This is a genomic window from Lysinibacillus sp. FSL K6-0075 (assembly GCF_038592945.1).
GTDB classification, from domain to species: domain Bacteria; phylum Bacillota; class Bacilli; order Bacillales_A; family Planococcaceae; genus Lysinibacillus; species Lysinibacillus fusiformis_F.
This window is the reverse complement of sequence record NZ_CP151947.1, coordinates 980,416-1,038,086: the sequence shown is the minus strand read 5'-3', so window position 1 is coordinate 1,038,086 and position 57,671 is coordinate 980,416. Positions and strand designations below refer to the sequence as shown.

Annotated in this window: 61 protein-coding genes and 1 other annotated feature (2 of these 62 only partly in view); of the genes, 9 read left to right on the top strand and 52 right to left on the bottom strand. The window is 37.6% G+C overall.

Annotated elements, in window-relative coordinates; genetic code table 11:
- The 3 genes from lspA to MHB65_RS04825 form a co-directional block, all read right to left on the bottom strand.
- Positions 1 to 247, bottom strand: the 5' portion of a protein-coding gene (gene lspA, locus MHB65_RS04835; protein ID WP_004227346.1) for a signal peptidase II. 233 nt of this gene lie to the left of the window's left edge; the window shows 247 of its 480 coding nt (coding positions 1–247); the start codon lies at positions 245 to 247; the stop codon falls past the left edge of the window.
- Positions 248 to 413: 166 nt separating this feature from the next.
- A complete protein-coding gene (locus MHB65_RS04830) occupies positions 414 to 1,982 on the bottom strand; it encodes a cation acetate symporter (protein WP_205441865.1) in 1,569 nt (522 codons plus the stop codon).
- A gap of 24 nt (positions 1,983 to 2,006) precedes the next feature.
- Entirely contained in the window at positions 2,007 to 2,342 is a 336-nt protein-coding gene (locus MHB65_RS04825) for a hypothetical protein (protein ID WP_205441863.1), read from the bottom strand.
- 202 nt (positions 2,343 to 2,544) lie between these two features.
- On the opposite strand from MHB65_RS04825, the gene MHB65_RS04820 reads away from it, so the two are divergent.
- Positions 2,545 to 3,750, top strand: a complete 1,206-nt coding sequence (locus MHB65_RS04820; RefSeq protein ID WP_342442657.1) for an AraC family transcriptional regulator — start codon at positions 2,545 to 2,547, stop codon at positions 3,748 to 3,750.
- 102 nt (positions 3,751 to 3,852) lie between these two features.
- On the opposite strand, the gene ileS is transcribed toward MHB65_RS04820, so the two are convergent.
- The 32 genes from ileS to MHB65_RS04660 all read right to left on the bottom strand — a co-directional run bounded on the left by ileS (position 3,853) and on the right by MHB65_RS04660 (position 34,378).
- Positions 3,853 to 6,621, bottom strand: coding sequence for an isoleucine--tRNA ligase (ileS, locus tag MHB65_RS04815; RefSeq protein ID WP_342442656.1), 2,769 nt, complete (start codon positions 6,619 to 6,621; stop codon positions 3,853 to 3,855).
- Positions 6,622 to 6,733: 112 nt separating this feature from the next.
- Positions 6,734 to 6,958: a binding site (T-box leader), on the bottom strand.
- 96 nt (positions 6,959 to 7,054) lie between these two features.
- Positions 7,055 to 7,579, bottom strand: a complete 525-nt coding sequence (locus tag MHB65_RS04810) for a DivIVA domain-containing protein (RefSeq protein WP_131521621.1) — start codon at positions 7,577 to 7,579, stop codon at positions 7,055 to 7,057.
- A gap of 95 nt (positions 7,580 to 7,674) precedes the next feature.
- Positions 7,675 to 8,463 (bottom strand): RNA-binding protein, encoded by a 789-nt coding sequence (locus MHB65_RS04805; RefSeq protein ID WP_342442655.1) that lies wholly within the window; start codon positions 8,461 to 8,463, stop codon positions 7,675 to 7,677.
- 199 nt (positions 8,464 to 8,662) lie between these two features.
- On the bottom strand, positions 8,663 to 8,944 hold the full coding sequence (locus MHB65_RS04800) for a YggT family protein (protein ID WP_205441848.1): 282 nt from the start codon (positions 8,942 to 8,944) through the stop codon (positions 8,663 to 8,665).
- Between the two features lie 20 nt (positions 8,945 to 8,964).
- On the bottom strand, positions 8,965 to 9,462 hold the full coding sequence (locus tag MHB65_RS04795; RefSeq protein ID WP_205441846.1) for a cell division protein SepF: 498 nt from the start codon (positions 9,460 to 9,462) through the stop codon (positions 8,965 to 8,967).
- Positions 9,446 to 10,150: a YggS family pyridoxal phosphate-dependent enzyme gene (locus MHB65_RS04790; RefSeq protein ID WP_342442654.1), complete on the bottom strand. Its 705-nt coding sequence runs from the start codon at positions 10,148 to 10,150 to the stop codon at positions 9,446 to 9,448. The genes MHB65_RS04795 and MHB65_RS04790 overlap by 17 nt, the downstream gene beginning before the upstream one ends.
- 119 nt (positions 10,151 to 10,269) lie before the next feature.
- On the bottom strand, positions 10,270 to 10,512 hold the full coding sequence (locus tag MHB65_RS04785) for a YlmC/YmxH family sporulation protein (RefSeq protein ID WP_225340754.1): 243 nt from the start codon (positions 10,510 to 10,512) through the stop codon (positions 10,270 to 10,272).
- A gap of 128 nt (positions 10,513 to 10,640) precedes the next feature.
- The gene (gene sigG, locus MHB65_RS04780; RefSeq protein ID WP_004227313.1) at positions 10,641 to 11,414 is read right to left on the bottom strand and encodes an RNA polymerase sporulation sigma factor SigG; all 774 of its coding nucleotides are present in this window, start codon (positions 11,412 to 11,414) and stop codon (positions 10,641 to 10,643) included.
- A gap of 114 nt (positions 11,415 to 11,528) precedes the next feature.
- Entirely contained in the window at positions 11,529 to 12,236 is a 708-nt protein-coding gene (sigE, locus tag MHB65_RS04775; protein WP_009373518.1) for an RNA polymerase sporulation sigma factor SigE, read from the bottom strand.
- Positions 12,237 to 12,249: 13 nt separating this feature from the next.
- Positions 12,250 to 13,083, bottom strand: a complete 834-nt coding sequence (locus MHB65_RS04770; RefSeq protein WP_342442653.1) for a sigma-E processing peptidase SpoIIGA — start codon at positions 13,081 to 13,083, stop codon at positions 12,250 to 12,252.
- A gap of 182 nt (positions 13,084 to 13,265) precedes the next feature.
- Positions 13,266 to 14,423, bottom strand: coding sequence for a cell division protein FtsZ (gene ftsZ / locus MHB65_RS04765; protein WP_205441840.1), 1,158 nt, complete (start codon positions 14,421 to 14,423; stop codon positions 13,266 to 13,268).
- A 53-nt stretch (positions 14,424 to 14,476) separates the two neighbouring features.
- Positions 14,477 to 15,760 carry a cell division protein FtsA gene (ftsA, locus tag MHB65_RS04760; RefSeq protein ID WP_342442652.1) on the bottom strand — a complete coding sequence of 428 codons (1,284 nt, stop codon included), beginning with the start codon at positions 15,758 to 15,760 and terminating at the stop codon, positions 14,477 to 14,479.
- A 95-nt stretch (positions 15,761 to 15,855) separates the two neighbouring features.
- Complete coding sequence (locus tag MHB65_RS04755) at positions 15,856 to 16,227, bottom strand: small basic family protein (RefSeq protein WP_004224852.1); 372 nt, start codon at positions 16,225 to 16,227, stop codon at positions 15,856 to 15,858.
- Between the two features lie 3 nt (positions 16,228 to 16,230).
- Positions 16,231 to 16,950: a DUF881 domain-containing protein gene (locus MHB65_RS04750; protein WP_243456034.1), complete on the bottom strand. Its 720-nt coding sequence runs from the start codon at positions 16,948 to 16,950 to the stop codon at positions 16,231 to 16,233.
- 125 nt (positions 16,951 to 17,075) lie between these two features.
- A complete protein-coding gene (locus tag MHB65_RS04745) occupies positions 17,076 to 17,804 on the bottom strand; it encodes a DUF881 domain-containing protein (protein WP_342442651.1) in 729 nt (242 codons plus the stop codon).
- The gene (locus tag MHB65_RS04740) at positions 17,782 to 18,615 is read right to left on the bottom strand and encodes a cell division protein FtsQ/DivIB (protein ID WP_342442650.1); all 834 of its coding nucleotides are present in this window, start codon (positions 18,613 to 18,615) and stop codon (positions 17,782 to 17,784) included. Before MHB65_RS04740 ends, MHB65_RS04745 begins: the two co-directional genes overlap by 23 nt.
- Before the next feature lie 21 nt (positions 18,616 to 18,636).
- Positions 18,637 to 19,716, bottom strand: a complete 1,080-nt coding sequence (ftsW, locus tag MHB65_RS04735) for a putative lipid II flippase FtsW (protein WP_205441832.1) — start codon at positions 19,714 to 19,716, stop codon at positions 18,637 to 18,639.
- A 40-nt stretch (positions 19,717 to 19,756) separates the two neighbouring features.
- Complete coding sequence (gene murD / locus MHB65_RS04730) at positions 19,757 to 21,106, bottom strand: UDP-N-acetylmuramoyl-L-alanine--D-glutamate ligase (RefSeq protein WP_342442649.1); 1,350 nt, start codon at positions 21,104 to 21,106, stop codon at positions 19,757 to 19,759.
- Positions 21,106 to 22,077 (bottom strand): phospho-N-acetylmuramoyl-pentapeptide-transferase, encoded by a 972-nt coding sequence (gene mraY / locus MHB65_RS04725; protein WP_342442648.1) that lies wholly within the window; start codon positions 22,075 to 22,077, stop codon positions 21,106 to 21,108. The genes murD and mraY overlap by 1 nt, the downstream gene beginning before the upstream one ends.
- Positions 22,078 to 22,202: 125 nt before the next feature.
- Entirely contained in the window at positions 22,203 to 24,119 is a 1,917-nt protein-coding gene (locus tag MHB65_RS04720) for a stage V sporulation protein D (RefSeq protein ID WP_342442647.1), read from the bottom strand.
- 57 nt (positions 24,120 to 24,176) lie between these two features.
- Positions 24,177 to 26,405 (bottom strand): penicillin-binding protein, encoded by a 2,229-nt coding sequence (locus MHB65_RS04715; protein WP_342442646.1) that lies wholly within the window; start codon positions 26,403 to 26,405, stop codon positions 24,177 to 24,179.
- Positions 26,402 to 26,773, bottom strand: coding sequence for a cell division protein FtsL (ftsL, locus tag MHB65_RS04710; RefSeq protein ID WP_205441822.1), 372 nt, complete (start codon positions 26,771 to 26,773; stop codon positions 26,402 to 26,404). Before ftsL ends, MHB65_RS04715 begins: the two co-directional genes overlap by 4 nt.
- Entirely contained in the window at positions 26,774 to 27,724 is a 951-nt protein-coding gene (gene rsmH, locus MHB65_RS04705) for a 16S rRNA (cytosine(1402)-N(4))-methyltransferase RsmH (RefSeq protein WP_342442645.1), read from the bottom strand.
- Positions 27,725 to 27,785: 61 nt separating this feature from the next.
- Complete coding sequence (mraZ, locus tag MHB65_RS04700) at positions 27,786 to 28,217, bottom strand: division/cell wall cluster transcriptional repressor MraZ (protein WP_004224832.1); 432 nt, start codon at positions 28,215 to 28,217, stop codon at positions 27,786 to 27,788.
- A gap of 254 nt (positions 28,218 to 28,471) precedes the next feature.
- Complete coding sequence (gene bshC / locus MHB65_RS04695; protein WP_342442644.1) at positions 28,472 to 30,088, bottom strand: bacillithiol biosynthesis cysteine-adding enzyme BshC; 1,617 nt, start codon at positions 30,086 to 30,088, stop codon at positions 28,472 to 28,474.
- A gap of 68 nt (positions 30,089 to 30,156) precedes the next feature.
- Complete coding sequence (locus MHB65_RS04690; protein ID WP_342442643.1) at positions 30,157 to 30,402, bottom strand: hypothetical protein; 246 nt, start codon at positions 30,400 to 30,402, stop codon at positions 30,157 to 30,159.
- A gap of 131 nt (positions 30,403 to 30,533) precedes the next feature.
- Complete coding sequence (locus tag MHB65_RS04685; protein WP_205441803.1) at positions 30,534 to 30,929, bottom strand: DUF3397 domain-containing protein; 396 nt, start codon at positions 30,927 to 30,929, stop codon at positions 30,534 to 30,536.
- Positions 30,930 to 30,931: 2 nt separating this feature from the next.
- On the bottom strand, positions 30,932 to 31,828 hold the full coding sequence (locus MHB65_RS04680; protein ID WP_205441800.1) for a 2-dehydropantoate 2-reductase: 897 nt from the start codon (positions 31,826 to 31,828) through the stop codon (positions 30,932 to 30,934).
- A gap of 399 nt (positions 31,829 to 32,227) precedes the next feature.
- A complete protein-coding gene (locus MHB65_RS04675; RefSeq protein WP_016992546.1) occupies positions 32,228 to 32,605 on the bottom strand; it encodes a transcriptional regulator in 378 nt (125 codons plus the stop codon).
- Between the two features lie 110 nt (positions 32,606 to 32,715).
- Positions 32,716 to 33,483, bottom strand: a complete 768-nt coding sequence (locus tag MHB65_RS04670) for an enoyl-CoA hydratase/isomerase family protein (RefSeq protein WP_342442642.1) — start codon at positions 33,481 to 33,483, stop codon at positions 32,716 to 32,718.
- Between the two features lie 163 nt (positions 33,484 to 33,646).
- A complete protein-coding gene (rpmF, locus tag MHB65_RS04665) occupies positions 33,647 to 33,820 on the bottom strand; it encodes a 50S ribosomal protein L32 (RefSeq protein WP_004224819.1) in 174 nt (57 codons plus the stop codon).
- Positions 33,821 to 33,844: 24 nt separating this feature from the next.
- Positions 33,845 to 34,378: a YceD family protein gene (locus tag MHB65_RS04660; protein WP_342442641.1), complete on the bottom strand. Its 534-nt coding sequence runs from the start codon at positions 34,376 to 34,378 to the stop codon at positions 33,845 to 33,847.
- A gap of 166 nt (positions 34,379 to 34,544) precedes the next feature.
- On the opposite strand from MHB65_RS04660, the gene MHB65_RS04655 reads away from it, so the two are divergent.
- The gene (locus MHB65_RS04655; protein WP_342442640.1) at positions 34,545 to 35,756 is read left to right on the top strand and encodes a nucleotidyltransferase; all 1,212 of its coding nucleotides are present in this window, start codon (positions 34,545 to 34,547) and stop codon (positions 35,754 to 35,756) included.
- Positions 35,757 to 35,800: 44 nt separating this feature from the next.
- Here the strand turns inward: MHB65_RS04655 and MHB65_RS04650 are convergent, their stop codons facing one another.
- Positions 35,801 to 36,847 (bottom strand): SepM family pheromone-processing serine protease, encoded by a 1,047-nt coding sequence (locus tag MHB65_RS04650; protein ID WP_342442639.1) that lies wholly within the window; start codon positions 36,845 to 36,847, stop codon positions 35,801 to 35,803.
- Between the two features lie 118 nt (positions 36,848 to 36,965).
- Here MHB65_RS04650 and MHB65_RS04645 point away from each other — a divergent pair, with 118 nt between their 5' ends.
- On the top strand, positions 36,966 to 37,865 hold the full coding sequence (locus MHB65_RS04645) for a hypothetical protein (protein ID WP_243456032.1): 900 nt from the start codon (positions 36,966 to 36,968) through the stop codon (positions 37,863 to 37,865).
- A 58-nt stretch (positions 37,866 to 37,923) separates the two neighbouring features.
- On the opposite strand, the gene coaD is transcribed toward MHB65_RS04645, so the two are convergent.
- From coaD to MHB65_RS04630, 3 genes are all read right to left on the bottom strand, one after another.
- Positions 37,924 to 38,415, bottom strand: a complete 492-nt coding sequence (coaD, locus tag MHB65_RS04640) for a pantetheine-phosphate adenylyltransferase (protein WP_004224812.1) — start codon at positions 38,413 to 38,415, stop codon at positions 37,924 to 37,926.
- Position 38,416: 1 nt separating this feature from the next.
- Positions 38,417 to 38,983 (bottom strand): 16S rRNA (guanine(966)-N(2))-methyltransferase RsmD, encoded by a 567-nt coding sequence (rsmD, locus tag MHB65_RS04635; RefSeq protein ID WP_342442638.1) that lies wholly within the window; start codon positions 38,981 to 38,983, stop codon positions 38,417 to 38,419.
- A gap of 71 nt (positions 38,984 to 39,054) precedes the next feature.
- Positions 39,055 to 40,476, bottom strand: coding sequence for an RNA polymerase II (locus MHB65_RS04630; RefSeq protein WP_342442637.1), 1,422 nt, complete (start codon positions 40,474 to 40,476; stop codon positions 39,055 to 39,057).
- Between the two features lie 56 nt (positions 40,477 to 40,532).
- Here MHB65_RS04630 and MHB65_RS04625 point away from each other — a divergent pair, with 56 nt between their 5' ends.
- The gene (locus tag MHB65_RS04625; protein ID WP_036077099.1) at positions 40,533 to 40,922 is read left to right on the top strand and encodes a hypothetical protein; all 390 of its coding nucleotides are present in this window, start codon (positions 40,533 to 40,535) and stop codon (positions 40,920 to 40,922) included.
- A 2-nt stretch (positions 40,923 to 40,924) separates the two neighbouring features.
- Here MHB65_RS04625 and MHB65_RS04620 read toward each other — a convergent pair whose 3' ends face one another.
- The gene (locus MHB65_RS04620) at positions 40,925 to 41,197 is read right to left on the bottom strand and encodes a YlbG family protein (RefSeq protein WP_004224806.1); all 273 of its coding nucleotides are present in this window, start codon (positions 41,195 to 41,197) and stop codon (positions 40,925 to 40,927) included.
- Between the two features lie 404 nt (positions 41,198 to 41,601).
- On the opposite strand from MHB65_RS04620, the gene MHB65_RS04615 reads away from it, so the two are divergent.
- The gene (locus MHB65_RS04615; RefSeq protein WP_342442636.1) at positions 41,602 to 42,513 is read left to right on the top strand and encodes a glycerophosphodiester phosphodiesterase; all 912 of its coding nucleotides are present in this window, start codon (positions 41,602 to 41,604) and stop codon (positions 42,511 to 42,513) included.
- A gap of 395 nt (positions 42,514 to 42,908) precedes the next feature.
- Here the strand turns inward: MHB65_RS04615 and MHB65_RS04610 are convergent, their stop codons facing one another.
- The gene (locus tag MHB65_RS04610) at positions 42,909 to 43,961 is read right to left on the bottom strand and encodes a tartrate dehydrogenase (RefSeq protein ID WP_342442635.1); all 1,053 of its coding nucleotides are present in this window, start codon (positions 43,959 to 43,961) and stop codon (positions 42,909 to 42,911) included.
- A gap of 107 nt (positions 43,962 to 44,068) precedes the next feature.
- A complete protein-coding gene (locus tag MHB65_RS04605) occupies positions 44,069 to 44,515 on the bottom strand; it encodes a YlbF family regulator (protein ID WP_342442634.1) in 447 nt (148 codons plus the stop codon).
- Positions 44,516 to 44,602: 87 nt separating this feature from the next.
- Here MHB65_RS04605 and MHB65_RS04600 point away from each other — a divergent pair, with 87 nt between their 5' ends.
- The gene (locus MHB65_RS04600; RefSeq protein WP_342442633.1) at positions 44,603 to 45,103 is read left to right on the top strand and encodes a PaaI family thioesterase; all 501 of its coding nucleotides are present in this window, start codon (positions 44,603 to 44,605) and stop codon (positions 45,101 to 45,103) included.
- On the opposite strand, the gene MHB65_RS04595 is transcribed toward MHB65_RS04600, so the two are convergent.
- Complete coding sequence (locus MHB65_RS04595) at positions 45,084 to 46,556, bottom strand: UDP-N-acetylmuramoyl-L-alanyl-D-glutamate--2,6-diaminopimelate ligase (RefSeq protein WP_342442632.1); 1,473 nt, start codon at positions 46,554 to 46,556, stop codon at positions 45,084 to 45,086. The two genes, MHB65_RS04600 and MHB65_RS04595, sit on opposite strands and share 20 nt — an antisense overlap.
- Before the next feature lie 151 nt (positions 46,557 to 46,707).
- A complete protein-coding gene (locus tag MHB65_RS04590; RefSeq protein WP_342442631.1) occupies positions 46,708 to 47,862 on the bottom strand; it encodes a CAP domain-containing protein in 1,155 nt (384 codons plus the stop codon).
- Positions 47,863 to 48,009: 147 nt separating this feature from the next.
- Between MHB65_RS04590 and MHB65_RS04585 the strand changes: the two genes are divergently transcribed.
- On the top strand, positions 48,010 to 48,411 hold the full coding sequence (locus tag MHB65_RS04585; RefSeq protein WP_205441762.1) for a YugN family protein: 402 nt from the start codon (positions 48,010 to 48,012) through the stop codon (positions 48,409 to 48,411).
- A gap of 146 nt (positions 48,412 to 48,557) precedes the next feature.
- Complete coding sequence (ytvI, locus tag MHB65_RS04580; protein ID WP_205441760.1) at positions 48,558 to 49,619, top strand: sporulation integral membrane protein YtvI; 1,062 nt, start codon at positions 48,558 to 48,560, stop codon at positions 49,617 to 49,619.
- 14 nt (positions 49,620 to 49,633) lie between these two features.
- On the opposite strand, the gene MHB65_RS04575 is transcribed toward ytvI, so the two are convergent.
- The 7 genes from MHB65_RS04575 to cyoE form a co-directional block, all read right to left on the bottom strand.
- Positions 49,634 to 50,095, bottom strand: coding sequence for a DUF420 domain-containing protein (locus MHB65_RS04575; RefSeq protein ID WP_205441758.1), 462 nt, complete (start codon positions 50,093 to 50,095; stop codon positions 49,634 to 49,636).
- 40 nt (positions 50,096 to 50,135) lie between these two features.
- Positions 50,136 to 51,059 (bottom strand): cytochrome c oxidase assembly factor CtaG, encoded by a 924-nt coding sequence (ctaG, locus tag MHB65_RS04570; protein ID WP_205441756.1) that lies wholly within the window; start codon positions 51,057 to 51,059, stop codon positions 50,136 to 50,138.
- A 180-nt stretch (positions 51,060 to 51,239) separates the two neighbouring features.
- Positions 51,240 to 51,584, bottom strand: coding sequence for a cytochrome C oxidase subunit IV family protein (locus MHB65_RS04565; RefSeq protein WP_205441754.1), 345 nt, complete (start codon positions 51,582 to 51,584; stop codon positions 51,240 to 51,242).
- Complete coding sequence (locus tag MHB65_RS04560; protein ID WP_004224788.1) at positions 51,584 to 52,210, bottom strand: cytochrome c oxidase subunit 3; 627 nt, start codon at positions 52,208 to 52,210, stop codon at positions 51,584 to 51,586. Before MHB65_RS04560 ends, MHB65_RS04565 begins: the two co-directional genes overlap by 1 nt.
- Positions 52,210 to 54,093, bottom strand: coding sequence for a cytochrome c oxidase subunit I (gene ctaD / locus MHB65_RS04555; RefSeq protein ID WP_205441752.1), 1,884 nt, complete (start codon positions 54,091 to 54,093; stop codon positions 52,210 to 52,212). The genes MHB65_RS04560 and ctaD overlap by 1 nt, the downstream gene beginning before the upstream one ends.
- Before the next feature lie 40 nt (positions 54,094 to 54,133).
- Entirely contained in the window at positions 54,134 to 55,222 is a 1,089-nt protein-coding gene (coxB, locus tag MHB65_RS04550; protein ID WP_131521646.1) for a cytochrome c oxidase subunit II, read from the bottom strand.
- Positions 55,223 to 55,321: 99 nt separating this feature from the next.
- Entirely contained in the window at positions 55,322 to 56,239 is a 918-nt protein-coding gene (cyoE, locus tag MHB65_RS04545; RefSeq protein ID WP_205441750.1) for a heme o synthase, read from the bottom strand.
- 336 nt (positions 56,240 to 56,575) lie between these two features.
- Here cyoE and MHB65_RS04540 point away from each other — a divergent pair, with 336 nt between their 5' ends.
- Positions 56,576 to 57,499: a heme A synthase gene (locus MHB65_RS04540; protein WP_205441748.1), complete on the top strand. Its 924-nt coding sequence runs from the start codon at positions 56,576 to 56,578 to the stop codon at positions 57,497 to 57,499.
- Between the two features lie 51 nt (positions 57,500 to 57,550).
- Here the strand turns inward: MHB65_RS04540 and MHB65_RS04535 are convergent, their stop codons facing one another.
- Positions 57,551 to 57,671, bottom strand: the 3' portion of a protein-coding gene (locus tag MHB65_RS04535; RefSeq protein ID WP_342442630.1) for a hypothetical protein. 68 nt of this gene lie beyond the right edge of the window; 121 of the gene's 189 nt are visible here — the last part of the coding sequence; the start codon falls outside the window, past its right edge — the gene reads right to left on this strand; it ends in the stop codon at positions 57,551 to 57,553.

Genomic DNA, 57,671 nt, shown 5'->3' with positions numbered 1-57,671 from the left:
TTCCTTTTGCTTCTTTATGATAGAAATAGACAATCGCACAGATAACAGCAACTGTCACAATACTAAACAACCACATTTGCCCCTCTAGCATTCCCCATGCTGCCCCTCTATTTCGATGAGACAAGATACCAAACCATGGGTCCCATACAGCAATGCGTTCAGCATATTCCATATTTTTCACAATTAGCCATTTTGTCCATTGATCCAATAAAACGACAAAAGCAGCTAATCCATAATATTTATACACAGACATTCCTCCGTTCACTCAACATCTTACCTATTCTACCATAACAGCACCATTCACAATAACTAATATCATATCAAAATATGGCGGATACCCAATCTCTTTGCGGGAATATAAAAAAGCTATTCCTATTACGTTTAAGCAATAGAAATAGCTATAAGTTATTGGGTTATACGGTTTCAGATTCCTTTGAATGCACTCGCTTCATGAAGTCATTGACATCAGCAGGAACTTTACGATCTAGTAATGACACGATAATAACAGATAAGAAGCCAACAGGCACCGTCACAATACCTGGAATTTTAAACTGTAAGAAGCTTGGTAACGTTCCTGGTAAAAAGATCATCCACATAGATACGCCAAGTCCAATTAGTAATCCTGCAATAGCCCCCTTTTCTGTCATGCCTCTCCACCAAATACCTAATATAAATATTGGTGTGAATGTACTTGCTGCCACAGTAAAGGCGAGCGCCACTAAATGACCAATGGATGCATCCTTTACAAGTAATCCCAATGCTCCATATAAAATACCTAATAATACAATGGCCACTTTCCCTGCAATAACACGTTGTTTTTGTGTAATATCCTTTTTCATGATGTTGGCATATAAATCATGAGCTAGTGCGCCTGAGCTTGTAATAAACAGTCCTGAAAGATTGGAGAAAATAGCTGCAAATGCTCCTGCTATGACTAATCCAAGTAGCCATTTGCCACCTAGTGCAAGGGCTGTAGTAGGAATCACCATATTATTTCCACCTAGCACTAAATCGCGCATAACTTCCTCACTAGCTGTTCCAGAAATGAAAATAGATCGACCTACAACACCTAAATAAACAGCTAATAGGAAGAACGCACTTGCAATCCCAATGGCCATGAGTGCAGATTTACGGGCTGCTTTAGCACTCGGATTTGTATAAAATCGTAATAAGATATGAGGAAGTCCAATTGTTCCTAGCGCTAACCCAATTGTCATACTAATTGTTTGCCAGAATGTTGGGAAATAGAAGCCCGTGCCTGTCCAAGCAGCACCATCAAAGTTTATATCATTGCCATCTAAGGCATACGGTGAAGTGCCTGTGATTGGACCACTAAATGAATGGATGGCTGCTAAAATTTTATCGTAATGTAAACCACCATAAACCGCTGCAATTAACATCACGATAAACGCACCAAGACGAATCCATAACTCTAATGCTTGGTTGATGGTTGTCCCTTTCATACCACCAATTCCTACATAAAAAATCATAACAACACAAGTAAAAATAATGCCAAATTCATAAGAAGTACCAAAAAACATACTTAAAATTTGTGCAGCACCTAATAATTGGGGAGCTGCATAAAAGCCGGAAATAGCTAAAACCACCGCCACCGCTACAAGCCGTGCTCGTTTACTGTGAAAACGATAGCCTAAAAAATCTGCAACGGTAAATGCACCAAAACGTCTTAAAGGACCCGCCACAAAAATCGCTAATAATGTTAACCCAATGGAGAAGCAAAAAGCATAATAAGCACCATCATATCCAAGTTGAAATGTTAAACCTGCGATGCCCAGGAATGTTGCTGCACTTAAGTAATCCCCACCAATGGCAGAACCATTTGTAAACCATCCGAAGCTTCGGCCACCTACAAAGAAATCCGATGCGGTTGCATTTCTTTTTGTTAAATACGTAATGTATACAATCGTTCCCATCAAAGCAATGGTCATTAACATCTTTGGTTCTAATAGAGCTTCCATCATTCAACATTTCCCCCTTTATTCCAACTACTTATTTGCTATATCGTATTTTTTTAGTCGTTTCTCGTACATAGCAGTGTGAACATATGCAATAATAAATGCCATAGCCATCATCACAATTGTTGTCACAAACCATGTGACTGTCATACCACCCCAGATCCTCTTGAATGCAAATGCTGGCGCAAACCAATTCATAATAGGGATACTAAAAATCACAATAAAGTAAAATATCGATAAACCTAAACCTGTTTTAAATTCATCTTTCATAATTTTGTTTGTTGTTGCATCTAAAGGTGGTAGATCTTTCACATCAACTGTTCCTGCTTCTACATAGTCATAATCATGACTGCCTACTTCCGCCATAAGCCAACTCCCCCTTTTCGTATCAGTAAATAATTATCTGAAATTTCAAATTATTATTCACTACAATTATTCTATTCTATTTCAACTTCAATATAGATATAAAATTTTGCTGTATTAGTACAAATAATTGCTATTTTAAGTTAAAATATTTTTATCTTTTTATTCGTAGGAGGCTGGTAGCATTTTAAAGGTGGTATGGTATATGGAAAGCTCATTTGACAAGCAGCAAATGAGTGAATGGTTAAAAGAGGTTTTACCAAACGCTTTAGAGGAATGTAAAATGCCTAAGCCAGAAGATGAGGTCATTATTGTCTATGAAGTAAACCGGTTATTTGATTGGGTAAAAATTAATCGCTTAAAAAGAAACTATCCTAATAGTATAATTGTCCCGTTTGTTACAGAACACCTCACCTACTCGACTGGTATAGCAATTGAATTAGTTTTACCTGCACTTCTCATAAAACCATTACAAAAATCAAAATTTTTACGAATCGTAAAAAAACTGTACACATCCTATCAGGAAAAAAAAGCAAGTACACTCACAATGCTTGAGCTATCACAACAAGTATCCCAACAACATACCTCTCCGTTCAGAGAAGCATTTTTAAAACGTCTGATCCGTGGAGAAATTGACGATGAACAAGAAATTATACAATCCGCATCATTTTTATCGACAAGCTGTATTCCTAATATTGTATTTTTAATTCAGGGCTATATTGATGGAGACGATAAGAGAGCTATCCCACATGATGCGAGTAGTAGTATTACAACCGTTTTTCGCCAATACTTTGCTGACAAGGCCCCATTATCCTTTTTACATTTTGAACGCTATTTACTACTTCTTATGCGAATTCCGTCTAAGTACAACTCTTTTAAACATTGGGCAGAGGGTGAAGCCTGTCTATTAGAGGTGATCGAGACACTAAAAAAGGACCACTCTATTCATCTATTTATGGGGATTGGTGGTGTATTTCAGGATGCTATGCATGTGAAGGAATCCTATAGTCAGGCTAGAAAAGCACGTAGAAAACCACCTATCCATAACATTCACATCAGGTATTACGAAGATTTAACAAAGCATGAGCAGCTTCAAAAAGCTATTCAGTATATTGAAGAACATTATGACGAACAGCTGACCATACGTGATGTTGCAAAATATATTAGCTTTAGCCCAACTCATTTTAGTAGACTATTTAAAAAAGAAACGGGTCGCAATTTCGTTGACTATGTTGCTTATACGCGCATTATCAAAACCTTACCTTTTTTACGCAAGTACGACTACACCGTAGAAAAAATCTCCTCCACCTGTGGCTTTAATACACCAAATTACTATAGTTTAACCTTTAAAAAATATGTAGGAATCTCTCCAACAGACTACCGCAATACGACAGAAATTTTATTTAAATAATCTAGAAAGAATCTGCAAAAACCTCATGAAAAAAAGCAAGCCCCCATCAAGGAGACTTGCTTATCATCTACATGAGAATGCAGATTCTTATTTTTCATAGCATTACACGTAATATTTTTCTACAACTTCTGCACAGCGAGCGCATACTGTAGGTTGTGCCTCATTTGCACCAACTGTTTCAGAAATTGACCAGCAACGCTCACATTTCTCACCTGTCGCCTTCTCAACAACAATGGAAACATGCTCAAGTGCTAAAGCTTCAGCAGGCGCTTCTTCTATGGCAGCTACCTCGAAAGCTGAAACGATGGAAAGTTGTGCAAAGTCAATGTTGGCATCGTTCAATAATGCGACAATGTCCTCTTTTGCATAGACAGTCACTTTTGCTTCAAGTGATTTACCAATTGTTTTCGCATTACGTGCTTCCTCTAATGCTTTTAAAATATCATCGCGTACATCAATAATTTTTTCCCATTTTGTGCGTAGGCTGTCAAAATTCGCTTGAACATCTACCTCTGGGAAGTCCGTTAATTGAACAGAAGCCTCTTCTACAATACCTTGAGCATTTAGGTAAGACCACATTTCATCTGTTGTATGTGGGATAACTGGTGTCATGATTTTAACCAATGTCATTAATGTATCATAAATAACTGTTTGCATCGCACGACGATCTTTATTGTCATGACCCTCAATATAGACAACGTCTTTTGCAATATCCAGATAGAATGAAGATAACTCTACAGCAACAAAATTATTGACTACATGATAGACAGCAGCAAAATCATAGCGATCATATGCAGCACGTACAGTTTTTAAGACATCTTGTAAGCGCATATACACATATTGATCCATTTCACGAAGCTCTGCATAAGCTACACGATCTTTCTTAGGATCGAAATCAGCAATATTACCATGTAAGAAACGGAATGTATTACGAATTTTACGATACACTTCAGATACTTGCTTTAACATATCCATAGAAATGCGCACATCTGCTGTATAGTCAACAGAAGCAACCCATAAACGAAGAATGTCTGCGCCATACTGATCCATTACTTTTTGTGGGATAATTACATTCCCTAAAGATTTACTCATTTTACGTCCTTCACCATCAAGAACGAAACCATGTGTTAAAAGTCCTTTATATGGTGCATAGCCGTTAATCGCTACAGATGTAATAAGAGATGAATTAAACCAACCACGGTGTTGGTCAGAGCCTTCTAAATAGAGATCAGCTGGATATTTCATGCCACGTTCTACCAGTACACCTTGGTGTGATGAACCTGAATCGAACCATACGTCCATAATATCATTTTCTTTTGTGAATTCACCGTTCGGGCTTCCTGGATGTGTAAAGCCTTCTGGCAATAATTCTTTTGCTGTTTTTTGGAACCAAATATTTGATCCATGCTCACGGAATAATGCTGAGACATGACTAATTGTTTCAGGTGTAATAATTGGTTCACCATTTTCAGCATAGAAAATCGGAATCGGCACACCCCAAGCACGTTGACGTGAAATTACCCAGTCTCCACGATCACGAATCATATTATAAAGACGCGTTTCTCCCCAAGCTGGTGTAAATGCTGTTGCTTTTACAGCCTCTAATAACTCTCCACGGAATGCTTCAACGGATGCAAACCATTGAGGTGTCGCACGATAAATAACAGGCTTTTTCGTACGCCAGTCATGTGGGTATGAGTGCGTAAAGAAATCAAGCTTTTCTAACGCTTCTACTTCTTTTAGTTTTTCTGTTACTAGTTTATTCGCATCATTATAAAACACGCCTTCAAAGCCTGGTGCCTCATCTGTATAACATCCACTATTATCAAGAGGGCTAAGAATACCTAAACCATACTGTTTACCAATATGATAATCGTCTTCCCCGTGTCCTGGTGCTGTATGAACACAACCAGTACCCGCTTCAGCTGTTACGTGTTCGCCTACCATAATAAGAGATTCACGATCATAGAATGGATGCTGTGCTACAATACGATCTAGTGCCTCACCTTTTACTTCCTGTACAACCTCATAGTCTTCCCATCCAAGCGTATTTGCCACTGACTCTAATAATTCTTTGGCGATGATGAATTTTTTATTAGCCACCGCTACTACGACATAGACAAATTCAGGATTCAAAGAAATCCCTAAGTTTGCTGGTAATGTCCAAGGTGTTGTTGTCCAAATAATAAATTTTGCGTCTGCTGGTACAACACCTTTTGCATCCTTAATAGCAAAGCTTACATAAATGGACGGTGATTTGATATCCTTATATTCAATTTCAGCTTCCGCTAGAGCAGATTCAGAAGATGGTGACCAATAAACTGGTTTTAATCCTTTATAGATATAACCTTTTTCGGCCATTTTACCAAATACTTCAATTTGACGTGCTTCAAACTCAGGCTTCAACGTAATATAAGGATTTTCCCAATCCCCACGAATGCCTAATCGACGGAATTGTGTACGTTGATTGTCAATTTGCTCATACGCATACTCTTCACAAAGTTGGCGGAATGCTGCTACTGACATTTCTTTACGCTTTACACCTTTGTTCGTCAATGCTTGCTCAATTGGTAAACCATGTGTATCCCAACCTGGAATATAATTTACATGGTAGCCAGTCATAGAACGATGACGTGTAATCATATCCTTCAATACTTTATTTAAAGCATGGCCGATGTGGATATCACCATTGGCATATGGAGGGCCATCATGTAGAACAAATTCTGGGCGATCTTCCGTACGCTCCATTTGTAATTTGTTAATATCCATAGCATTCCATTTTTCTTGCATTTTTGGCTCATTTGCCGGTAAGTTTCCACGCATTGGGAAATCTGTTTTTGGCATTAATAAAGTATCTTTGTATTCAACCATTAAAATTCCTCCTTTATTTTACATAAACAGGTAGACATTCTTCTCATACGACAGTTATTGGCAAACTTATCTAAAACGATTCGGGAACAAACAAAAAAAGCCCTCAATCCCACTAAGGGACGAGAAGCTTCTACTCGCGGTACCACCCTACTTGTAGCACAAAAAAATTGCACTACCTCTTAAAAGCACATTTAACGTCGTGCATCACGAAATAACCTACTTTTTTCAGTTATTTAGCTCAGAAGTGATGTTCAATGCTAGTTGTATGTTTGGGCTCTCACTGTCCCCAAATCGCTTAACAACGCCTAACAAATACTGTCTTCGTCTCTGCTTTTATGCATATCTGTTCAAAATAATTACTATTACAAAGTATATGAAATTCAAACAATCGCGTCAAGTTTCATTTGTCAATTGCAACAATTAAAAAGAAAAGTTAAATATCTTCAGAATCCTGTGCTTCCTCAACAGATGCTTGAATTTCTGTTAAATCAATATCATATTGCAGCAAATGATCCCAGTCATCTGCATTAAGTAAATCAAGCTGTGCTTCTACAAGCATCTTGAAACGATTACGGAATACCTTAGATTGCTTTTTAAGCTCATCAATTTCAATCGTCACCTTACGAGCCTTCGTCAAAGCTTCATTGACAATTCGATCAGCATTTTTTTCAGCTTCTTTTACAATGAGCTTCGCCTCTTTTTGAGAGTTTCTTCGCACTTCATCAGCCGCTTCTTGTGCAACGACAATAGACTTCTGCAAAGTTTCTTCTAAGGAGTTAAAATGTCTCGCTTGTTCTAAGGCCATCTCTAATTGTTTATCAACTTCTTTTTTTTCACGAAGCAGAATTTCATAGTCTTTAATAATCTGATCTAAAAATTCATTTACTTCATCTTCAGCATAGCCTCTGAAGGCTTTTGTAAACTCCTTATTATGTATATCAATAGGTGATAATGGCATACAATCCTTCTCTCCTTTACATGTACATTCGTAATTCCTATTATACAATTGTTCCGACAACTTAGCAGTAAAAATTAATGAAATTTACTTCACTTTCAGCTTTTTTGGGCCAATCGACCGACTTGTAGACGGATTTTATCTTTTTTTGTTCGGCCTTCAGTCATAATAATTTTCACACGACCACTTCCTCGTATCGATAAAATATCTCCCTCTTGTAATTCAAAAGCAACTGTGTCTCGTTCTGTCCAATTAACACGTACTTTTTTCCCAGTAATGAAAGCTTGAGCTTTTTGGCGTGATACATTTAAGACAGTCGCAATAATTACATCTAAACGCATCGAAGATACCGTATGAGATTCCTCCAACCATTCTTCCTCATTTACAATAAGGGAATCCGCTTCTTTTAAAGACTCAATATGCACCTTTACTTTACCAATACCCGTTAAATGTAAACGAACATATTCTGCTACCTCCTGAGCTACAATGAATTGCACCTGGTAATCATTAACTCGAATATCACCAAATTTACCACGGTTTAAACCTAATGATAGCAATGCACCTAAAACATCAGGATGTCGTAATTGAACAAATTTCACAGGATATTGAATCGTAAATGCCACCAACTGAAAGTCTTCTTCTGTCGCTTCATAGTAAGTAGGAAAAATGAGCATACGCTGCCTTTCTGCTCCATCAAATAAACCTGTGCATGCCGTTTTCAGCGTATCATCCTGCCCGATAATAGAGGTCACAATAAAACGTTGTCTTGGATCAAGAAAATCTGTCAGCTTAGGCGCATAACGATCTTCCACCTCACGTTGCCAACTTATTACCTGTTCAATAAAGGGTTGTTCTTCTTTTCGAAAATGCTGGATTAAGTGTTCCATCTTGTTGTCTCCTCTTTCACTAGTTCCGTTTTGCTTTGTTAGTTGGAAACTTAGTATTCCCAATTAATGACGTTTGGACATCATTGTTTTAAAAATTTTTTATTAGTCGCTTTAGTAGCGGAGTAATTCTTTTTTACTTGATACTTCGTGTTGCATCAAAATAAATAAAAAATCCCCACTAAAACGTGAGGATTTACTTCTAAGCGAACATAAAATATATTTTCTGAATGACTATATAAAGCCCTCTTTCTATAAAATTCAGCATAAAGATGGCCACAATTGGAGAAATATCAATCATACCAAGCGGCGGAATAAACTTCCTAAAAATCCCTAAATATGGCTCACATACTTTTTCAAGCATTCGACCAATGGCTGAATTTTGAGCGGCAGGCACCCAAGACATTAAGATATATGCAATTAGCATAAATGAATAAATCTTAAATGCTAATGATACATAACTAAGTATTAAAAGAAAAGTCATATAAACTACAATCCTCGCTATTAATTATCGTCTAAAATAAAGTTTGTAATTTCACCAGTCACTTCTACATTATCTGGCGTACACAGGAAAATATCCTTACCGATACGTTGAATATCACCAGCAAGAGCATAGACTGTGCCACTTAAAAAATCAATAATGCGTTTACCTTGTTCTCGTTCAATACGTTGTAAATTAACGATTGTTGCACGCTTATTTTTTAAATGCTCTGCGATATCCTGTGCTTCTGCATAAACTCTGGGTTCTATTAAAACAACTTTTGCTCCCTTAGAACTCATAGCTGCCTGCAAACTGACAATGTTATTAGGAGTTGCTGAACTTTGTGGCACAATTTCATGAATAGGTGCTTTACGTTCTTTCATCATTTTTTTAGGCTTTACTGAATGAATCGGTTGCTGTTGTTGTATGGGTTGTTGTTGCTGAATAGGAGCTTGCGTGATTTCTTCTTCTAATTCTTCTTCAAGGTAAAAGAAGTTTTTAATCTTATTTTTCATGCTCATCCTGTTCCCCTCTTTCATTTCCAACAAGAGCCGTTCCGACTCGAACAAAAGTAGCCCCTTCCTCTACCGCAATTTCAAAGTCATTAGACATGCCCATTGATAACTCGGTACAAGGTGCGTGTGCGAATCCTTGCTCGGCTATTTGCTGTTGACATTGTTTTAATTGCTTGAAAACAGAGCGAATGATTGCTTCGTTTTCGGTGTTTGGTGCCATTGTCATTAAACCTACAACTTGAATCTTTGTAAAACCTTTTAAGGCTTCTACAAAAGGCAAAACTTCTTCGATAGTTAAACCATGTTTTGAATCTTCGCCAGAAACATTTACTTGTACAAAACATTTAACAGGTTGATCTGCTCTTTTTTCAATTTCTTCTGCCAAACTCAAACGATCTAAGGAGTGTAAATAATCAATGCTGTTAATCACTTGTTTTACTTTACGTGTTTGAAGCGACCCAATATAATGCCAGTGTACATCAGCATGAATCTCAGTAATTTTACGATGTAAACCTTCTGGTCTATTTTCACCTAAATGAGTGAGTCCTGCTTCAATTGCTTCTTGCGTTCTTTCAACAGAAACTTCCTTCGTCACCGCAATTATTTGGACTTTATCGCCCTCACGATTCCCTTTTTTTTCTGCTGCTGTTATTAAATCATTTAGTTTGTTTAAATTTGTTAAGATTTTTGTCACTGTTTTTCCCAACTTTACAACAATAGTTTCTTTTATTGTAACAAGCAATGCTTGATTTATCAATGAATAGCCTGACCTATGTCAGCTTACAATCCTCACAATTTTATTGACCATATGTTTTAGGAAAGTGCTTTGACTAAAATGACATCCTTGCCAACGACAAGCACATCCTTCATATAGACTTTTCTCACAGACTCTTCGCCTTTAAAAAAACCAAGATATTTGCGAGGCTCTGCAATTAAAAATGCTGTCACATAGCCCGTTTCTTTTGATACTTCGGCATCTATCACAAAGCCTATAAATCGTCCATTTCCTGCTTCAATGACTTCTTTTTGTTGTAACATCGAAAAACGCAATGACATACCTCCTCTATTGTTTACTTTCGTACATTCATTTCTACCATCAAACTTTGCTGTTACTATATATTTATGTATCACTTGTTGATTGAATGAAGATAAAATGCGCACCGAATAATACGATGCGCATTTTTTTATTTGTAATCTTTTTGCATTGTTTCAATTGCATTTTTTTCAAGACGTGAAATTTGTGCTTGAGAAATCCCAAGTTCTTTGGCAATTTCAGTTTGGGTCTCTCCATAATAAAATCGTTTGGCAACGATCATTTGCTGACGTTCATCTAGCTTTTGCAAGCTTTCCTTTACCGACACATAGGCAACCCATTGATCCTCAGATACATCATCATCTCGTAATTGGTCCATCATATAAACAGCATCTCCGCCATCTGAATAAATGGGCTCTTGTAATGAAACTGGATCTTGAATGGCATCTAAAGCAAATAAAACATCTTCCTTTTTCATGTCAATCATCTCAGCAATTTCTTCAATCGTTGGTTCACGCAAATTATCGGTTATCCATTGCTCTTTTGCCTGCATTGCCTTATAAGCTATATCTCTTAGAGAGCGAGATACACGCAATGCATGATGATCACGCAGATGGCGACGAATTTCACCAATAATCATTGGTACAGCATATGTCGAAAATCGTACATTATGCTTTAAATCAAAATGATCAATGGCTTTCATGAGGCCAATACAGCCCACTTGAAATAAATCATCTGCCTGTTCACCTCTATAGGCAAATCTCCCGACAATACTAAGCACTAACCTTAAATTGCACATGACAAGCTCTTCTCTAATCTCAGTTTCTCCAGCTTGTAACCGGATGAAGAGTTCCTTCATTTCCTCGTGCTTTAGAATTGGCAAAGTCGATGTATCTAAGCCGCAAAGATCTACTTTTGTTCGCATATTCGATTCCTCCGGATGTTATTCTCTGACTAAACCGTGACATCAGTTTGTCCGAGAGAAACAAGAATATGCAAAAAAGCTGCGACCAATTTTAGGTAGGTTAAATTTCCCTTTCTACGAAATTGGCTGATTTAAATTTTCACGTAAATCTTGAATAATTTTCTTTTCTAAACGGGAAATATATGATTGCGATATGCCTAAATGATCTGCCACTTCTTTTTGTGTCATTTCAACTTTTCCATTGAGACCAAAGCGACATTCCATAATATATCGTTCACGCGCACCTAGTAAATTAATAGCATGAAACATGTGCTGACGTTCAATTTTCTTCTCCACATTGTCTAGAATAATATGCTCTTCTGTTCCTAAAATATCTGACAGTAATAATTCATTTCCATCCGCATCAGAGTTTAGTGGCTCATCTAAGGAAACTTCACCCTTCATACGACTTGTTTTTCGTAAATGCATTAAAATTTCATTTTCAATGCAGCGTGATGCGTATGTTGCTAGCTTAATATTTTTATCCGTATTGAACGTCTCAATCGCCTTTATTAAGCCAATGGAGCCAATGCTAATTAAATCTTCAATTGGCGTTCCCGTATTATCAAAACGTCTAGCAATATAAACAACAAGACGTAAATTACGTTCAATTAGTGTGTCTCTAGCTCGTAAATCACCGTTCATAAAGGATGCAATGACTGTAACTTCTTCTTCTCGACTTAATGGCACTGGCAATGAATCATTTCCCCCTATATAGTACGTTTCACGACTCCGAAACTTACTCCATAATTTTTTCAAGCTAGCAAGTAGCCTAAGAAGCAATAGTTCTCCCCCTCTATGAGTTATTTGAAAGCGCTGAAAAATGTAAAATTGCTGCTGTGCTATGTGGAAAATTTTTAGCTTTTTTGGTTAAAACGATATATTCATTCATTTTCACTTGCGATGGCTCCCCCTTTATATGCCACTCATCAAAGCGAAAACCAAGGACAACGGTTTGCTGTTGTACGGTATTGACATGAATAAATCGTATATAACGCTGATAATCTTCTGAAAACATAGATACATTGTACGGATCTGTTTCTTGCCATTCCATTAATGATTCCCGGAACGCTGAAGGTAAATGTGGCCTCAAAGCAGTATAGGAAACGAAATGAACCGGTTTTCCTGATAATGGCTCAATGGCTTGATTTCCTGTGTCTACAAAGGCCGAAAGTGGTATCTTTGCCCCAAAGATTGTTAAAGTTGTATCAAATACAAATTGACCACTTAAGCGTTCTAACTTTACAAAACCCCATTGCTTATAAAATGCAACAAGATTTAAAACGGCAAGCAAAAAGCAAATCATAATGAAATGGGTGGCAGAAAGATTTTTTAAAAAAGGTTGTAGAGCTGTTAACAATCCGCCAATAACGATCGTTGCTGTTAATACAATCGGTCCTTGCTTCTGAAAGCTTCGAATCTTGAAGTGAAACGCTATACCAATTAACAATATAAAACTAAGAATTGTCGTCCACAGCATTTGACCGCCAATGACAGCTACAAAACTACTACAAATAGAACTCATTAATAATCTTGAATTTTTTACAAGGACTCCTGTTACTCTTGCCGTAAACGTGAGTATCGCTAGATTAAAAAGCGTATTAATGAGCACCAGCCATTCTCCATACATAACAGCCGCCTCCTACTTACAAAGTTAGCACGTTACTCCCACAAATATTGTCAAACAATCGCATCATTTCCTAAAAATGTTTTGACAAAAAACATGGTTTCCTTACACATTTGAACATCATGACAGCCAATATAAAAAGCTCGTATTTTACATATGTAAAATACGAGCTTTTTAGAAGTTAGTTAACCACGATTTTTGCGGTTACGTAAAAATGCAGGAACCTCAAGCATGTCATCCTGTGCATAATTTTGCTGATTTTGACGTGGCTGCTCATGTTGAACATGCATTTCTTGTCGTTGTTCACGAATTGGTGCTTGTTGCTGTGGAGCAGATTGTCTGTTCATGTTAAGTGTCGGTTTTGCTGTAGGGCGTTGTTGCTGTAAAGCTTCCTCTGTGAAGCCTGTCGCAATGACCGTAACAATGATTTCATCTTTAAGATTTTCATTAATGACAGAACCGAAAATCATATTTACCTCTTCATCTGACGCTGAAGCTACGATATCTGCCGCTTCTTGTACTTCAAATAAGCTAAGATTTGAACCACCTGTGATGTTCATAAGAACACCTTTAGCGCCATCAATGGATGATTCAAGCAATGGACTTGAGATAGCTTTCTTCGCCGCTTCAGAAGCTCGGTTTTCGCCTGTTGCGATACCAATTCCCATTAAGGCTGAACCTTTGTTAGACATAATCGTTTTCACGTCTGCAAAGTCTAAGTTAATAAGACCAGGTGTAGCAATTAAATCTGAAATACCTTGTACACCTTGACGTAAAACATTATCGGCTTCTCTAAAGGCTTCTAACATTGGCGTTGATTTATCAACTATTTGTAATAGCTTGTCGTTTGGTATCACAATCAGTGTGTCCACAGATTCTTTCATACCGCCAATTCCACCGATTGCTTGTGTTTGACGCTTACGACCTTCAAAAGTGAATGGACGTGTTACAACACCTACTGTAAGAGCTCCCAATTCACGTGCAATTTGTGCAATCACTGGTGCTGCACCAGTACCCGTTCCACCGCCCATACCAGCAGTCACGAATACCATATCTGCACCTCGTAAAACCTCTTCTAGCTGTTCTCTGCTCTCTTCTGCAGCTTTTTTTCCTACTTCAGGATTTGCACCTGCACCTAATCCACGCGTTAATTTAGCCCCAATTTGTAGCCTCACTTCCGCTTTGGATAAATTTAATGCCTGTGCATCCGTGTTAACCGCGATAAAGTCAACACCTTGTACACCATGTTCTATCATTCGATTGACAGCGTTGTTACCGCCGCCACCAACACCTATGACCTTTATTACTGCAAGTTCATCAACACTTGTATCAAATTCTAACATATCTTTTTCCTCCCACGGTAACTCGACTCTGTATCATTCATTACGCATTCTAGTTAATCAAAAAACTTATCAAATAATTTTTTTGCTCTCCCAATTACGCTTTCTTTTGGTTCTGAAGGTGCAGAATACTCTTGCTTTTTGCTTATAGCTGATTGAGCCCCTACAACTGCATATTCAACAGGCTGCGTATTCGTACTTTTACCGTAAAAATCATCTTCTAAATAGGCGTAACGAATAAGTCCAACTGCCGTCGCAAATGAAGGCTCTCTAACACCGATATAATCGGGTGTATAGATTCTAACACGCGTTTGTAGAATTTGACGTGCTAATTGGGCAATCCCCTCAAGCTTTGCAACACCACCAGTTAAAACAACTCCACCTGGTAAATCTCTAACACCTAAACGTGCTAATTCATCAATAACTAACTCTAGTAATTCTTCTAATCTAGCACCGATAATCTCCGATATATAGCGTTGGCTGTACTGATCAGTAGAATCTGTACCTACGACAGGCACTTCAAAGAGCTCGTCATCAGAAGCGTCATCATAGAAGGCATGTCCAAACTGGTGTTTAATTTGTTCTGCTTGTTCTGTTGGTGTTTTTAAAACGATTGAAATATCTTTCGTTATATGATCACCACCAACTGGTATGACACCCGTATGCGTTAATAATCCCTCTTCAAATACTGTGATTGTTGTAGATCCGCCACCTAAGTCAATAAAGGCAGTTCCTTGGTTTTTTTCATCTTCTGTTAATGCAAAGTAGCCTGATGCTAATGGTTGCAAATATATTTCTCGTATACTTAAACCCGCTCGCTCGACACAGCGAAGAACATTGTGTAAAAGCGTTTTGGATGTTGTTATCATTGTTGCATCCATTTCTAGACGGATGCCAATCATACCACGAGGATCTTTTATTTCATCAAGGTTGTCTACAATAAACTGTCTTGGAATGATGTTAACTAATTCACGTTCAGGAGGTATTGACATGACTTGTGCAGATTCTACCACTCTGTCTAAATCATCATCTGTAATTTCTCTATTTTCACTATTTACAGCGACAACACCTTTAACTAGCTGTAACATCGTCTGGTTAGCTGGAACGCCTAAAACGACTTCATGGATTTGATAACCTGTCATACGTTCAGCCTGTTCTATTGCTTTTCGAATAGATTGTACTGTTGCATCAATATCAACAATTGCACCTTTTCGAACTCCATTCGACTTTACATTTCCGACGCCAATTACATGTAATTGCCCGTCACTCATTTCACCTATTAATACCTTGACAGAGGAGGACCCAATATCAAGGGAAATGTATAAATCTTGATGATTCAATTCGCTGCACCTCCTTGAAAAATGCTCTTGTTTTCATTCTATTGTAAATTTGGCATAATGTCTAAGCAAATCGAGTATTTTGGTCAATTTTTCTCTCATTCTATGGAAGTTTTTTTTCGCTTGTGACGTTTCTCATCTAACCGAGTTAGTAATATCCGCCTAATTATTGCTATATTTTGGAATAAACGTACTCCAAAAGCGAAAATGGCTGCTAAATACAAATCTATCCCCAAATTCACTCCTATAAAAGCTAATCCTGCTGCTAGAACTATATTAAAAAAGAATCCTGATACAAAAACTTTATCATCGTAAACTTGCTGTAATTGAGCACGAATACCTCCAAATAATGTATCTAAAGCTGCTAAAACAGCTATTGACAGATAATTTTCATACATAGAGGGGATTTGTATATTTGTTAACAAGCCAAGGGCAAGTCCAAATATCAAACCTAAAAATGGTAGCCACATATATTAATCTCCTTTTTTTACCTCTGCTAAATAATCATTTGTCAACGGCTGATCAAATGCTGGAATTAGTAACTGTTCATTTGGTTCTTCAATTACTAAATTAAAATTGTCTAAATAAAATGAGTCTATAAATGTTGAGGCCTGCAATGAATTATACATTTTTTGTGCTGCTTTATAATTGCTTGTCCCAACAAATAGCTCAAAAGAAGGTGAAGACAGTGGTATACTGTTTACTGTTGTCTTACCATTTATATCCCGTATGGCAGTCGTTTGTACTACACGATTACCATCGATTGCGACACTAGTAGCATCGTTCTTAAAAAGGGTATTTAATAATTGAGTTAACAAATCGGGTGAAATTTCTTTAATTTCATAGCCCATTTCAATCAATTCAGGTGCAGGTTCAACACGAAGTACGACACCTGGTCCAATAACTTCTGTTAATCCTGCTTGCAACTTTAAACGATTTAATGTTTCATTTAAGGCTGCTTGCTGATTTACTTTTTCAGATTGCTCATAGCGATCCACTACTTCATGAAGTGAGCGAATTTCTGCCAGTAATGCGGAATGTCTTTGCTTTTCTTGTGCTAATTCCTCTCTTATTGCCCAAATATCTCGTGTATCTCGCTCAGCTGGTTTTTGTATGGTATTGTATTGTACCGCTATCATCAAACCGATAATAAATAGCACGATCGTTATTCGGGTGTACATATTTCTTTTCAAAATAGCCCCTCCTAGACGTATCGTATGCCCCTCAGAATACGATTTTAAATTGTAATCTATATCTACAATCGACTATGTAACTGGAGGCTAAATTAGACTTTAAACTTGAATTATAGAGCTTGTCCTTAACTTTCTACTTTTACCTTTGGCATTGAAAGCTTTTGATTTTCTTCTAATGACACCACAATATTGTCATTTAATAACTGATCCACTACACCTCCGTTTAAATTTAAAGAAGCCATTAATGTTTCTGAATCACCAACTGCTTCTATCACAAACGGAGCTGGATGTTGTGTGCCATCAATGGTTATCACAGGTCCATTACAGCGGATATAAGAACTAGCCATCACACGTTGTCCATTTATGGCGATAGCTTGTGCACCTGAAATTTTCAGTTCATTTAACAATTTAAAAACATGACTTTCATGGACAATATAGTCATTTGGATTCAAGGATTTCGGATCATAGTCCCCATCCTGGAGGGTGATGCGTATCCCTTTCCCCTCACTCTTTAGTTCACCAAGCAATAGCCGTAAATCTTCTGCTTGCTCAACAAGCTGCTTATAGTCTTTCTCGTTTGAAGCAAAGGATTTTTCATACTTTCGAATCTGTTCTTGTAAATTATTTAGTTCTTCAGTGAGCTCTTTATTGCGCTCTTGTTGTGTGATTAGCTCTTCACGATAAGAATCTTCTTGCTCAAAAAGCTCAGAATCAATAGTACCTGCTTCTCGATTATCTTTCGCCTGGTTGTATGAATAGCCGATGATAAATCCTGTTGTTACACAAACAATTAGTAATTCAAATTGTTTTCTAGTAAAAAAACTCCCTTTGCTATTCTTCTTCTTGTTGTTCATCGTCCGTCACTTCCTGGTTAACCAATTCCCCATCTGCATTCGCTTCCATGTCAATACTCATCTTGTTGTATTCCTCGTTAAAAGGACGATAGTATGAACCGACCTCTAAATCAATCACACCTTTTTCCAAGTTGGCAATTTGAGCGACAATAGAGGGGTAGTAATTTAACTTTTGCGCTAGTGTCTGAATAACAGCACGAACTTCATAGCCATCATTCATATAAAGCTTGACTGCATTGGGATTCGCCTCATTACTATTCGTGTTAACCTGGGAAATTAAAGCTAATACTTCTGGCTTTAGTTGTGCTAGCTGTTCAACAAGCTTATTAATGGTCTTTTCACCAGTTATCCCGATAAAAACAGGTGCATCAATGGGCGTATCATTCCCTGTTTGTTCAAAGCGCTTGCCGTTTTCTAGCAAAGGATAATAAGTGCCGTCCCCAGCTAAGTACGCAACTTTTTTCCATTCTTTAACATCAATCGTTACGCCTTGTAACCAGTTACGTTTAACATGTGCTTCTTTAACCCATTTATCCTTTAATAAAATCTGCTCAATATCTTCCACTTTGAAACTCCACATTGATTTACCTGGTGCAAGAGTACTTGCCTCCACATAATACTGGTCATTCGCTAGCTTTGCGCCATTGACTGTGATCTTATTGATGTTACTGTATGGAGATTGAAAATAAAGGAGTACTGCTAACACAATAAAGAAAAGTAATATTAGCACTATAAATTTCCGGTTTGTACGCTTTTTTCGTCGCTTTTTTAGCGTAGGTATACGATCTTCTATATCAATTACTTTCTCCAAAAAAGTACTCCTCCTTTATATTTATTTCGCTAATTGATAAATAATACCTATTATTAACCACATTGTTACTAAAGATGTTCCACCGTAGCTAATAAATGGTAATGTGACACCCGTTACTGGCACTAAACCTATTACTACAGCTATATTTAGAAAAGCTTGCACCATGAGCATTGTGACAAGCCCGATAATCGCATAATAGGACGTTCGGTTTTTAGCCTGTACAGCAAATCTATAGCCTGCATAGATCGTTAGTACAAAAAGCGCTAAAATAAAGAGGCCACCAATCAATCCGACTTCTTCTAAAATAATGGCGTAAATAAAATCATTTTGAGGCTCTGGTAAATACAAAAACTTTTGTCGGCTTTGTCCAAAGCCATGTCCAAAAATCCCTGCTGGACCGATTGCCATTAAAGATTGCACCGCTTGGAACCCACTAACCAAGGGATCAGCCCATGGATCAAGAAATGCTTCTATACGCTTTAGACGATATGGTGCTGTCGCAATGAGACCTACCAACCCAGCAACCCCTGCTAGCATAATCATGGCGTATAGTTTTAGAGGATAACCAGCGACAAAAAATAATAAAAACACAGATACAACAAGAATAAATACTGAGCCAAAATCCGGCTGCAACATGATGAGAACTACAGGTAATAACAGGATGAACCCATGTCGCCAGTTAACAACTGGCTTGCCTGTTTTATGTTGTGCTAATATGTGGCTCAAGTACACAATGACGGTAATTTTCGTTAGTTCTGCTGGCTGAATTGTTAATGGACCTACACCAATCCAGCTTTGGGAACCATTTCGCACGAGTCCTATACCAGGAATCAGTACAAGAACGAGTAAAATTAACGAAAATATATAGGCCATTTTCCAAAAGGACTGCTCTCTCAAAATATTTAATCGAATCGTGATTAAAAATACGACAATGGCTACAACAAAGTATATGCTTTGCTTCATATAAAACGGCATTTTTCCACTATAATGAACGGCACTCCAATAGGTACCTGCAGAATAGACGAAAATAATGCCGATTATTGATAGCATCAAAGTTGTGACGAGCAATAAGTAGCTTTCTTTACCTCTCAGTAATGCCATCCTTCCAAGTCAAGTATATTCTAAAATAGTTACAGGCTCATTACAGCTTCATTACAGCATCAATAAAAACATCTCCACGTATTTCAAAGCTGTCATATTGGTCCCAGCTTGCGCATGCTGGAGATAGTAAAATAACATCTCCTTCTGCAGACATCGGTGCTGCATAGTGAACAGCGTCTTCTACATTTTGTGCAATGACAGTTTGTTGGACACCACACGATTTTGCAAATTCGACAAAGCGTAAGCCAGTTTCTCCAAATGCAACAACACCCTTTACATGATTCATACAAGGGCGAAGTTCTTCAAAAGAATGTCCACGATCTAAGCCACCTGCGAGTAAAATGACAGGTGCTTGGAAAGCATCTAAAGCACTCTTTGTTGCTAAACAATTGGTTGCCTTGGAGTCATTGTAAATCTTTCGACCATCCCACTCACGTACAAATTGTGTACGGTGTCTCACTCCACCAAATGTCGCTAAAACCTCTTCCATCTTCTCTTTGTCACAGCCAAATAAAATACAAGCTGCTACGGCTGCTAAGATGTTTTCTAAATTATGCTTACCAGGTAGGGCAATGTTGGCACGATCCATATATGGTTCGCCTTGCCAATAAATTGTTGTATCATCTGCACTAATGCCGTTTGTAGTACATCCCTTAGAACTGAATGGAATTTTTTGTGCATTAGATTGTGCTGCGTATCCAACCACTATCGGTTGGTCAGCATTATAAATAAAATAGTCACTGTCATCTTGATTTCGAGTAACACCAAACTTCGCTTCAGCATAATTATTAAATGTTCCGTGATAGTCTAGATGTGCATCATAAAGGTTTGTCAAAATAGCAATTTTAGGCTTAAACGTTTTGATCCCCATCAATTGGAATGAAGACAATTCTGTTACAATGATGTCATCTTTATTAGCTTCTTTTGCGACACCACAAGCTACTGTCCCTATATTTCCAGCAATTAATGAATTTTTACTGCCGTTATTTAACATGTCGAATATTAAAGTTGTCGTCGTTGTTTTACCATTCGAACCTGTTATACCAATAAATGGTGCATCGCTAATTAAATAAGCTAGCTCAATCTCTGTCCAGACTGGAATCTCTCGACTAAGAGCATCTGCCACAATTCGATTGCTATAAGGTATTCCTGGATTTTTAACCACTAATTCAAAGCCTTCATCAAGTAAATCTTCAGGATGGCGACCACAAATTACTGTAATCCCCTTCTGTAATAATCCTTGTGCATCAGGACTTTCATCAAATGGTTTCGAATCATTAACTGTTACAAATGCGCCAAGCTCGTGTAAAATTTCAGCAGCGGCCACACCACTTTTGGCTAGACCTAACACAAGCACTTTTTTATGTTGTAAATCTGTATAGTTTTTCATTAGAACGCCTCCGATAAGACTGCAATTAATGCTACTGCTAAGGCAGTTGACCAGAAGACAAGCACTACTTTCCACTCTGACCAACCTGATAATTCAAAATGATGATGAATAGGGCTCATTTTAAAAATACGCTTTTTTCGAAGCTTAAAGCTACCTACCTGCAAAATAACGGAAAGTGTTTCGATGACAAACACTAAGCCGACTAGTAAAAGCAAGAACTCTTCTTTTACTAAGACAGATACCATAGCTAATGCTCCACCTAATGCTAATGACCCCGTATCCCCCATGAATACCTTTGCAGGATTGGCATTAAATAATAAAAAGCCTAATAAAGCACCTGTTACAGCAAACGAAAATAGTGCAATATCTGCCTGACTTTGGAATAGCGCAATAACACCAAATGCTGCAAAGGCAATGGAAGCAGTACCCGCCACTAGCCCGTCTAGTCCATCCGTCAAATTTACTGCATTGGAGAAGCCTACTAACCAGAAAATTAAAAAGGCTATATAGAATACGCCAAGATCAATTGTCCACTCCGTAAATGGAATGGCTAGTGTTTTATCAAATGACCCTACTTCTAGAAGGAAATACGCAAGAATTGCAATAACAATTTGACCAATCAATTTTTGAAGAGAGGTTAAACCTAAATTTCTTTTAAAGACAACCTTTAAACCATCATCCAATAAACCTATTAAGCCGAATCCTGCTAATACTAATAAAAGTACTACGGTCTGTGTCGTTAATAAATCTAAAAAGCTACCTACACCAACAGTTGTTAGGAGGATGGATATTAAGAAAATAATGCCTCCCATTGTTGGTGTACCAGCTTTTTTCATATGTGATTTTGGTCCCTCTTCTCGAATACTTTGCCCAAATTTTAGACGACGAAGAAGTGGAATACTAATTGGTGCCAGGATAACTGTTACTATAAAAGCAAGAGCTAAGATGGTAAGTGTTGTTGCGAGTTTCATTGAAAAATCTCCTTTAAATCTTGTTTCACTTTCTTCTTTAAGAAAAAAGCATTAACTTTCATTTATTTATTACTACCCTTCATAATAATAGTGGTTCTTTCCCATTTTTTAAAGGTAAAGTTATTTTAGTTCTCCAAATATAAATGAATGGTACCATCTTGTTTGATAACACTATCCACTTCAGGTAACTGATTACCAATTTTAGTCCCTTCTCCATGCCACTCAATGCGGAATGGGTAAAATTGCTTGGCAATATCATCCTTCGTTTGACCAATAAAATTCGGTACCTTCACAGTAATTGGGTCACCATAACGATAATCCTTTTCAAGTTGTTCCTTCGATTTTTCAATACCTACAAAAGGTGCAACATCTTCAATAATTTGCCCCACTATAGGCGCTGCTACAACGCCACCAAACTGTGTTGTCTTTTTCGGATTGTCAACAGCTACATAGACGACAATTTGTGGATTGTCTGCTGGTGCAAACCCTATAAAAGATACGATGTATTCTCCACTTTTATAACGGCTATTTTCAACTTTCTGCGCTGTTCCAGTCTTACCACCAATTCGCAGTCCATCGCGAAAGGCTTGTCGCCCTGAACCATTCGCCACTACCGATTCTAAAGCACCGCGAACCTTAGCAGAGGTCTCCTCACGAATCACCTGATTTTTCACCACTGGTTCCGTTTCTTGTATGACTTCTCCTGTATTTGGATTAAATACCTTTTTCACAACATATGGCGTATAAAGCTTGCCTCCATTAATGGCAGCAGCAACCGCTTGAACTTGCTGAATAGGTGTCACGGCTACCCCTTGCCCAAATGAAGTGGTGGCTTGCTCAACAGGACCAAAGGCTTCCCTAGAAAATAAAATCCCAGATGCTTCACCAGCTATATTAGAACCTGTCTTTTTTCCAAAACCAAAATCTTTAATATATTGTAGTAGTCGCTCATTGCCTAGACGCTGACCTAATTCTATAAATCCTGGGTTACAAGAGTTTTCAACTACCTCTAAAAATGTTTCATGACCATGTCCTTCACGTTTCCAACAGCGAAGCTTTGCTCCCGCCACCATCGTATAACCTGGGTCATAAAAGGTTTCATGCTCCAAGTCCACTAAGTTTTCTTCCAACGCGGCACTCAGGGTAATAATTTTAAAGGTAGAACCTGGCTCATACGTCATCCATACGGGTAAATTTCGATTGTAGATGGCTGGCTCTACTAATTGATATTCAGCTGGATGGAAAGTCGGATAAGAGGCTAATGCCAAGATTTCGCCAGTGTTTGGATCCATAGCGATAGCCAATGCTTGGTCAGCTTCATAGCGCTTCATAGCTTGCGATATTTCACGCTCCACGACTTGTTGTACATCGACGTCAATTGTTAGCTCGATCGTTGCACCATCCTCCCCTGCTTTCCAAGCACTTGAAACATTAGGCAAGTTATTACCTTTTGCATCTGTAAAGAGACGGATAGCAGAAGAATTAGCCTGCAGGAATTTATCATATTCATATTCAATTCCAGCTAATCCTTGGGCATCATAGCCCGTAAAACCTAAAAATCGAGATAATAGCGTGCCGTAAGGATAATCTCTAGAATAATCAACACCACTATATAGCCCTTCAATTTGCATACCCTGTAATTCTACCGCTTTTTCATAAGAAATATTTTTGCCTTCAGGCGCTAGCTTCACTAAGTAAGCTTTTTTTTGCATTTTTTCTAATAGCTTCTCTTTATCCACTTCTAGAACTTGCGCAATTTTTTCAGCAGCCCCTTCAATATCATTACTTTGTGAGGGCATAAAATATAAAGTGGGTGCTAGCTTATTGGTTACAATACTCTCTCCATCTCGATCTGTTATATGCCCTCGTTCATTCGCAAATGGAATTTCTCTGTCCCAATTCTCCTCTGCCTTGGTAGTCAAATCTTTTTGATCTAATACTTGCAAAAAGAACAACCTAACAACGATCGCCACTGCTACACACATAAACAACACATATAAAATACGTAAACGCTTTTTAGAATGGATAGAAATCCACTTCATTCGACATCACACCTTGTTTTTTACAACGTATGAAATAAAGTGGACTTCTATTCAGTGTTATTCATCCTCTACTTCTTCAACTTCACCCTCAGAGGCAGTTTCAACATCTTGTACAAAGCTTTCAGCAGGTGTTTTGAGCTTGACAACAATCGGTGAACTATCAGTAATGACGGTTCCAGCTGAAACACTTTGACTGGCTACAAAGCCTTCACCGAATATTTCCATCTCTAGTCCAGTCATGGATTTGAAGACTAGTAAATTACGTAACGACCAATTCGTAAAGTCTGGCAATGTTATTTCGCCATCAGTCTTTAAAAATACAAAACTACCTTTTACGAGCTTTTGACTGTTCGTCGGATATTGTTCAATAATTTTACCACCACTGCCAACAACGATTGGTTGTAATCCATCATTTCCCAATTCTACTTCAACCGCTTCAGCACTTTGACCTGTATAATCCTGAATGCTGACTTTATTAACATGCTGCACGTCATCTGGATTGATATTAAGGTGCTTTAAACTATTTAACATAACTGGATTAAAGACTTTTGATACTGGTACAGATCCAAGCTCATTACTCAGCTTAGGTTTTTTCACTGAGACATACATGATTAACTGTGGATCATCAACAGGCGCCATTCCTAAAAATGAATATAGGAATTGGTTAGCACCCCAAGAATAAGTACCATCTGCTCTTGGTATTTGGGCTGTCCCCGTCTTTCCTGCAACCTCGTAATCCTCTAGTACAAAATCCTTCGCAGTACCATATTCAGAGGTTAATGTAGAAGCAAGGATTTCTCGCACTTGTTTCGCTGTATCAGCTTTTATTGGCTGTCCTTTTTCTACCGGCTCATGATTTTGAATAACTTTTCCTGTTGAGGAATCAACGATACGGTCGATAACATATGGCTGCATCATCTTACCATCATTCGCAATGGCAGTCATGGCTTGGATCATTTGGATAGGTGTTACGGTTGACCCTTGTCCATATGTTGTTGTCACGCGTTGAATAGGATACTTCGATAAAATAGTACCTGCTGCTTCGTTCGGTAAATCAATTCCTGTTTTGTGACCAAAGCCAAAGCGGTCTAAATATTCAACAAAGACATCATCGCCAATCAATTTTAATAAGTTGGCCATGGCTGTATTCGATGAACGCTGGAACCCCTCTAAATAAGGGATTGGTCCCCATCCAACCTGATTATGGTCTCGAATTGTTCGGTCATGTACTGTATAAGAACCCGATTGGTATTTTGCATTTGGAGCCCATGTATTTGTATCAATAGCAGAGGCAAGCGTGAATGTTTTCATCGTTGAACCAGGCTCAATCGTTTCCTCAATTACCTCATTCAGCCACTTCATATTTTGACTATCACGTGTTTCTGGGTTAAATGTAGGACGCTGTGACATCGCTAAAATTTTCCCGGTTTTTGGATCTGCTACAACTGCGGTCATAGACTCAGGATTATATTCCTGTTCTACCTTTGTCATTGCTTCCTCTAAAAAGCTTTGGATTGTTTTATCGAGCGTTAAATAAATGTCGTCCCCATTTTTAGCAGGTGTAATCATTTTCTCACTGTTTGGAAGTAAATAGCGGAAAGCATCTGTCTCATATTCCACTTTGCCATTAACGCCTGTAAGTTCTTTATCATACGTATATTCTAGGCCCATTTCTCCCTTTGTAGTGACTGTGCCATCTTTATTATCTTTTTTCAGAGCATAGCCAATTAAATGAGAGGCAAATACACCATTTGGATAATAACGTTTTAAGTCACTCACAAATAGAATTCCTGGTAATTTTTCTTCCTTTATTTTACTCATGACCTCGTGACTAATACCACGACCTGCGCTACCAAACTCAACTTGATATAAAGGTTCACCATCACTTCTATATCGATTGTTCAGTTTTTTAACAATCTCGTCTTCCTTTTCCTTTATCGCTGGAATATATTTTGCTAGAACTTTTGCCGTTTTCTCGGAATCCACTACATGTCGTGGATTCTTAGGATCTGTTGTAGCTTTTTCACTTACAATGGCAATCATGCGATAACTTAATGTATCCTCCGCAATCACTTGTCCATTTTGATCATAAATCTTCCCACGATTGGCTGTAATCACACTTTCTTTCCCATACTTAGCTGCTGCTCTTGCTGCAAGCTCTTGTCCTTCTACTTCTCCTGTAGCCTGTAATGTCACCATTCTTGTAAATAATAGAAAAAAGAGCCCTCCATAAAAAATTAATAATAGAAAGGCTCCCCATTGGAATCGAAATCTCTTTTTTTTCATTCTCCCGGCACTACCTTTACATTTTTCTCATTTTGAGTTAAACCGAGTTCTTTGGCTTTTTTCCATATGTTTTCGTATGTAGAAAGTTCACTTACACGAACCGTTAAGTCAACATTCTGTTTCGCAATCTCTTCTGCTTCTGATTCGATTTTTTGAATGTCTATACTTGTTGTTTGAATCGCTGCTTGTTTATTTAACACGAGTATTCCTAATACAGCAATAATACCAACTAAAACAATTAGCATTGTCTTTTCAAACTTTTGGTTCGTTTTTTTACGACGTATGATAGTGGGTTGTGGACTTGGTGGTGTTATCGGTTGTTGCACTTGTTGATGTTGGTGCTGTTGCCTTACACGAACTGCTGCCATTTACTCACGCCCTTTGTCGTTAATTTTTTCCACCACTCTAAGCTTCGCTGAACGCGCACGATTATTAACTGCCAATTCTTCCTCAGAAGGAATAATGGGCTTTCGTGTAATAAGCTTTAAAGTTGGCTTCATGTCATCAGGAATTACAGGTAAATTTGGTGGTAATTCCGGTAATGATGACGCTTCCTTAAAGATTGTCTTGCATAGGCGGTCCTCCAATGAATGGAACGTAATGACACTAATGCGCCCCCCTACGTTAATCATATCAATCGCATCGACTAATGAATCCTCTGCTGCGCCTAGCTCATCGTTGACAGCAATTCTTATTGCTTGGAAAATGCGCTTTGCCGGATGTCCACCTTTTCGGCGTGCCGCTGCTGGAATACCCTCTTTAATTAATTCTACAAGTTGACCTGTTGTTTCAATCGGTGCTGTTTTACGAGCCTCTTCAATTTTACGCGCTACTTGTTTGGAAAACTTTTCTTCGCCATAACGGAAAAATATACGAACTAGATCTTCGTATGCCCATTGATTAACTACCTCTGATGCTGTCAGTGTTGCAGTTTGATCCATACGCATATCAAGTGGTGCATCATGGTGATAGCTAAAGCCTCTTTCAGGTGTATCTAATTGTGGAGAAGATACGCCTAAGTCATATAAAATGCCATCAACCTGCTCAATACCATGAGCTAATAGCTCTTCCTTTAAGTAACGGAAATTCGAATGGATAAATGTAACACGCTCAATATAAGGTGCTAATCGAATTTTCGCATTTTCAATAGCCGTCATATCTTGATCAAAACAAATTAAACGGCCTTTATCTGATAATTGTTGTACTAGATATTCACTATGTCCTGCACCGCCTAATGTACAGTCCACATATACACCATCAGGATCTATGTTCAACCCATCAACAGTTTCTTTTAATAACACGGTTGTATGATCGAACATACCACTCGCTCCTCTCAGGCCTTAACCTCATTCAACTATCACGTTGTAATGCCTATAAAAGTTAAAAATCAAAGCCAATCATATTTTCTGCAATTTCATTAAAAGATTGTTCAGACTCACTAAAGTAAGCTTCCCAAGCATCCTTAGCCCAAATCTCAATTCGATTTGAAACTCCTAACACCACACATTCTTTCACTAGATGTGCATGTTGCATAAGAGTAGCTGGGATATTGATACGCCCCTGCTTGTCTATTTCTACCTCTGTTGCTCCAGAAAAGAAAAACCTTGCAAATGCTCGTGTATCCTTTTTGGTCATCGGTAAACCTTTTAATTTCTCTTCGAGTTTTCGCCATTCATTCATAGGATAGCCAAATAGACAGTTATCGAGACCTCTTGTGACAACAAACGTTTCGCCTAAAGCTTCACGAAATTTTGCCGGTACGATTAATCGCCCTTTCGCATCAACGGAGTGTTGATATTCTCCCATGAACATACTACTCACCCCACTTTATTAAATAATGTACCACATCCCCCCACTTTCCTCCACTTTTTTTAAAAAAAACTTGACATTTTATCTCTTAATGTGCAATTAGACCTTTAGGGATTTTTTTGATATAAGCTAAATGATACAAAAAAAGAGCCACCCTTAGTAGGATAGCTCTTTAAATACTATTTATCTCGACATAATTCATCAAATTCACATGATATCAAATTACCACTTAGGTATAAAGTATCTATTTATTGATTTTATAAATAAAGTAAATAGTGGTGTTTACCGATGCTATAATTTTGCTTCAGCATTTCAGCAATTAACATAGGTCCAAACTCATTGAAATATTGGTATGGATTAAAGGTTCTCTCTTGGAAACCATCATTCGGATACAATTCATTTTGCAGTGTCATAAATTTACGAATAGTCGTTTCATGCTTACTCAATACAGTTTGTTCAATTTTTTGCTGCAGGTAATCCAATTGCTTTGCATGATTTTCTTGATTTTTCTCAAGAATTTTATCTAAATGCAAATGCTGTTTCTCTAAATAGGAGGCTAGCTCCTCATATTTTTCTGTTAACAACTGCTGCATAGCTTGAATTTGACGTTTGGCTTCAATGTCCTGTACATCTGCAATAAAGCGTTCTTTCATTTGCAACGCTTTTCCTTCCCATACGTCAGTAACAGTTAGTTGATGCTCACGTAATAATTGCTCTACATGACGAGTGACAATGGTGATATGAAGGCGTGGAGCAAAAATGGGCATTTGTAAGTCTAAAGCTGAAAATGCATTTTTCAGTGTTGCCCAATAAGCTAACTCTCCTGGTCCGCCAACAAACGCTAATACTGGCAATGTCATCTCCTGCATCAATGGACGAGTTACTACATTATTACTTAAACGTTCAGGATGATTAAGCGCTATTTCTAACAGCTCTTCTTGTGTAAATTTGAGGTTAGCCGCTAAATTAACAAATAGATCATTTTTTCTTTCTAAAAGATGTCTCTCCCCATCCTCTACATAAAATAAATTAGCGGCTTCATATGTTGCCAAAATAGGCTTACCATAGCCAGCACGCTCAAGCTCCTCTTCCTTTTCCGTTACGACTCTAGCAATTTCTTCATTGGATTGAATGATTTGTGCAAAATATTTGCTTTCAAATTGACGGAATTGAAAGTCGGCGGCATCGATCAATAATAAGCCTTCCTCTTTGAATAATTGATGCATTAGACAGGCAAAGAAATCCGTAAATGTTTCACTACCGTTCAACGCGTCAACTAATTGCTTAATCAGCGCTTCTGTATACTCTGTTTCCCCAATATCTCGAATAATCGTATTAATTAATTGCGTCATCGACTCTTTGTTTAAGGCTGTTGCAGAAGCCATCGTTTTACGTCTAGAGCGTTCACCATAAGTTCGCTTTTTTAGCAATTCCCCATGTACTGTATAGGTATGATTAATTTCTTCTAAGTCATGATCTTCTCCAGCTATCCAAAAAACAGGGATAACAGGCTGTTGAAGCTTTGCGCTTTGCTCTTTCGCTAATGCAATAACTGAAATAGCTTTATGAACGGAGTAAAGAGGGCCAGTTAAGATACCTGCTTGTTGTCCACCGACTATTACCATAGCTCCTTGCTCTAATTGTTCTAAATGCTCATTCGTTTTTTGGGATAACCCGAGTGGCTCCATAAATTGACGGATGATTGCTGTTAACTCTTTTTGGTCACGGGTATATTGTGCTAAATGCTCCGCTCTTTTCTCAAAAGCTTGATCATTGTAATCATACTCAAAAAATTGATGAATGGCAGTATTTGGCGACCAGTAATCTGCTAGCACATGATTTTTTATAGGTACTTGGATTGACTCCAGTTTCATTTAACATAAACTCCTCTACTCACTAAATCATTTCCTAACTCATAACGAGACATTGAATTTCATTCATACTATGCACACGTTGCTTTCAATGTCGCCTCGACTTTCAGATAGCTCGAAAAATCCGCGACATCCATTAGCGGCTTTGGGGCATCAAATACTTTTTGACGATGTTTCAGCAAGCATTTGAATACTTGTTGAAATAAGCCATCCCTCTCCCTCAAGAAGGATTTTTCTGTACCCGCTTTCGCTTTCGGTACAAAAACCTGTGTTGGGTCAAGATGAATAATTCGAGACCACCTTTGCACTTCGTCCATGTCACTGAACTATGCTTCTAGTACTAAGGTTTATGAATTCAATCAATATTCTCATTCCTATAGAATGATTTTTATAACTATTTTAATGCTATTATTTTAACGCTTAAAGCTTCAACATGAAAAGAAAATGCTTAGACAACCTGTAAATATTCCACAATGGATTGAATGACACCCACAATACAAATTACTAGATACGCTGTACTAAGTATTAAAAATAAAAAGCGCCAAATTTTCTTTAATAATGGCTTCACTTCTAATTCCTTTTTAGTCCGCCAATCAATATATGTAAAAATCATGGCCATCATTATTGCAAGTATCACCAAAAGCGCCCCTACATTTACACGCCAAAGCACACCAATAGCTAACGGAACAGAAAAAAACAAGCACAATGTCGTGACATCAGAAGCTGCTCCAAAAGCATGTGTGCCACGAATTTTAACTTTTCTGCTAACCAGATAAACAATGACAAAAAGAACAATTGGACAAAAAATAATGATACTAATAACTATATGTAAAAGGTCTTTCAACGTTATTCACCGCTCTCCTCTATTGCAAGTACTTGGTGATATAAAGTACGCAAAGTAGGTAAATTATGACCGTTTGCTAAAGCTTTATTCAGAATGACACCAACAATTGTTTCGATTTCACTTTTTCGACCCTGTAGACGATCCGCTAGCATAGATGAAGTGTTGTTGGCCGTTTTCCTACATAAGTCTATCACATCACTAAAAGATATGGTGTGTTCAATATCTCCAAAAGCTTCTGTAAGCTCTCGATAAATATTTTCCATAAGTAAAAACGCTTGTTGATTAGTCACTAACTCCCCGTTCTTCACTTGCAATACAGCCGTTAATGGATTTATTAAGCTATTAAGCACCGCTTTTTCAAAAAGCATCTGCTCTGCATTACTAGCCAATTCAATAGGAAATAGGGAATTCTGTAATTGTAGTAGCTTTTGAAAGACCTGCTGCTCTCCTCGTTCTATCGCTATTTTACATTGACCTATTCCTCTATGCTGAACCGTTAATTGGTCCAACAATTGAGCACCAAAGGTCACCGAACCAAAGGCAATATTTTTTTGCGGTAAGGTTAGTGCCTCCTCAAAATGCGCTAAGCCATTTTGCATAAAAAGTAATGGCGTATCATTCGGAAATGAAGCTAATGGTTTGTATAGTTTTTGCAAATGTCCGTATTTAACAGCAATCACTAGTAAATCGTGCGTTGGTAAATTAGCCAAATCTGTAGTAGCAATAACCCTTTGCACAGTTTTAGTTCCATCAACGTTGATACGTGTTAACTTCTTGGCATTTAGTTCATTTACTTGTTCCTGCCTTCTCGCAACCAACGTCACCGACACACCAAACTCTGCTAAAAAACTTGCTGTTAATTGACCAACTGCTCCTGCACCAATTATCGCTACTTTCATTGTCTACACCCTTTCCATCTTTACTGCTCATTATTACTTCGACGTCATTACATCAAGCTTGCTTCAAGCACGCTCGAAACAAGCTGTGACATTCGCCGAATACTTTGGCGCAACACGATATTGTTCACACCATCACAGAACGTGGCGCATTTGTTGGGGTGTTTCCTATTCAACAGACTTTAAAACCCCATCTAACGCTTCAACTCTGAATAATATACATTCGCTGAATCAAGATAAAACTACAAGAATAAGGTGCCTCAGAATACATCTAAGGCACCTTCTACGCAGGTTCTTTTATTATACAGGATAGACCGATTATTGACGATATACAGAAAGGGTTTTATCTCCAGGAAAGAAAAGCAATGTCATTCATGTTCCAAAAGCCACATACTTATAACGTTAATCTTTCATTAATGAATAACCTTGTTGAAGCCATTTCACTAACTTATCATGTTCATTTTGCAATTCACGGTGCTTCATTTCAAGTGTTTGATAAGCCTCGGTTAATTCGTCAAAACTTGTCAACGCTAATTTCAAGTGACTTCGCATAGATTGTTGAGGCTGATTTCGCACAGCTAATAGTGACTGACTATATTGCCCACGCAAAGTTTTATTCCAGCGGAAACCACAAGCTTGTTTTGTACGACCTAGTTCTATGGCCGCCATTTCAAATGCCTCTAGCTGTGTTTTGCCATTCTGCACATTATGCAATACGATTTCTGCTAGTCTTTCATCATCTTCCTTCGTCCATTGATCTTTTCTTTTTTTCAATTCCATAATCTATCACCCTCGCATTTTTTACTACTATATGCAAAAGCGAGCAAAATAGAATCATCGCTTGAAAAAAGACAGTGATGACGTTTTCCTCTCATCACTGTCTTTATACATTACTTATTGTTCTTCTTTGTCAAGAAATTATTAACCGCTTGATGGTGTGCTTCACTTTCCCACAACTTTGCACAGGTACGAACTTCCTCCATCACACGCTCATACATATTGCGCTCATGCCACTTTCGAAGCTCAATATCCTTATATGCTTTATGAACAGAAGGATGGATTTCTCGCATATGTTCAATAAAATCATTCAAGGCTTCTTCTTTTGAGCCTTCAAAAACACGCATAGCCCATCCTATCTCGTATAATAAGTGTGCAGGGTACGGCTTTGCATCCACTAGCATCTTCATTGCACGATCATGACGTAAACCTCGTTCAAATAAGTATGTACCGCCACCCCAACCACTTGTAATGGCTAGTGTTCCTTGAATAAAACCACATTTTGCATGGCTAGCGACTAAACGAAAATCACAAGCCGTTGCAATCTCACAACCTCCTCCAACAGCAGTACCATTTATAAGTGCTATAGTTGGTACAGGAAGCGTGGCAAGATCATATAATATTTTCCCCATCTTACTTAACATACCAAATGCCTCATCCTCTGTTTCCAATGAATGAAACTCAGATAAATCCCCTCCTGAGCAAAACGATTTATCGCCAGCACCTGTCACTACTAAAAAACGCACATCTTCATGCTCACGAATATATGTAATGACTTCTTGAAGACCATTCATCACTTCGTCATTGACAGCATTCCGCTTCTCTTCACGGTTAATGGTAAATGTCATAATGCCATCATGATTATCAATCGTATAAGACATACTTCAACCCCCTTTGTCGCAATGAATAAATTGTATCACACAATTATTTCACTATTGTAAAGAACTTCATAATCAACGAAATATTCCGTCTTTTTTAGCTAACAAAAAGGCTAGTAAAGAGCCATGGTCTCTCTACTAGCCTTTTAAGTGAGCAAACACTGTATTATTTGCTTACTACTTCTTTACCTTTGTATTGTCCGCAAGCTTTGCAAACACGGTGTGATAGTTTAGCCTCACCACAGTTAGGGCAAGTTACCATACCAGGTACAGATAATTTGAAATGCGTACGACGCTTTCTTTTTGCAGTTTTAGAAGTTCTTCTAAATGGTACAGCCATTGATGGCACCTCCTTACAGATCGTCTATTCGTCTGTTTGATCAAAATACTTAGCTAAAGAAGCTAGTCTTGGATCCACTTTTTGTTCGTCAGCTTTTTTGTGTAGCTCTACGTCTTCATCTGTTGCATAAGACCAGTTTTTACCACCATGCACTTGTCCTTCAGAATCCTCTTTGAACACTTGCATTGGTACCTCAAGTAAAACTAATTCCTCAAGAACTGGTTTCATGTCGATGACTTCACCGTCAATATAGTGAATGTCTCCGTCATCGTCTCCTCTTTTATCTTCGTCAATCCAGCTAAAAATTTCAACTGTCTCAACTTCAATTGGAAACTCAACATCCTCCCATGTGCGTGCACATGGTAGTATTAACGTTGCTGTCACAGTTAACTGACATGTCATTTGCGATGCACCAAAAGTACATAGCCCTTTTACATGAACGGGCGAAATTGCTCGAATATCCTGGTTTCGCTCCATCACTTCGTCCAGCTGGACAAAGGCATCGATTGGCATCCCGTTTTGGCGGTATTTAGATAATTGATGAATTGACCATTTCATTCGTTTAATCACCTCGAGACAACACTGTTGATTATATAATGTGTAAAAATAGATGTCAAGATAATTTCTTGTCACCACTTTAAAACCCACCTATAATTATATACTATGAGAAGTGTATTTACTCCTAACAGATTCAAATAAAACATTAATTATAAGGGGGAAAAGCATGCAAGCAGTTGGAATTGTTGTTGAATATAATCCTTTTCACAACGGACATGCTTATCATTTAGAGCAGGCTAAAAAAGTAGCGCAGGCAGATCTTGTTATCGCTGTTATGAGCGGCACATTTTTACAACGTGGAGAACCTGCCATGGTAGATAAATGGACACGCACTAAAATGGCGCTTGCTGGTGGTGTAGATATTGTTATTGAGCTACCTTATGTCTATAGTACAGCACCTGCCACAGATTTCGCAAAAGGAGCCATTTCTTTATTAAGTGCAGTAGGCTGCGACGCTTTTGCCTTTGGAAGTGAAGACGGCTCTATTCAGCCCTTTCTGAACACGTTTGAGCTGATTGACAGCCACCGTGCAGAATATGACTTGTTCATTAAAGACAGCCTTAAAACAGGTGCAAGCTATCCAAAAAGCCTACATTATGCCTATGAACAGCTTTCTCAGAAGTTCCCTGCTCCATACATCGATCTTGCACAACCAAATAATATATTGGGCTTTCATTATCTTGAAGCTGCGAGGGCCCTTAACAGTAGCATCAAACCGCTAACAATTCCTCGCGTTGCAGCAGGATACCATGATGCATTAAAGGAAGATGCATCGATTGCAAGTGCCACTGGCATACGTAAAGCCCTTGCTTCTACAAGTTCTTTACAGAGTATAGAAAATGTTGTTCCTAAAGCTACTTTTGATTTTTTAACAGACTGGCATACAAAGTATAACCAATTTGCTAACTGGGAAACTTTTTGGCCTTTATTACAGTTCACTATTATAAGACACACCCCCTCAGAACTTACTCGTTATGCAGAAGTAACAGAGGGGATCGAAAATGCAATTGTGAAAGCAGCAAAAACGAGCTCAACCTTTAATAGCTTTATGGAAAAAATAAAATCTAAACGTTATACATGGACCCGCCTTCAGCGTATGATAACACATATCTATACAGGGTTTACAAAAGAGCAGCTCCAAAGTTTTAAAGCGCCCTCCTTTATTCGATTGTTGGGTATGAGCCCGATGGGACAAGCTTACTTAGGTCAGCAAAAAAAGAATATAGAATTACCCTTAATCAGTCGAGTTGCGTCTACCAGTGATGCGATGTTAGCCATCGATATCCATGCAGCAGAGCTTTATAATTTAAGTATCGAGCAAGGAACAAAGAATCTGACGCTGCCGAAGGATTATCAAACACCACCTATTCGTTGCTAAAGACAACAAAAGGGATGCTAAAAACACTCTAGCATCCCTTTATTTTATTTTGGTTGTAGTTGCTCTAAATAATTGATAGCATCGTCAACCGTTTTTACTGGAACGATTTTCATTTTTGTTTTAATCTCTTTTGCCGTTTTAACAGCCGTCGCATAATTCGATTCTAGCTCTGGATACTTCGCTTTCATTTCTTGAGAGATTTCATCGTCTGGTGCAAAAAAGATCTCCATACCGTCACGATCGGCGGCTATAACCTTATAATCTATCCCACCAATTCTGCCAACTGATCCGTCTATTAGCATTTCACCTGTACCAGCAATTGCATAGCCTTTTGTTAAATCTTCATCAAGAAGTTGGTCTAATATCTCAAGTGTAAACATCAGACCAGCAGAAGGTCCTCCAATATCCTCTGTTTTCATCGTCACTTTCGGATTAGTTTCAATCGATTTGCTTTCAGTATAGGAAATACCTAAACCCGCTCTATGTTCTTGCGCATTAGGAATTTCCTGTAATGTAATAGTCTCCTGATGTTGTTCTTCATTGCGTATAAATTGAATGGTTACCTTATCTCCAAGCTGCTTAGGTTTTAATAGATCCACAAGCATTTGTTGGCTAGTTATTTTTTGACCATCAACCTCGACAATTTCATCACCAGCTTTCAAGATACCATCTGAAGCTCCTCCGTCTAATACATTTAATATGAATACACCATTAAAAAGAACCTTTGTCTCTAGCCCCGCTCTTTGGAAGGCTACATATTTCGCATTAAATTGTGAATCAGACATTAACTTTAACTGTCGAATATTATATTCCTCATCATCCTCTAAAGGATTTCGTACTTGTTCAATATCCATTAGCTTTTGATATTTTTGAACTTTCGCCCACAAATACGAGAACGGCGTGGCTTGCTGCATAGCGACTGTCATTAAACTTAAAGACCCCACGCTATCTGCCTCTTTGCTATCAACAGTAACGAATTTGCTGACATCATATGCACTTCCAGGTTTCATAATATACGCGTCTAGTCGGTATAACATCATAAAACAAATCACGACTATTAACACTGCATAAATACTAATTTTTTTCTTCACTTGAAAACACCTCCTAGGACGCTTGCAAAACCATACGTTCATGTTTTTGCCTTTCTCACATATATTGATTTTAGCATTTGCCTATGTGAATGACAAAAAGTTGAAACGAGTTGATAACATGTTTGCTACAATTCAAATAGTGCTCTGCGTAATTCTAATTCTCTTACTCTTGTTATTCCCACAAACCGCTCATAGTGGTACTGATTTAGGCTTAAATCTTTTCATGGAAGCACTGTTTCCGTATTTATTGCCTTATCTTGTGTTAACACAATGGCTTCTGCGTTTAACAGCCCCTATGCGTACCAAAACAAAAAGAGCTTCTTTATACGTACAAGCCTACATTATTAGTGCCCTTGGAGGCTATCCAACTGGCGCAACCACCATTGTTTATTTAAAAAACAGTGGTCAATTACACCCGAAAGAAGCAAATTTTTTGCTAGCTGTTTGTCATGCACCAAGCCCACTTTTTGTATTAGGTTTTGTAAGCCTTGATTTACTACACAGTAATACGTTTGGATGGTTGTTTTTATGTTTACTACATACGTTTAATATTTGTTGCCTAGTAACTGGCTACTTTTTATTTCGTAAAACTGAGCCACCTAATATCTCCGTACACAACACACCACTCTATAGTGCTCCATTTTCAGAAAGCATTAAAGAAACGGCTCCAACCATTCTGCTAGTTGGTACAACCATCATCTTTTTCACAACGATTCAGACCATTGTACAACAAGGCTTAGATCAGCTGATACCCAAGCTTCCCTATACGATTGAGCTTTCCATAGCAGCTGTTCTAGAGGTAACGAACGGTCTTAAAATGACGGTTACAGCATTTCCAGATCTTCCTTATATCCATTTACTCGTTGTGATTTTATTAACGATGCAAAGTATAAGTATTCACTTACAAATTTTTGTTATCGCCAAATCTGCAAAACTTTCTGTAAGACCTTATATAAAATTCCGCCTTCTTAGCATAATCATTGTACCGACTATTTATGCTCTATTTTTTCTGAAATAACAATAGCACTAAAGATCAAAAAGAGGATGTCATCGTTCATTTGACATCCTCTGCATAACTATTGTGTAAAACCATATTTTTCTTTTAAAGCCTTCACGACACAAGTAGGGACTAACTCGTTAACATCACTACCGTATTTCGCAACCTCTTTTACTATACTAGAACTTAGGAATGAATATTGATTTTTCGTCATGATGAAAAAAGTTTCAATCGTTTCATCTAGGAAACGGTTCATAGAGGTAATTTGCATCTCATATTCAAAATCTGAAACTGCGCGTAAGCCACGAACAATTGCCTTCGCCTTTTTTTCCTTGGCATAATCAATCAATAGACCTGAAGAACTCTCTATACGGACATTAGGTAAGGTTTTCGTCACTTCAGCCATCAAAGCCATACGTTCCTCTACAGAAAACAACGGATTCTTTGCTGAATTGTTTAATACTGCTACATATACGATATCAAACACATCCGCCGCACGTTTAATTATATCTAAATGGCCGAATGTGACAGGGTCAAAACTTCCAGGAACTACAGCAATTTTTTCAGACAACTTATTCTCCCTCTTCCTCTGTACAGCGATAAACAGAAATAATTGTTCCGCCATATGTTTCTTGTCTTGTTAAAACAAACTCCCCAAAATTTTGAGGCAACTGTACCTCTTTTGCATGTTCACATAAAATAATACCATCTTGTTGTATTTTACGGTTATCGACCAAAATCTGTACGAGGTCATAATATTCCTGCTGATGGTAAGGTGGATCTAAAAAAACAAGTTTAAACGTAATGTCACGCTTTAATAGCGCTTTCACAGCACGCTTTGCATCTATACGAAAAAGCTCTGTATATTCTTCATAACGGCATTTTTTTATATTTTCTTGTAGTACCTGGAATGCTTTAGGGTCTTTCTCAATAAAAATCGCACGCTCTATCCCTCTGCTTAATGATTCAATACCCAAGCCGCCACTTCCAGCAAACAGATCTAGCGCGAGACCTCCATCAAAAAATGGCCCGATTATATTAAAAATGGATTCCTTTACTTTGTCAGTTGTAGGCCTTGTCGTATTTCCCGCTATTACTTTAAGCGGCATTCCTTTGCGCTCTCCTGCTACAACTCTCATATCAGCATCTCACCGTACTTTCGTCTATATAAAGTATTTTGCAGCGAAAGGTTGGCCCTCCGCTGCAAAAGTTATTGTTGTTCTTGTGTTAATACTTGAATACGCTCATCCTTTTTTTGTAGTTCAACGAGGAATAATCGCTGTAACCAAGCTTCTTCTACATAATAACGATCAGCAATCTTAATGATTGGTTCCGAGATAGATGAATATCTACGCTGGTTGAATACATAGAATCCAGGCTCTTTAGGAAAACGGAATGTACGATGCTCGCTATTTACATAATAGCCATTCTTCCCTTCCTCAGCTGAGTAGCCAAGATAAGGCAATAATGTATCTGCCGTATACAACGCCTGTCCCTCATATAGGATAACATGAACATCTTCCTTCAGCATATCATCCACATATACATCACGTGGATCCTCAAATAAAAGCGGATAGGTTCCATTTGGCTGAGCTGCATTTAATGCAAAATAAGAGGTCTTGGCATCTAATACCTGTGATAAATACTTGTCCAGTGTATCCGGAGAAATTGATTCATCTCCAAGCTTTTTCAATGTTTCCTGCCAAGCTTGTTGTTGACTATCTGTCATAAAATCATTTAATGCTTTGATGATTTTCTTTGTTCTTTCTCCACCAATTGGATCGTTTACTAAATAGGATGCCACAACCTCAGGCAACCATTCTGGAGAATCTACAAAATTATATTGTGATTTGATTTGTGATAAAATTACTTCCTGCTCTACAGCTTGTGCAGTAAGTGTTGGTAAAAATAACAATCTTTCGTCATGAACTGCTACTGGACTTTTTTCTTGAATAATTGCAACATGTTCATCACTTAGAAGCTTTAAATTTTCTAATGACTTTAGAAAATCATTAGGGACTTCTTGCTGTGCATAAATAGATAACACAGGTGTCTGCTGTTGCGCTTTAAGTTCACCAGCTTGCCAATATAAATCTTGAACAGTACCATTTCCTCTAAACATTGTGTAATTGACAAGTACAAGTTGTTGCTGACCTACTAAAGGCAAACCTGTAACCCATTGTCCTTTGACTTTGCTGTCTGTAGAAATCGAAACAATTGAATAAGATGCTTCACCATTTATTAGTGTAGCAAAAACATTTTGAAGGAGCATCTTATTTTTTAAGCCGCCCTCAATTGGAATTATGTATGACACAGATTGTGATTTTGTCTCCCCTTTTGCAAAATAAGAGACTTCATCTGATAAACGATCACAGCTTTTTTCATTTTCAATAAAGCAACTAGCGTTTGTTGCTTTTTCAGGCCATTTAATTTTCACCTTTTGATTTGGTAGGTTTTTAAAATGTTGACGAATATCTAAGCTATTTTCACGATAGACAATTTCTATTTCCTGAGAATAATGAAAATCCCCGATGCCCGTTTCTAAATCAGATGAATAAGCATGATACTGGAAAAATATCGTTCCTGTAATGATTAGTGCTAAAATAGTAAAAAAGCTTAATGCAAATTTCATGTGCTTGACCTCCCGCAGCATGATACTATGAGTATTGGAAAGGATGTGCAATTATTATGCCACAACAATTTATAGAATTAGGAGAAGGCTATGGTGATGTTTACGAGTTGCTCGAAATTATTAAAACCAACCAGGAACGTTTTCATCAAGCCTTTTTACTAACATCTACAAAAGAAGACAAGAAGGTGATTTCTTTAGCTGTCGCCCTTAAACCAGTCGGCGAAAGTAAGTTCATGCCTATTTATATTTGTCGAGAAGGCATCCCATACAATGAAGAACAGCCAACACAGCGACAAAAAATGTTTGAAGCACAAATAGAACAACTCGGTCGAAAAGCAGTAGTTGTAGAAATAAAGCACTCATCTATATTTTCGGAATCAAAACTATTTTATCAATACTTAATTGGTATATTAAGACTAAATAACTATATACCTGCATTAACATAAGTTTATAGACCTACCTTATAGTCATATTCCTTTGCTTTATCTGGTTTTGCATTTTCATATTCAGTTTTTACAAATGGACGATAAGACGCCACAACGTCTTTTACAAATGGAAGGCGTTGTAGTTTTGTTGTCATCATGTCAATGTCCTCACGATCGCAGTAAAGCACTACGTATTTTTGCCTTCTAGAAATATAAAGAACATGACCATATTTCCGAAGTGACTTCGCATGTTTTAATTGATGGACGTAAACAATTAGCCCTTGTCGTTCGTTCATATTGGATTCCCTCATTTCTTACATAAAAGAATACCATAGACCAGAAAATGATAGCAACAGAGTTTAGCTGACAGAACGCTCAATTTTCCGTTATAATGGAAAAGCATACGACGTTGAACATCGTGAAGATGAATCAGTTGCTTTAGATAAATTCAATTGTAGCATCATTACAGGAACAGAAGAATGCTGAAAGATGATCATGCCTCAAAAGAACCCTTACAACACATTTGAACCTCCATAATGATTGTTTTTCAATAGGATGGCAAGAATCGGCATAAAAAAAATCATCATTCACTTATACTAGTAACTAATTTTAATAGTAGGCCCTGTACTTACTACTATTGATTAAACAATGAATTCACTATTACTTTTTTATATGAGGATAATTGTTAAGGAGGACGAATATGGGTAAGAAAACAAAAATTGCGCTTGCAATTGCAGCAGCAAGTGCAGCAGCTTGGGCAGGTAGTAAAGCTATTTCAAAACCACAGCAACGCGAAGGTAAGCAAGCATTACAATTCGAACGCCCCGTAATTCTTGCACATCGTGGCGGAGCTCTTTTAGCACCTGAACATACAATGGTTGCATTCGAAAAAGCAGCACAGCTTGGTGTTGACGGCTTTGAAATCGACATTCGCCTAACGAAAGATGAGGAAATTATTGTTTTCCATGACGACACAGTTGAACGTACAACGGATGGCTATGGACTCATTGCAGATATGACATTGGCAGAAATCAATGCCTTAAATCATGGCTACCAATTTGAAGATTTGGATGGAAACTTCCCATATCGAGAGGACAAATTAAATGTCGTAACATTACGAGAGTTGCTGGAAACCTATCCAAACATGTTAATCAACATTGATATCAAAGATGCTCCAGACACTTATGAAGGAAGTCTAATGCCTTCTAAACTTTGGCGCTTAATTGAAGAACTTCAAGCTGAACATCGTGTCGTTGTGACAAGCTTTTATGGTGAGCAAATAGATCGCTTTAATTTATATGCTCAAAATCAAGTAGCACTTGGTGCAGGTGAATCAGATGTGAGAAAAGCATTTGCTTCCTTCTCAAGTCAGTTTGGACATTTATATCATCCTAAAGTGGATGTTTTCCAAATCCCTCCGAAGTCAGGGGTTATTGCATTAGATTCTCCAAAATTTATTCAGTTTTTAAATAACCTCAATATTCCTGTCCACTATTGGACAATCAATGATATAGATACGATGAAAAAATTACTCAATAATGGGGCAAAGGGCATTATTACAGACCGTCCTGATATTGCTGTTGAGTTATTACAAGTTCAAGAGTCTAAATAAGATGCGTACAAAAAAGGGAAGGACACTCGTTAAGTGTGCCTTCCCTTTCTTAGTGTTGAAAAACAAAACAGGCAATTGAAAGGTAGAAATGGATTTCCGTTGCAGGCTACTTGCTTTCCTGTGGGCGAGCGCCGAATCGCTTCCTCCGCTACCGCTCCGTTTAGAGTTTTGCCTGTCTCGCGATCCCACGGGAGTCAAGTAGCCTTCCACTTCAACCCACTGACTTTTTAGCAAAGGTTTTCAAATGTTCACGACTCTTTATGTAGAGGTGTTGTCACGCATCACTTCTCCACATTGAAAATAAGAGCTTATCCCCTCTAAGAATACAGATAATAGGCGATTTGATTATGAAAAAAGTAAAGACATTTTGCAGAATGGTCCCATTTCAATAAACATTATGTTAAATAATCTATGATTGCATCAGTTACTTCTTGTAGTGTGGCAGTTCCACCCAAATCAGGCGTTTTTATACCCTGCGCTAATGTTTGCTCAATAGCATCTAATATACTTGTTCCCACATCTTGATAACCAAGGAAATCAAGCATCATCTTCCCTGTCCAAATTTGCCCTATGGGATTGGCAATTCCTTGACCAGCTATATCTGGTGCAGAACCATGGACTGGCTCAAACATCGATGGATAATGCCCTTCAATGTTTAAATTTGCAGCAGGTGCAATACCGATGCTTCCCATAATGGCACCGCCTAGATCTGTTAAAATATCCCCAAATAAATTGGATGCTACGATAACATCAAAGTTTTCTGGCTTCATCACTAAAAATGCCGCTAGTGCATCAATATGATTAGATGTTTGACCTACCTCTTCATATTCTTTTCCTACTTGAGCAAACACTTCATCCCAAAAAGGCATGCTATATGTAATCCCATTTGATTTTGTAGCACTTGTTACATGTCCACGACGTGTTTTGGCTAGTTCAAATGCATAGCGCATCGCCCGTTCTGTACCCTTTCTTGTAAAAACGGCATTTTGGATTGCCACCTCATCTTGACCACTATGTATTCTTCCTCCGCTTTCAGCATACTCCCCTTCAGAATTTTCCCTTACAACAATAAAGTCAAAGCCATTTGGTTGTCGTAAAGGTGATGGTAACCCTTGTAATAGCTTCGCAGGTCGTACATTAATAGCTTGCTGTAGCTCGCGTCGAATTTTAATGAGAAGGCCCCATAATGATACATGATCTGGAACCAAGTCAGGCATTCCCACTGCCCCTAAAAAAATTTGATCAAACTGTTTTAACAGCTCAATGCCATTATCAGGCATCATTTTACCTGTCTCTAAATAGTAGTCACAGCCCCAGGGAAAAGTTGTCCATTCAAATTGAAAGCGACCATCTAATAACGCTGCTTGATCAAGAACTTTTATTGCAGCTGGTACAACCTCTTTTCCTATTCCATCCCCTGGAATCACAGCAATTCGATATGTTTTCATTTATGCTTCCTCCTTCAATTCAATTATAAAAAAGACTGTAAACTAACTCAGTTGTTGCCTTCGAGTTGTCTACAGTCTAGAAGAGATATGTTATATACACATCCTATTTATGCTGAGCAAGAGCATGAACCGCCCGAGCCGCATCCACCTCCGCAAGATGAACCAGATGCAAAGAATGGATTACTTACAGGAACTTTTACCGCTTCAGAGACTGTTTTTCCTATTAATAGGCTAATCTCATCAAGTAAATCCTGAAAATCGTTTTCAGCAATTTTCAAGGCTGAAACTTTTTCATTTAAGTCGAGGGCCCTTTTCTGTTGGCGAATCGACTTCATAATTGTATGGTAGTCCGGATGATATTTTCCGAAACGTTGTACATCTTCGTACTGCTCTTTCATGCGATTAAATGCATATATAGCTTCAACAATTTGTGCATCACCATATACCGCTTCATACGCTTGTTGTAGCGCCATCGCAGGTTCTGAGGAAAGAATCATCTCACAAAGCGCTTCCGCCTCATCCAAAATGATTACCCAGTCAGAGGTCATCATCATTTTTAATTCCCCCAATCTCTTTCCCATCATAACAGATTTTATGGTAATTTTACATTATTGATAATTTTAATGAAAGAGGTTTTCCAAATGATGACAACATCTAAAGGTCAAATTGAACAGTTAGTTGCCGAGATTTTACAAGACAGTACCAAGGAAGATGAAGATGTTTTATTACATCTTTTAAATGGACTACGGGAGAAACAGCAAGGCATTCACCGTCGTTATATTAATGCTACTTTACATATGGTAGGAAAGTTTGAGCCTGAGGTCAGCGAGGTACGTATCCCTATTACACCTGTTATTCACAATACGATAAAGGTGCCACATGGGGGTATTATTGCAACGATTGCTGATGCCGCTATGGGAGGGCTTGCTTCACGCTCTGTGCCTGAGGGATATAATGTAGTTACTACGAATATGAATATATCGTATATCGCTACCACAACGAATAAAGAATTGATTGCACGTGGTCGTTTTGTTCATAAGGGCCGCCAAACACTTGTCATGGAATGTGATATCGAAGATGAGACTGGTCGCAAGCTTGCCATTGCTACAGGATCTTTCTTTGTTATTCAGCGTCGTCCATAATTAGACTTGCAAAATAGTCTTTAATACATTGTTGATCGGAAAAAGGGAACTTTTGGTTTTTTATTTGCTGAGTTTGTTCATGCCCTTTTCCGGCAACAAGAACAATGTCGCCCTTTTCTGCCTTTGCTAACGCTTGATGGATAGCAAGCTTCCGATCTAAGTATATTTCATAATATTGTTGCTCTGTAAAACCAGCAATAATACTTTCATTAATTACAATTGGATCTTCATCACGTGGATTGTCTGTTGTTAAATAAATAACATCAGCGTATTTACTTGCTACTGCTCCCATAGCAAAACGTTTCGCCTTATCACGATTTCCACCACAACTGAAGACAAGGTAAATTGTTTTGGAACGATCAAAGGTTTGTAATACCGCTTGTAAAGCTTCTGCTGTATGGGCATAATCTACATATACATCAATCCCTAATGGATTTTCAATCTTCTCTAGCCTGCCCTCTGGTAGCCTTAATGTCCACAGATGTCCAACTATATCTTCCATAGGGACACCTGAGCGCCATACGGCCATTAAGGCAGCCACAGCATTTTGTACATGATATTTTCCGACAAAAGGAATTTCCACAATATGCTCACTCGCTGTAGTCTGTAGACAAAGGACGGTTTTTCCAACTGATTCACTGACGATTTGGATATGTAAATCATTGTGATTATCAAAACCAAATGAGCAAGATTTTTTCTTATCATAGATGCCTACAGAACGGCAAAAGTTATCATCTCCATTTAATACTAGCTTTTTTGATAAATCCGCTAATCGTTTCTTAGCACGTTTATAAGCTTCTAACCCACCATGATCTTCTAAATGATCTTCTGATAAATTTAAAAATACACCACAATCAATGTCACAATGATCGAGTCTATGCTGCTGCAACCCCATTGAAGAAGCTTCTAGCACAACATGTGTAACTCCTTTTCGCACACATTGCTTTAGAATGGGGTGTAATTCTTTAGCTTGCAATGTTGTTAATTGCTCATAAGCCGTTTGTTGTTTTTCGCCATTGATGAAAAAGCCAACCGTTCCGATAACTGCTGCTTGTTTATGTAGAGCATTTAGAAGCTGACTGACAAAATGGCTCACTGTAGTCTTTCCATTTGTACCTGTAATGGCAATAATAGTTAAAGCTTCTGCTGGAAAAGCAGCAAGCTTTGCACTTGCATACGATAAAAATAATGCTGTATTAGGAACCCATACAAAAGGAATTTCTTTATCGATAATTGGCAAAGAGATGCTTTCTTCTGAAACGATAGCAGCAGCTCCTCTTGCCAATGCTTCTTTGACAAACCGACTTCCCGATGTTTTTTTACCTTTTCGTACAATAAAGATATCACCAGGTTGTACTGCCTGTGCATAGTCCTCTACACCAGTAATTTCTGTCCGTATAGATCCCCCCGTCACGCTACATGGCCAGTCTTTTAATAGCTCTGCTAATTGCAAACCTCATTCCCCCTCTCAGTTCTCTATCATATGACGGCGTTTGTAACGGTGTGACGAAAAATGTAGAAGCCTAAGAGCTGGAGAAACTGCACATAAAAAATGAAGACAAGCCCGATTGTCGAAAGCTTGTCTTCATATGAATATTCTTCTGTTATGGTGAGGTTTGATCTGATTTCTCTGTAGAATCTTCACTATCTTGTTCTTCATTTTTCCGTTCTTCGTTATCTTGCTCTTCACTATCCAATTCTTGTGAAGTGGGCTCAAGATAAATTTGCGTATAATAATCTACAAATGCACCAGAACCAACGCGGGTGTATTTATCATTCAAAAGTACTTTTCTGTGTTCAGGAGAATTTGTCCAGCCATGCATAGCTTCAATCGCATCAAAATAGGCAGTGGCCAGGTTTTCATTCGCTTCACTATAATCGATATTTTGCGCTTGTAATCGTTTTTTTAGATCGCCATAGGTCGGAGATTCATGTGCTAAAAAATTTTGTACCTTCATATCTTCACTATGCATTCTTGCCGCTTCCTCCAATGATTCATCCATTTCTAAAGGAAGTAAATCATGATGGACTCTTGTAACATTTAACAAATCATCTAGCTGTTTAGCGTTGGCCACATCAATTTCTTGCTGTAAAAATGAGGAAGGTGGGGTACGTCTAACAAGCTCTCCTTGATAACTCATTTCATATGGCTGATGAAGGACAAGTGTTTCACTGTCTGTATAGCGTATCCCCTGTAACTCACTTGTCTCCCTATCTATATAAAGCTGTGCGTAAAGACCATCAAATTGGACAAGCAGCCTTGTTTGCATATCTTCTTCACTCATCGAGAAAATGAAAATATTTTCGCCTACTGTGGCAGCCACCTCATAGTCAATGATTGTCATTCTATATATTTCATCACGTTTTTGCCCCACTTTAAAAGGAAATGCATCAATTTCTTGTCCTGCTATGTAAATTTGTGTCACAATATTATTATTAATACCAATCATAAAAAAAGTTGAAACATCTTCATTGTAGACCCACCATTGATAACCAAATGAGGATGGCTCTTTTCTTGCCGGCTCCCCATATTTTTCTAAAACAGTTTGTGTGCCTTTTCCTATCAATGTAGATATACCCGTTTGTGGACGTGTCATTGCTCCTATTGCAGGTTGCTGCTTTAGCTGGGTTTGAGGAATAATATTAGAATTGGTATTTGGCCCTTCTAATGGCTCGTTTTCCTTCGGGGTATTAAAAAACATAAAGCCAATTAACGCGATTGCACCACCAACCATTAAAATGCGGAATAAAGCTTTCATACAGCACTCCTTTTCATCACCATTATTGTAAGTTATTATATCAATTGTAATTGGGTTGACACAATGTTGTCATTGCAACAATGTCGAATATGCTCTATTATAAAAATGAGCGTATACTTTGTACGAGAACCTAAAGGAGGACTATACATGTATTTTGAAAATACTAACCTTGAAAATTTAACAGCTGATCAAGAGCTAATTGTCAGCATTATGAAAAAACATGGTTTAGAATGTGATGGCGGCTGGGATTACGAGCGTATGACATTCGATAAACGATTCGATACTCGTGAAGGTCGTTATTACCTACGCGTATTCGCATATGCTATTTCTGGTGATGTTGGTGCACACGATGCCATCCTTACATTAATGAAACCAGTCCTTGGTAAATACTATTATCCACACGGTGTTGAATATGGCGATGACGAAGTTTATCCAGCACACCTTGTAAAAAAATGTGAAGAAATCTTAAAAAAGGTTAAATTAGAATTAGATCAATTCTCTATCGAACCTACAAATAAAAATAACTTTGAACCTGTTAACGCACGCTAATCTTTCGTACATTAAAGTGACTGCAAGTATAGTGTAAATAGCTTCATTGTTGTGAAAAGACTGGTGGTCCAGTCTTTTTTATTTTGAGTAAAAAATTTTTTTCTTCTCATACTACCTATATCTATTAAATGATGTAGGTGAGAAAAATGTTGTCATTTTTTAATCGTCCTTTTTTTCGTCATCCCATTATTGTTATCGCAATGGGTATACTTATTCTTTGGTCCATCTCCATATCGTTACCAATTTTACTTGCCTACTTAACCGCCTTACTTTTAGAACCGATTATTGTTCGAATGAGCAAACGGTTTCGAAAAAAACGGAAAATCGTTGTCTTTTTCTTTTTTCTATTTTTTCTAAGTATATCTTTATTATTATGTTCACTTCTCCTCTATATAAGCTGGAAACAATTTTCTTCCTTTATCATTGATATACCTGATTATCTTAATCAATTATCTGCTCTATGGATTCAAATGCAATCGAAGCTCAGCAATTACACCTATCATTTACCCGTAGAGCTCGTTTCACAAATTCAATCCATGATTGCAAAAGCTTTAGCTTCCATCGAAAAATTTTCCCTATCCTTAACAAACGTCAATGTTTGGTCAACATTACTAACATATATTCCCACACGTCTATTTGATATTTTTGTTTATTGGATTGTGTTGTACATGTTACTTTTAGAATTACCAACAATTAATCGTAAATTATTAACGCCCGTTCCTTTTCATTACCATCAAAAAATTATCTTTATTGGTCAACGTGTTAAGCTAGCCTTATTTGGATTTCTAAAAGCTCAATTCCTTGTAGGGATAGGTATCTTTGCTTTATCATTCGCTGCATTTTATTTTTTAAAAACACCTTTTCCTATACTGCTAGCAATACTACTGGTTGTTTTAGACTTTATCCCTTTTCTTGATTCATTTATTTTATTAGTCCCATGGGCGATCTATCAAGTCTTTGCAGGCGATTATTTATATGCAGTTGTCTTAATCTTATTAACCATTGGCCAATTTCTAGTCCGACGAATGATTGAACCAAAAATTATTGGCGATAAAATTGGTCTTTCTTCCTTGAATACCTTTATTGCCATGTTTATTGGTTTTAAAATCTTTGGATTTCTTGGAATATTAATTGGTCCATTACTTGTTGTCGTAGTGCTCTCACTATTCCAACCAACTATAAAAAATCTCCCTCCTGTACAAAAATAAGGAGGGAGATTTTTTTAAAACCCTAAAATGGCTTTAATAACAGATGTTGTTTCACCTGGTTCAAATAAAATATACAATAATAAATAAACGAGTACGCCTGTTATGGCAACGAAGAACCAAATAATACTTGTAATTGGCCCAATTCGTCTGTGTAATTTTAGGTTTGTTTTTAAACCTGAAATAATACTAACGATACCAAACACGGCTCCAGATGTCGCCAAAATAATATGGAAAATCAAGAAGAACGTATAATATGGTTTTAAATCTTCTCCACCGCCAAAAGCCGTATTTCCAATAAAGATGGTACGGGATGCATAGATAATAAAGAAAATAAGTGCCGCAACCCCTGCAGCAAGCATTACTTTCTTATGCCCCTCTACATTTCTTTTTATAATTAAGCCCCATCCTATCGCCACTAGTACAGCACTAATAACGATAAACGATGTACTAATAGTAGGCAAAATTTGCAATTCCATTATCAAAACCCCTTATACAAAGTAAATTTCTATTCTTCAATTAATGTTGCTGTTGACTTTCCCACTTTTTTTGATGGGCAGCTAAAGCATCAGCAGTGATTTTATCTGGATCTTTTTGCTCAGAACGATACCATCTTGTGAAAATTATACCAATTAGTACACCAAAAATAAGTTCTTGTAAGATTTTCATTAACACGCCTCCTAATTGCTGATCTGCAACAGGTTTCATGTCTGTAAATAGCTCTGGTCCAGATAAAGATAGGCCTGACAAAGTAGAGGCTGGTACACAAAGCTCCATTGCCTTTAACCATGCATCACCGTTTGTGTATGTCTCATACATTGCATTTGGGGCAAAGATGATTAATCCACAAGCAGGTGTAATTAAAACGGCATTGGCAATAATATAGGCTAATTTATGCAAAGGCTTCATTTGAGCACTATCTGGCATATTTTGAATTAAAGGCCAGTACATAAACACTGCAGAAAGAAATAATACAAATGTATAGGTACCATGTAATGTTTCATTTAATTTAATGTAATCCAATATGGAAGGTAAATGATAGAAAGAAAATAGACCGATAAATACAAAGACTGCAACGACTGGTAATGTTAACACTTTAAACAATGTTCTAACAACCGGTGCCTCAATAGCCACCTTCCAAACCCACCAAGGGATTCCTTTAATTAAGAAAATAGGTACTAGCAATAACAAAATAGCCATTTGCACCATGTGCATGGTAAACATAATATGAGCCATTAAATCAATAGGAGATCCTTTGATAATATAAATGGTAATCATAGCTAACACAAAATAAATAGCTTCACTTTTTTTCAAAGGTTCACTTACTTTAAAATCTTTACGCCACTTTGTTGTGACTAAAAAATAGATGATTGTTATAAAAACAAGAACCCCTATTAAATATGGGCTCCACAATGCTTGAAAACCAAATATACTAAGTGGCATATAGAACGCACTCCTTTAAACTTCAGTACTCCTATTATAAAACGCTTACAGCTTTACTGCAATGAACGAAAGGTGAACAAATGTTAAGTTTAACATTGTTTGCTTCATTTGATATCTAAATACCTTTAAAACATAAGAAAAGCACGTTCGTACAAAATAACGAACGTGCTTTTTCGGTGATTACCACCAAATGATTGTTAAAAATGCTAAGAAGAATGTAAATGCGATTAAAATTCCCATCCACATGAAGAAACCAATAACGCCACCAAAGTGAGTTTTTTTGTCTTCTAAGTGCATGAAAGAATAAAGTTGAAGTACAACTTGAACGCCAGCCAACAATAATACGAATGGCATAATTAAGTATTTAGAAAAATCAGCTGCAACTACTGCGAATGCGATAAAAGTAAAGAAAATCATAATCGCAAAGTTGATTACTTGTTTACGCATATGAACGGCATTATGATGACGATCATACTCATACTGTGCTTGTGTCTTAGCAACTATAGGTGTATCGTGTGAAGACATTATCCGATCACTCCCATCAAGTAAACTACTGTAAAGATAAATACCCAAACTACGTCAATAAAGTGCCAATATAAAGCAGCTACGAAGAATTTAGGTGCATTGTACAGGTTTAATCCACGTTTAGCATTACGGATCATTAAAGTTCCAATCCATACAAGTCCTAAAGTTACGTGGAAACCGTGTGTACCAACTAAAGAATAGAACGCTGTTGCGAATGCAGATTGGTTAAATGTAAAACCAAGGTGCACATAGTGGTTGAACTCATAGATTTCAAGTGCTAAGAATCCAAGACCTAAAGCTAATGTAATCGCTAACCAAGTTTGCATGCCTTTAAAGTTAAAGTTACGCATATGGTAAATTGCATAAACAGATGTTAGTGATGATGTTAATAATAACATCGTCATAGCAAATGCTAATGGTAATTCAAATAAACCTTGAGTTGTGAACTCCATGCCAGCTGGCCCTTTGTTCTTAAGCGCTAAATAAGTAGCGAATAAACTTGCGAAAAGTACAACTTCACAGGCAAGGAAAATCCAGAAACCAACGACTTTATTTTTACCTTCCATCGTAGCTTGTTCAGGATGATCTGGCCAAGTATGAGGAGTAAATTTAGTATTGAAATCCATTATTTATTTCCTCCTTTGCCGTAAAGATGTTCTTCAATTTCAATAATTTCTTCTTTGTGTAAATGGAAGCCATGATCGTCTTTAACAGAACGAGCAATCATCGCACCAAATGTAATCGCTAAACCAATGATTAATACATAGATTGACCATGGTTTATCTGCATCTGGATTGTAAAGTGCACCGAATGCTGCAATAAACATACCTAATGAAATAACGAATGGAATCGCTGAGTTATTTGGCATATGGATATCACCTAGTGGCTCAGCAAATGTAACTTCTTTATTACCTTCTTGTTTTTCAATCCACCATGGATCTAAACCACGAACAAGTGGTGTTTGACGGAAATTGTAGAATGGAATTGGTTGTGGAATTGACCATTCTAAAGTACGTCCATCACCCCATGGGTCGCGACCTGCTGGTTTGCCCTTAATAGACATTAAGCAGTTGATTACCATTAAGATAACCCCTACACCCATCATTAATGCACCGATTGTAGAGATATAGTTGAATTGATCCCAACCTTGACCATCCATGTAAGTGAATACACGACGTGGCATACCCATCAAACCTAAGAAATGTTGAAGGAAGAATGTTAAATGGAATCCGATAAAGAATACCCAGAAAGTAATCTTACCAAGCGTTTCGTTTAACATACGGTTGAAGAAAATTGGCCAGTAGAAGTGCGCTGAACCAAATAATGCTGTAACGATACCACCAACGATTACGTAGTGGAAGTGAGCAACGATAAAGTAAGAATCATGTAATTGGTAGTCAAGAGGTGCAGATGCTTGCATTACCCCTGTAACACCACCCGCAACGAATGACGGGATGAAACCAAGTGCATAAAGCATTGGTGTCGTAACTTTAATTGATCCGCCCCAAATAGTTAGGATCCAGTTGAATACTTTCATACCTGTTGGAACCGCAATTGCCATTGTTGCAACAGCGAAGATTGCGTTTGCTGTTGGCCCAAGACCAACTGTAAACATATGGTGAGCCCAAACCATGAACCCTAAGAAACCAATTAAAATTGTAGCGAATACCATTGAAGAGTATCCAAATAGACGCTTACGAGAGAACGCTGGAATAATCTCAGAGAATAAACCGAATGCCGGTAATACTAAGATATAAACCTCTGGGTGTCCGAAGATCCAGAATAAGTGCTCCCAAATTACTGTGTTACCACCCATTGTATGGTCAAAGAAGTTACCACCGAACATACGGTCAAATAACATCATTAATAAACCAATTGTTAATGGAGGGAATGCGAATAAAATTAATGCACTTGATACAAGAGCAGTCCAAGTGAATAATGGCATACGCATAAATGTCATACCTGGAGCACGCATTGTAATAATCGTAACGATAAAGTTAAGACCTGAAATTAAAGTACCTGCCCCTGAAATTTGTAAACCAAGAACATAGAAATCAATACCATGTCCTGGAGAGTATAAAGATAATGATGCATAAGAAGTCCAGCCCGCATCAGGAGCGCCACCCATAAAGAATGACAGGTGAAGGAATACTGCACCTAGGAAGAATAACCAGAACCCTAATGAGTTAAGGAACGGGAATGCAACGTCACGCGCACCAATTTGTAATGGTACAAGCATGTTCATAAATGCGAATAATAGTGGCGTAGCAGCTAGGAATAACATTGTTGTTCCGTGCATCGTTAATAATTCATTGAAAAAACCAGCTGATATGAAATCATTATTTGGTTTCATTAATTGAATACGCATTAATAATGCTTCAAAACCAGCGATAGCGAAGAACAATGTACCGGCTAATAAATACATCACTGCTAACTTTTTATGGTCAACAGTAGTGATGTAATCCCAGACAGCTGCTCCAAAGCCCTTTTTCTGTGTGTATGAGCTCACAACTTTTACCTCCCTCAAAATTTGTTACATAGAACGAAAATTATTTTTCTACTGATAAGCCCATGATGTAAGTTGCAAGAGCTTCAATTTCTTCATCAGATAAATCACCGTAGATAGGCGCAGTGCCTTCAGCATTCATCATTAAGTTACCTGGTTTAAATTCCTCAGGGTTTTTAATCCAAGCTTTTAAGCTTTCTTCATTATGCTCTAAGAAACCAGCAACACGGTTACGGTCACCAAACGTAGTTAAGTTTGGACCTGGTGTACCACCTGCTCCAGAACCAGAGATAGCATGACAGCCTAAGCAGCTGTTAGCAAAAGTTGCTTCACCAAGATCAGTTGAAGCTTTGTCAGCTGTTTGTCCTTCTGTCGCTTTCATTGCATCAACCCATGCGTCAAATGCATCTGGGCTTAATGTTTTTACTTTAAAGTCCATTAATGCATGTGAAGGACCACATAATTCAGCACATTTTCCATAAAATACGCCATCTTTAAGATCTTTTGATTCTTTATCGAATACTAAGTAGAATTTGTTTAAGTTTTCTACGTTTGTATCCATTTTACCGCCTACAGCAGGAATCCAGAATGAGTGCTTAACATCGGCAGCTTTTAAATTAAAGTAAACTTTTTCACCTGTTGGTACCACTAGCTCTTGAGCCGTTACGATACCTTGGTTAGGATATTCGAATTCCCACCAGTATAATTTTGCCGTTACATTGATCGTTAGGGCTGTTTTGTTCCCTTCTTCATCTACTTCATCCATTGCAGCTACATCTGCAAATTTATAAGTAGTTGTAACAACTGGTACAGCGATAATTAATAATAAAATAATCGGAATAACTGTCCAAATCACTTCTAAAGTATGACTACCCTCTACTTGCTTAGGGATAACATTTTCACCAACGCGTGAGCGACGGTATTTTAAGAATGCAAGTAAATAAATAACGGATACTATTACTACTACTAGCGTCATAATTACAGTAGTTAACAGTAATAAATTCAATTGTTGTTTACCTACTTCTCCAGATGGTTTTAGTGTAGAAAGATAATCTTCACCACAACCTGAAAGGAAAACCATCATCACTGCTAGAAGTGAAAAAAGACGCCATTTTTTAAGCCCTTTCATCATAGCTTAATTAAACCCCTCTTTCTTTGTTGTATTTTCATGTGTACCTAGGACATCAGTTCTGTCTATATGAATTCTTATAAAAAGAAAGAATCCCTAACTTTAGCTAAACACCGCAAATATTATGATGGATACAAATAGTATGGTCATATGATTCAACGAATAAATAAACATTTTATTTGCCCATTTCATATCATCTTTTGTTGTAAAGCCTTTCAGAGCTAGTATTAACCAACCCAAGTTCAATGCAGTAGCAAGAGTTAAAAAGCCAATTCCAAGCTCTGTTAAAAGGAAAGGTAACGGTAATAATAAAAGAATCCAGAATAACATTGAGTACTTTGTACGTTTAAATCCCTTTATAACAGGTAGCATTGGTATTTTAGCCGCACGATATTCCTCAGTCCGTTTCATAGCAAGCGCATAAAAATGTGGTGGTTGCCATGCAAACATAATAAGGAATAAAGCTAGTGCTCCTGGACCTAACGCAGGCTCAACCGCTGCGAATCCAATAACAGGAGGAATAGCCCCCGAAATACTACCTACAACCGTGTTACTAACATGCTTCCTCTTTGACCACATTGAATACAGAACGACATAAGCAAATATTCCTACTAGTCCCCACATGCCGGCTGCAAACGATGCCGCAAATAACAAAATTTCACCTACAATTAAAAATGAGAGGGCAATGGTCAACACAAAGTTTGGCTTAAATCTGCCTGTCACTGTCGGTCTTGCTTTTGTTCTTTTCATGATAGGATCTATATCCTGATCAATGAAGTTATTCATTGCACCTGAGCCACCAATGATTAATGCCGCACCCAGCATGGTGTAAAATATGACATCAAGCTCTTGCAAGAAATGTCTACCAGTAAACTGAAAAGCCAGCCACATCCCTGTAAACGTTGTGACAAGATTCGAGTTAACGATTCCAATTTTTATTAGTGCTAAGAAATCTTTTACAACAGATGTTGTTTCTGGACCAGTATTTCTAGTAGCCGCCAGTGTACGACCGTTTGACATAATACCTCTCCTTTCATTTTTGTAAGCATATTCCGCTAACAATAACTATAGCGAAATTTGCGATTGATTTCTAGACATTAAGTGAAATTTAGATGAAGTTGTAAAAATTAGTTTTGTCTAGAAATATAATTAAAAACAACATATCTATAGTAAAACATTTTCTAAAATGAATTGTGAAGGTTAAAGCACGAAATTATGAACAATTTGTGAAATGGAATCGACATCTAGTAGTCCCTTCTCTTTACAAGTTGTTTTTTATACGTATTTTCGATATTATCTAGTAGCAGAAACATTACGTTCTTGTAATGTTGATAGATAAAGTAGGTGACTCATTTTATGCAACACAACAGGTATTTGAAGTGGTTTGCTGTTGCCGCTACAGTAGGGATGCTCCTTATATTATTAGGTGGGGCTCTCGTTACAAAAACAGATAGTGGCCTAGGCTGTGGTCGAAACTGGCCTGATTGTAATGGATCTCTTATTCCAAAGGAGATTACACCAGAAGTCCTTATTGAATTCTCACATCGTCTTGTAACTGGAGTCGTATCTATTTCAATTCTTGTGTTAACCATTTGGACATGGCGTAAACTCGGACATATTCGTGAAGTAAAGCTGTTAGGTTTCTTAGCAATGTTTTTCTTAATCGCGCAAGCTCTTATTGGAGCAGCTCAAGTATTATGGGGGCAAGGTGATTTCATCTTAGCACTTCATTTTGGGATATCTCTTATTTCCTTTGCTGCGGTTCTTCTTCTTTCTATGATTGTATTTGAAGTCGATCGGAAATTTGATGCTGATAACGTATTTATTGGTAAAAAGTTACGATGGCATACAATTGCTGTCACAATTTATTCTTATTTAGTCGTTTATACAGGGGCGTTAGTTCGTCATACAGATTCGAGCTTAATTTGCCCTGATTGGCCATTTTGCTATAATGAAACACCTTTCGCACCGCCGAATAACATGTATGAATGGGTGCAAATGGGACATCGATTAGCTGTTCTTATTATTTTCATTTGGATTGCATACATAACTTGGCACGCTGTGAAAGAGTATAAAAACCAACGTGTTATTTACTATGGATGGGTAATTGCCTTTACTATAGTAGTTTTACAAGTGATTGCTGGTATGTTAGTAGTCCTAACTAAACTGAATTTAACGGTCGCTTTACTGCATTCATTATTTATTTCCCTTTTATTCGGTTTATTATGTTACATGATTATGCTAGTTGCTCGAAGTAATTATAATGAAAAAAAGAAATAGCCCATTAAAAAAGATTCGCCACCAATGATGTGTCGAATCTTTTTTCTATGATTATTTTTGTTTCTTCATAGCCTCTGTCCCAATAATTCCTACAATTAAAATAATCATGGATACTAGTGCATAATCTTTAAAAAATGTTGTAAAGGGAATGTCGAAATATCGACAAATTAAC

Coding starts and splice junctions, on each gene's coding strand:
- MHB65_RS04810 (WP_131521621.1), bottom strand. CDS start 7,579: ATGCCATTATCACCTATTGATATACATAATAAGGAGTTTACAAAAGCC.
- MHB65_RS04805 (WP_342442655.1), bottom strand. CDS start 8,463: ATGGAACACTTAATCCAGCATTTTCGAAAAGAAGAACAACCCTTTATT.
- ytvI (WP_205441760.1), top strand. CDS start 48,558: ATGTTGTCATTTTTTAATCGTCCTTTTTTTCGTCATCCCATTATTGTT.
- MHB65_RS04820 (WP_342442657.1), top strand. CDS start 2,545: ATGGAAAGCTCATTTGACAAGCAGCAAATGAGTGAATGGTTAAAAGAG.
- mraY (WP_342442648.1), bottom strand. CDS start 22,077: ATGAAACTCGCAACAACACTTACCATCTTAGCTCTTGCTTTTATAGTA.
- ftsW (WP_205441832.1), bottom strand. CDS start 19,716: ATGGCATTACTGAGAGGTAAAGAAAGCTACTTATTGCTCGTCACAACT.
- MHB65_RS04795 (WP_205441846.1), bottom strand. CDS start 9,462: ATGAGCATGAAAAATAAGATTAAAAACTTCTTTTACCTTGAAGAAGAA.
- sigG (WP_004227313.1), bottom strand. CDS start 11,414: ATGCGAACAAAAGTAGATCTTTGCGGCTTAGATACATCGACTTTGCCA.
- MHB65_RS04645 (WP_243456032.1), top strand. CDS start 36,966: ATGTTTGCTACAATTCAAATAGTGCTCTGCGTAATTCTAATTCTCTTA.
- rsmD (WP_342442638.1), bottom strand. CDS start 38,983: ATGAGAGTTGTAGCAGGAGAGCGCAAAGGAATGCCGCTTAAAGTAATA.
- MHB65_RS04585 (WP_205441762.1), top strand. CDS start 48,010: ATGTATTTTGAAAATACTAACCTTGAAAATTTAACAGCTGATCAAGAG.
- MHB65_RS04825 (WP_205441863.1), bottom strand. CDS start 2,342: ATGGCGGAAGTAGGCAGTCATGATTATGACTATGTAGAAGCAGGAACA.
- MHB65_RS04605 (WP_342442634.1), bottom strand. CDS start 44,515: ATGATGATGACCTCTGACTGGGTAATCATTTTGGATGAGGCGGAAGCG.
- ctaG (WP_205441756.1), bottom strand. CDS start 51,059: ATGCCACTTAGTATATTTGGTTTTCAAGCATTGTGGAGCCCATATTTA.
- MHB65_RS04615 (WP_342442636.1), top strand. CDS start 41,602: ATGGGTAAGAAAACAAAAATTGCGCTTGCAATTGCAGCAGCAAGTGCA.
- MHB65_RS04575 (WP_205441758.1), bottom strand. CDS start 50,095: ATGGAATTGCAAATTTTGCCTACTATTAGTACATCGTTTATCGTTATT.
- MHB65_RS04715 (WP_342442646.1), bottom strand. CDS start 26,405: ATGAAAAAAAAGAGATTTCGATTCCAATGGGGAGCCTTTCTATTATTA.
- MHB65_RS04800 (WP_205441848.1), bottom strand. CDS start 8,944: ATGACTTTTCTTTTAATACTTAGTTATGTATCATTAGCATTTAAGATT.
- MHB65_RS04745 (WP_342442651.1), bottom strand. CDS start 17,804: ATGAACAACAAGAAGAAGAATAGCAAAGGGAGTTTTTTTACTAGAAAA.
- MHB65_RS04560 (WP_004224788.1), bottom strand. CDS start 52,210: ATGGATTTCAATACTAAATTTACTCCTCATACTTGGCCAGATCATCCT.
- ftsL (WP_205441822.1), bottom strand. CDS start 26,773: ATGGCAGCAGTTCGTGTAAGGCAACAGCACCAACATCAACAAGTGCAA.
- MHB65_RS04680 (WP_205441800.1), bottom strand. CDS start 31,828: ATGAAAGTAGCGATAATTGGTGCAGGAGCAGTTGGTCAATTAACAGCA.
- rsmH (WP_342442645.1), bottom strand. CDS start 27,724: ATGTTCGATCATACAACCGTGTTATTAAAAGAAACTGTTGATGGGTTG.
- MHB65_RS04755 (WP_004224852.1), bottom strand. CDS start 16,227: ATGTGGCTACCATTTTTAGGTTTGATATTTGGACTTGCCCTTGGCTTG.
- MHB65_RS04770 (WP_342442653.1), bottom strand. CDS start 13,083: ATGTATGGAGAATGGCTGGTGCTCATTAATACGCTTTTTAATCTAGCG.
- MHB65_RS04610 (WP_342442635.1), bottom strand. CDS start 43,961: ATGAAAACATATCGAATTGCTGTGATTCCAGGGGATGGAATAGGAAAA.
- MHB65_RS04675 (WP_016992546.1), bottom strand. CDS start 32,605: ATGGAATTGAAAAAAAGAAAAGATCAATGGACGAAGGAAGATGATGAA.
- MHB65_RS04590 (WP_342442631.1), bottom strand. CDS start 47,862: ATGAAAGCTTTATTCCGCATTTTAATGGTTGGTGGTGCAATCGCGTTA.
- MHB65_RS04600 (WP_342442633.1), top strand. CDS start 44,603: ATGATGACAACATCTAAAGGTCAAATTGAACAGTTAGTTGCCGAGATT.
- ftsZ (WP_205441840.1), bottom strand. CDS start 14,423: ATGTTAGAATTTGATACAAGTGTTGATGAACTTGCAGTAATAAAGGTC.
- MHB65_RS04625 (WP_036077099.1), top strand. CDS start 40,533: ATGCCACAACAATTTATAGAATTAGGAGAAGGCTATGGTGATGTTTAC.
- MHB65_RS04690 (WP_342442643.1), bottom strand. CDS start 30,402: ATGGACGAAGTGCAAAGGTGGTCTCGAATTATTCATCTTGACCCAACA.
- cyoE (WP_205441750.1), bottom strand. CDS start 56,239: ATGTCAAACGGTCGTACACTGGCGGCTACTAGAAATACTGGTCCAGAA.
- mraZ (WP_004224832.1), bottom strand. CDS start 28,217: ATGTTCATGGGAGAATATCAACACTCCGTTGATGCGAAAGGGCGATTA.
- MHB65_RS04540 (WP_205441748.1), top strand. CDS start 56,576: ATGCAACACAACAGGTATTTGAAGTGGTTTGCTGTTGCCGCTACAGTA.
- MHB65_RS04565 (WP_205441754.1), bottom strand. CDS start 51,584: ATGTCTTCACACGATACACCTATAGTTGCTAAGACACAAGCACAGTAT.
- MHB65_RS04660 (WP_342442641.1), bottom strand. CDS start 34,378: ATGAAATGGTCAATTCATCAATTATCTAAATACCGCCAAAACGGGATG.
- MHB65_RS04630 (WP_342442637.1), bottom strand. CDS start 40,476: ATGAAATTTGCATTAAGCTTTTTTACTATTTTAGCACTAATCATTACA.
- MHB65_RS04655 (WP_342442640.1), top strand. CDS start 34,545: ATGCAAGCAGTTGGAATTGTTGTTGAATATAATCCTTTTCACAACGGA.
- MHB65_RS04830 (WP_205441865.1), bottom strand. CDS start 1,982: ATGATGGAAGCTCTATTAGAACCAAAGATGTTAATGACCATTGCTTTG.
- murD (WP_342442649.1), bottom strand. CDS start 21,106: ATGAAAAACTATACAGATTTACAACATAAAAAAGTGCTTGTGTTAGGT.
- MHB65_RS04720 (WP_342442647.1), bottom strand. CDS start 24,119: ATGAAGTGGATTTCTATCCATTCTAAAAAGCGTTTACGTATTTTATAT.
- rpmF (WP_004224819.1), bottom strand. CDS start 33,820: ATGGCTGTACCATTTAGAAGAACTTCTAAAACTGCAAAAAGAAAGCGT.
- MHB65_RS04785 (WP_225340754.1), bottom strand. CDS start 10,512: ATGTCATTGCGTTTTTCGATGTTACAACAAAAAGAAGTCATTGAAGCA.
- coxB (WP_131521646.1), bottom strand. CDS start 55,222: ATGATGAAAGGGCTTAAAAAATGGCGTCTTTTTTCACTTCTAGCAGTG.
- MHB65_RS04620 (WP_004224806.1), bottom strand. CDS start 41,197: ATGAACGAACGACAAGGGCTAATTGTTTACGTCCATCAATTAAAACAT.
- MHB65_RS04670 (WP_342442642.1), bottom strand. CDS start 33,483: ATGTCTTATACGATTGATAATCATGATGGCATTATGACATTTACCATT.
- ileS (WP_342442656.1), bottom strand. CDS start 6,621: ATGGTTGAATACAAAGATACTTTATTAATGCCAAAAACAGATTTCCCA.
- bshC (WP_342442644.1), bottom strand. CDS start 30,088: ATGAAACTGGAGTCAATCCAAGTACCTATAAAAAATCATGTGCTAGCA.